The following is a 57671-nucleotide window of genomic DNA, read 5'->3' as shown; positions in this document are numbered from 1 at the left end:
ATACCGGTGGGTATAAGTGAAGCATTGGTTACGCAAGAAATATATGTAGACATGGACTTTGCTGATGCTAATCCTTTTGGAATTGTTGGGGGGGGTAATCAGCTGATTGGTTCAATTACTTATGACGCCTTGCTAGCAGACGAATTTGGTGACCTAGACCTTGGATCTACAATACTAGATTTATCTATAGGTACACTTTCATTGACATTAGCCGACGGTTTCGATTCTGGATTTGGCGAGCTTATCGCCGGACTTGATACAGCCAATCCATTTGCAGGTTTGGATTTTTTTGATGAATCCTTTGACTTGTTTGGCCCTTTATCTGACTTTATTTTGACCGTATCTATGGGTCCATTATCAGGCCAATTCTTAGAGCTTTACGACGCCACTAACGATTTTACTTTAGCTTTTGGAGAGATTCGCCTAGGTGATGCTAGTGTACAATCTGTTTCTGAACCTTCTACTCTAATACTAATGCTTTTAAGTGTTGGCCTCTTAGTTCGCAGAAAAATAGCCATTAAGTAAAAACATGTATTAGATTTAATAGTGGATAAAAACCTAGCTTTGACTGGGTTTTTTTATATCTAATATGTTATTTTTGTCGGGTTTCTTTACAGCTTACTAAGGGTATGACTTTTCTTCTATATGGCTTGTTTGTGGTCCAGGTTTACATTAGCAAATCTGCAATTCGTCATATAAACTTATCCAACAAATCACACTTAAAAGCATATCTAGTTGTCTGCAAAATACTTTCTAATATGCTTGAACACCTACGATTGTTATTAAATGACTACACACCAAGGTATTTATTTATCAGCATTACGATGTCTAGCTAATGTTATAAAAAAACGATGAATTAAATAATCGGGACAATGCTAGTATCCACAAGAACCAAAAGTATGATTAAAAATCAAACAATAAAGTATCATATTTTTTTACACTTCATTGTTTGCTAATTAAATAAAAATAAAATAACTTTTAATATCAATGGTTTATTTTTTGGTGTGTTTATTGCATAGACGTTTCGTTAGTTCTGCAACTCAATAAATATAATTTAGATTGCAGATAATTTAGGTAATTATAGCTTGTGAACCAATTCAAAGAAGTTTGGTAATCATTTTCTATATTAGGGCAATAATATCAACTAAATTATTATATAAAGGAATATTTTATGTTACGTAAACAGCTCACAGTACTCGGTGCCGGGTGCTTTATGGCGATGTCTTTGCATAGTGCCTCCGCATTAGCAGATTCACAACGCAGTCTTCTAACGTTGGATGCATCTAGCTCAGAAACGGCTTCATCTAAAACTCAATATATAGTGCAACTGAAAGGTGCTCCCGCTGCCAATCACAGCAGCGACAATTCTATTCCTGATAGATTTGATAGCGTTCTCAATAACATCAAATACGATGCAAATTCTGCGGCGTCTATTGCTTATCGTAAAAAATTGGTGAATAAACAAAATCAAGTTATGAAAAGTATTGGCGTAAGCAATGCTGTTTATACTTATGAGCATTCATTCAATGGTTTCGCCGCAACATTAACAACAAGCCAATTTGAAAAATTGAAAAACAATCCAGATGTGTTAAACATTTGGCCTGATGAATTACTTCAAATGGATACCGCTAACACTCCTAATTTTTTAGGTTTAACAGCACCAGGGGGATTACACACACTTGGCACCAAAGGTGAAGACATCATCATTGGTGTAGTTGATTCAGGTATTTGGCCTGAAAACCCAAGTATTCAAGATGATATGCCTGGGAATACGTTCGGTCCTATTTCCGATACACGTCCTGATTGGAATGGTACTTGTGATACGGGTACTGATGAGACTTTTTCGTGTAACAACAAATTAATTGGCGCACGATACTTTAATGAAGGCTTTGTAGTAAACAGCACGTTATTGCCTGGTGAATTTGACTCTCCTCGTGATGCAGATGGTCATGGCACACATACATTAACTACCGCTGGTGGTAATGAAGGTGTGACTGCGACTTTGCAAGGTATTGTAGTGGGCACCGTTTCGGGTATTGCACCTCGCGCTCGTGTTGCCGCCTATAAAGTATGTTGGAATGGCAGTGCCGCAGGGAATAGTGGTTGTAGCACAACGGATTCAGTTGCCGCTATCGACGCTGCAGTTGCTGACGGCGTTGATGTCATCAACTTCTCAATTAGTGGTAGCCGCACCGATATGACTGACCCAGTTCACGTAGCATTTTTTAATGCTTCACGTGGTGGTGTATTTAATGCGCTTTCTGCTGGTAACTCTGGCCCTGATGAGCAAACTGTTGCACATAATGTGCCTTGGGTAACAACTGTAGGTGCCTCTACTTATGATGGCGAAGCTGCATTAGTAGGCAGTAAACTTGAAGTTTCATATGAAGGCATTAGTGAAGATGTGTTTTCGCTTCCAGGCGCTATTACAGTAGCAATTCCAGCTGGAGGTTTATCAGGTGAACTAGTTAACACTGATCCTGCAATAATGTGTGATGAAGACTCTGGTAGCTTTACCGGTAACAACCCGATCTTGAACCCTGAAGCAATCGACGGAAAAATCGCGTTTATCTCTCGTGGTGGATGTGGTTTTTCGGAAAAAATACTTTATGCTCAAGATGCTGGTGCAATAGGCGTTGTAGTTTACTCAACGGGTACTGCTATCGTTATGGGCGGTGATGCAACTGGGATCATGGTTCCTGGTGTCATGATTTCACTAGATGATGGTGTTCGTCTCGCTCAGATTGTTGATGAAATGGAAGTGACCGTTACTTTGACTAACGACGGTATTGCCGATTCATCTACACAAATTGGTAATCAAATGGCCAATTTCTCGTCACGTGGTGAAAGTTTGGCTACTGCAGATATCCTAAAGCCTGATATTACCGCACCTGGTGTGCAAATTTTGGCTGGTACCTCTGGTGCTCAAGTTGACTCAGGTACTACCGGTGAAAGTTATGCTTTCCTAAGCGGAACGTCTATGTCTTCGCCACATATTGCTGGTATGGCTGCTTTGATTATTGGAGCCCAACCTACTTTCTCACCTGCGGCAGTTAAATCTGCGTTGATGACAAGTGCATACCAAGCAGGTATGACCAAAGAAGATGGCAGCACACCAGCTGACCCATTCGACTTCGGTGCCGGCCATGCAGCACCCAATTCAGCTATTGCCCCTGGCTTGATTTATGACGCTACGTTTAACGATTACTACGCTTTCTTGTGTGGAGCAGGTGATGCTGATTTTGTTGAAGCTGATTACTTTCCTGGTGCTTGTGGTGCTCTTGAAGGTGCTGGTTTTCCGCTTGAACCTAGTGATCTTAATCTAGCATCTATTGCAATTGAATCCCTAGCCGAGACACAGACCGTCAGACGTTTTGTCAACAACGTCAGTGATTCAGTTGCATTCACAGCGACAGTTGAGGCACCTACAGGTGTTGACGTTGTAGTTACTGTCTTTGATATGAATACAAGCACTTTTGTAGATTCAAATACTATGGGCTTTAATGATGATGGATTGGGTATCTACGAGCTCACTTTTTCTAAGAATGATTCAGCCGTGCTGGACGAGTGGGTATTTGGTTCAATTACTTGGTCTGATGGTGCACATAACGTACGAAGCCCAATTGTATTGAAACCAACGTTACCACCTTTACTCGTTGTTCCTGAAGCCTTAAGCATCGAAACTGCAGGCTCCTCAGCAAGAATTACCATTCCTGCTGAAGTTGCTTACAACGGTCGTTTCTTTGCTCAAGGCATCGGCCTTGCACAGTCTGATGTTTCGGTTAGCGAAGTGGCGCAGGATGCTGATAGCACTTTTGTATTTAATGAACCTGGTTTAGGTTTCTATTTTGTGAATGTGCCTCAGGGTACACGTATTGCTAAATTTGGACTATTTGGTACAGATCAAGACAGCCCAGCAGTAGACTTAGACTTGTATGTTTATGCTTGTCCACAGTTCAGTTGTGCACAAGTGGGGTCTAGTCAAAATGGTGGTTCTGATGAATCAGTTCTGTTGGTTGACCCACTTCCACTTGCTAATTTAGGCAACAACGATATATATGTTGTCTTTGTTCATGGTTGGAGCTTGGATGGCGCTGACAGTGTGTTTGCACCATTGAATGTTTGGTTGGTTGATAAAGCTGGAAGGTCACAAAATATGTCTGTTAGAGCTTCTTCACGTGCACGAGCTGGGCGTACTAACCGCGTTTATGTTAGCCTGTCGGAACTTGTGTCGGGTGAAGACTATCTTGGCGGTGTCGTCTATAAAGATCAAAACGGTCAAGAAAATGGTCTAACTGTAATCGAAGTTAAAGCACAGTAATTATAAATTGATAGATAAAAGGCCCGCATTGAGCGTAATGCGGGCTTTAATATTGGAAGTACTATAAGTATTAGTTCTTTTCAAATTATATCCAAATAAGTATCCGCAGACATTATTTGATAAACGCTAGGCGTTCCCACCTAACAATGACGCAACAAACACTGTAATCAGTGATAAAGCGTTAAAAGACTATCAATTATTAGATGAAAACGAGATTCAAGTAATGACCTTGCACAAATCTAAGGGTTTAAAATTTGAAATTTTTTCAATTTGGATTTGTACGACTGGCTTCATCCCAAAAGGCAATTCATTCAGGGATGTTATGATGTGATTTATGACAACTGGCGATAATATCAAGACACTTACTGCGTGGAAAAATTTGCTTTTGATCTACACCCCAGTTTAGGTCACTCTATGGCTTAACTAAGAGTTGTTTTAGTGCTACCTCTAATGACGGGTATTGAAACTTAAAGTTATTATTGAGTAGCTTGCTCGGTAAAACGTTTTGGCCATATAAGACTAAATCTGCTGACTCGCCCATTAATGCACGTAATACAAAAGCTGGAACTCTAAACAGACACGGGCGCTTGAGTACAGCACTTAAGGTTTCTGAAAACTCTTGATTACTGACCGGGATAGGCGCTGTAGCATTAATAATACCCGTGAGTGAAGTTTGGTAGACTGCCGCTAACAAAACAGCAACCATGTCATCAATATGTATCCATGACATAAATTGCTCACCGCTAGCAATAGGTCCACCAAGGCCAAATTTGAATGGCAGTAACATTTTTTGCAACGCACCAGCGTTTTCAGCCAAGACAATACCGGTTCTTATAATACAAACGCGGGTTTTATCTGACGCAGCAGTTTGGGCTATTGCTTCCCACTTTTGGCAAACTTTGTGGCTAAACTCATCATGTATCTCTTGGTAGCTCTCATCTATCGGCAATGTGCCTTGGCGGCCATAAAAGCCGATAGCACTGCCGGAAATTAAACTATGTGGCGGATTAGTCGCTGCTTGTATTTTTTCAACTAAGTTTTGGGTTATTTTCCAGCGACTTTGGCAAATAGTATTTTTTTGTGCATTTGACCATCTTTTGTCAACAATGGCTTCACCGGCTAAATTAATAACCACATCAAGTTCATTAAAGTCAATTTCGTCAAGTGTACTGATAAATTCAATATGATCAGGCAGTATGTTAGCGGTTTTTGCAGGATTACGGGTTAAAACAATAATGCGTTCGGCATTCAGGTGCTGGACCAGTGCTCGACCTATCAGGCCGCTACCTCCGGTAATAAGAATATTCATCATTGCTCCTTGAGTTAACGCTTATCTAAATAAGTTACTTCCCACTTAGACATATTAGTTTTATACATTAGTTCTTTATAATAGTTATACCAAAAACTTTAGTTTATGGATCACTGCATAACGATATAGGTTAGTAATAAACTATGTCAGCACAGTGTGTTAGCAGTGTAACACAGGCAATAAAAAAGCTCCCACAGGAGCTAATTTATCATTAGGTTTATCACTAGGTTTATCACTAGGTAAGTAAAGTAAAAAATTTAGTAGTAGATATCTTCTTTGTTGTGCGCTTGAGGATCTTCAATAATCTCTTCAAAGTCAACGGCAAAACTGTTGTTGTGATCGGTATTTGCCATATAAATAGTACGGGTTGAACCATCAATCCAAGTCACCGTGCCGCTACCTTTTTTACTACCGCATTTCATGCCAATATGTATGTCTGTAAATTCCACTGTCTTTTCTCCTCGTTTGTTGTCAAACATCGAACTGTGCATTCGATTAAGCAAACGCTACAACTTAATTAGAATATATATCGTCAAAATAGTTCAAATATTCCACAATAAGCGTGCTTTTTTTCGACAGGAACGAGTTATTATAAAGAGAAAAATATTCATATCTAGTTATTTTTAAGGCTTAACACTGATACCTAAGACAGCCGGCTTGTTAGCCCCTGTTACCGCGGGAATGTTACCAAAAATATTTTTATCAAATGCCAAGGCTAGCCAAGCAAATGCCATAGCCTCTAATGAATCACTATTGATATTTTTGGTTTGAGTATTGACTACTAAATGATTGTTAAGCTTTTGATTTAATAATGAAACTAAGTAGTTATTTTCAATGCCGCCACCACAAATGTATACGTCAGACTTCGTACTTAATTGGTTGATTTCTTGTGCGATCGTTTTGGCGGTTAATGCGGTTAATGTTGCTTGAATATCGGCAGGTGTTAATCGGCTTTGGTCGGTAAATTTTGCTAACCATTGAGCATTAAAATACTCTCTTCCAGTACTTTTAGGGGCAGCTTGCGAGAAGTAGGGTTCACTTAACATCGCTTGCAGTAATTTATGGCAGACTTGACCTGAATTGGCCCACTGGCCTTTAGCGTCATAGCGTCCTGACTGGTGCAGTTCAAACCAATAATCCATTAAGGCATTGCCTGGACCGGTATCAAAACCCGTGGTTTTATGGGGAGAATTTTTTGGTAGAAAGGTAATATTAGCAATACCACCAATATTGACCACAAAAACGTCTTTTTCAGTTGAGCCAAAAATAGCTTGGTGAAAAGCAGGTACTAATGGCGCTCCTTGGCCACCTAGAGCAATATCTTTGGTTCTAAAATCACCAACCACACGAATGCCGGTCAATAACGCTAAGGTTTGTAAACAGCCTATTTGCAGGGTAAAAGGTGTTGTTATCTGTGAGGTTTTCACTGGGCGGTGTCGAATAGTTTGCCCATGACAACCGATAGCGGTGATATTTGCTGAAGAGAGTTTTTCTTGCTGTAAAAATTTTATAATGGCTTGAGAAAATTGCTGAGCTAATTCGATATTCAGGCTACCAGCGCGATCAATTTCATTAGCGCTAGCGTTATATAAGCTCATTATTTTTTGTTGAGTGTTGTTATCGTAAGCCTGATAATAGCTTGCAAGTAAACTTGCACCATTGGCTTGTTGTGGTTGATCTTCATCAAATTCGACTAGCGCGAGATCAATGCCATCGGCGCTAGTGCCTGACATTAGGCCAATATATCGCATTTTATTGCTCATATTATTCCGCGCTTGACTGCATACTGAGCATTATACGTCGTGAACCCATCAGCTCTGCTAGTCGCTGTTTCGCTATCACGTCAAATGCTTGTCGATATTTACTACTAATAGGTTCAGCGTCTGGCAGCTTCACGGTTCTAGGATTGCGATGTACACCATTAAGTAAAAATTCATAATGTAAATGTGGTCCTGCTGCTAAGCCGGTAGAGCCGACATAACCAATGACCTGTCCTTGTTTGACGCGTTCGCCTTTCTTAACGGCCCGTTTTGAAAAGTGAATATATTTGGTTTCAATGCCGTTGCCATGCTGTAGAAATACGTGGTGGCCATTATACTTGTCGTAACCCGCTTGTACGACTTTACCATCACCTGCGGCAACAACCGGTGTACCTGTTTTAGCCGCATAGTCGGTTCCACGGTGAGCTTTCCAACGTTTTTGTACTGGATGGAAACGTTTGAGTTTAAAATTAGAACTAATATATTTAAAGCTTACCGGCGCCCGCAAAAACGCTTTGCGCATACTTCTGCCTTCTGGAGAGTAATACACACCGTTAGTGTAGCGAATAGCTTGAAAAGTCTCACCTTGATTAATAAACTCTGCCGCTACTATGTTGCCAGTGCCAATAAACTCACCTTCAACATATTGGTTTTCATAAACAACATTAAAGCTATCGCCTTCACGAATATCCAAAGCAAAATCAATATCCCAGCCGAAAACATTTGCTAAGTTGATAATCTGACCATCATTTAGACCCGCAGAGGCAGCAGCAAGCCAAAAATTTGCTTTAATCACGCCATGGGCAATAGCTTCACGTATCTCAACACTTTTGCTCTCTTTATAGGCGTGATATTGCTGATTTTGTAAATTAACGAATAAGGTCTCATTTTTTGATAATGGATACTCAAGTGATACTAAGTTACCTTCACCGTCTTTACCTATGCGCATGATGTCGTCAACACTGAGTTTTTTCAGCAATTTACTACCTTCACCTTCGGCGGTGATCACTTTGTAAGTGGTGGTGGCATCTAAGCTATTGCGTTTAAATATTTTTGCTAGCGAGTCGCCATTTTTTACCTTGACTGATTGCCACTGCAATTGTGCCGCGTCTTCTTCAATATTACTCGGCAGATCCCTGATAGGCTCTTGTGTAATTTGTAACGCGTCGATGGGTTGAACGGGTAATTGAAGACTAACGGGCGGATCAACATAACCTGTCTGCTCGGGTATAGCGACTTGATAGCGCTGGCCCACTTTAAATTCGACATCGTTACTCAACGTTGCTTGATCACTGTGCTTTAACGGCATAATTAATAAAAATAACACTACAACAGCACATGCAGTAATAATTATTTGATGCTGCTTTGGCAGGGCAAAATATAAATTTTTTATATTTTTCAAAAAGATAAGGCCTATAAATTGAGTTTTAATGCGACAACTGTTTTTTATTATAACAAAATAATATCGTGCTAAACAATGATAGGGTTTTCACCACGGTTAAAATTACAGTAGAATTCGACAATTAATTAATTTATTTGTTATATACCCGCACCTTGAAGTAGAAAGTATATATACACCCCTGTGGAGCCTAGTAATGTCAGATGTAAGCCAAGCGTTTGCAGAAATAAAACGCGGTGCAGAAGAAATTCTGCTAGAAGATGAATTGTTGGCCAAGTTAAAGCTAGGAAAACCGTTAAAAATTAAGGCTGGTTTTGATCCAACAGCACCAGATTTACATTTGGGTCATACCGTATTGATAAATAAGTTACGGCAGTTTCAGCAGTTAGGTCATGAGGTTATTTTCTTAATTGGTGACTTTACTGGCATGATTGGTGATCCCACCGGTAAAAATGTTACGCGCAAGGCATTAACGAAAGAAGATGTTTTAGCAAACGCTGAAACCTATAAAGAACAAGTGTTTAAAATTCTAGACCCAGCGAAAACCACGGTTGCCTTTAACTCAACGTGGATGGAAAAACTTGGCGCCGCAGGTATGTTAAAGCTAGCTTCACGCCAAACCGTTGCGCGTATGATGGAACGCGACGATTTTAAAAAACGTTATAACGGCGGCCAAGCCATTGCCATTCATGAGTTTATGTATCCTTTAGTGCAAGGTTGGGACTCAGTTGCTTTAGAGGCTGATGTTGAATTAGGTGGTACCGACCAGAAATTTAATTTATTAATGGGCCGTGAACTGCAAAAGGCAGAAGGGCAACGTCCACAAACTGTGCTTATGATGCCGTTACTTGAAGGCTTAGACGGCGTACAAAAAATGTCTAAGTCATTAAATAATTATATTGGTATTACTGACGCACCGAATGATATGTTTGGTAAAATCATGTCGATTTCTGATGATTTAATGTGGCGTTACTATGAGCTACTTAGCTTTAAACCGATTGATGTGATTAATGGTTATAAAGAAAATATTGCCGCAGGCTCTAATCCTCGTGATGTGAAAATTGACTTAGCTAAAGAGCTAATTGAGCGTTTTCATGACAAGGCAGCAGCTGAAGCGGCTCATCAAGAATTTATTAACCGCTTTCAAAAAGGTGCTGTGCCTGACGACATATCAGAGATAGACGTGATGGCCCAAAATGGTGAAATTGCCATTACTAACTTGTTAAAAGAAGCAGGTTTAGTCGCCAGTACCTCTGAAGCTATGCGCATGATAAAGCAAGGTGCGGCGAAAATTGAAGGCGAGAAAGTTGTCGACAATAAGCTGATGATCAGCCTTGGCTCAACGGCAATATACCAAGTCGGTAAACGTAAATTTGCTAAGGTTACAGTTAAGTAAGCCTTATAAAAATAGCTTGTTGTTAAGAATCCAGTAGCTGTTACTGGTTTTTTATCTACAGCAAGTACTTACATCCATGTAGGTCATGTCAAGTTCACATAGTCGTTTCTAGCCATCTCGATAATGGCTCCTGCATTACCCTTATGGCTACATCCTTTTAAGAACAGGGCCTTACGAGATTAACATCTCCATGTATGTCGGTGTGAAAGGGTAGCGATATCATAGGAAAAGTTGTAATTTACAACTAGCTTGGTAATCTAGGGGGATTATTTATTGTTTGAAGCTAACATGACAAATATTAGATTACTTAGCTGCTTGGCGTTAATAATCAACTTGGTTGCTTGTTCATCTATGAACAGTGCTACCACGTCATTTCGTGATGGCTTTGATTTTTCGGCCGTTGAAAGCTATAGCACTTATGGTCGTAACTCCGCCTTTGGTGATTTACAAAACCTCAACGACACTATCCGCAACACCATTGAACTGGCTATTGAACAGGGCTTTAACGAAAATGGCTTACGTTATAAAACTTTTATCAAGGCCGATATACTTATTGCGTATCATGTGATTGATAACAATTTTGCCGAACTTAAAAAATATGATCAGCAGGTAAAATATTGTGGTTATTGTTTAAGAGCAGGCAAAAACACGCGCCTAGAGTTAGAAAAAAAGCTAGAGCCCGGTAGTTTGATCATCGATATTATCGACCCAGAAAATCAACGTTCAGTCTGGCGCAGTATCTATCCGTTAGGTTTTAAACCTCAAGATAATAGCCGTGAAATGCAGGAAAAAATTAGTCAAGCGGTTGATAGCATGTTGCGCGATTATCCTCGTGGCAAAAATATAAGCCAAATTGTTAACTTAAAGGAGCAGCTTACATGACGATTAAGTGGCTAGTTATTACATTATTTACCTTGACCTGTTTTATGGTCATTCTACTCGGTTTGGGCTATTTTCTGTCGGAAAATGAAAAAGCCACCATGCCACCTAAGTACCCATTGGCGCAACAGACTCAGCTACAGCAAAAAAAACCGCTTTTACGTCAGAGTATTACCGATGTGGCCAAACCAGAAACTGACGCTAACATTATGACTAAATTTGAAAACACATTGATCAACAACTTAACTTGCATAACGTTAGCACAGTGCCAAGTCGTTACCGTTAAATTCAAGAATATTGACTGCAAGTTAGCCAGTAATGTTATAGGAGCATCACAACTTAAAAAAATAGCCACGCAGCGTATTACGATGAACACTTGTCCAACGGTAAATCCGCAGAGCCAACTTGCTTGTCAGCAAAATATTTGCACGCTAGTGAATACACTTAATTAGTGTTAATTATCATCTCACCCGTCGCTTAAAAGACTATTTAAGCGGCGTTAATTATTTTTGCTAGCGCAATGTTTATACAGCCAGCGCTAAAAATAATTGTCTTGCCCAAATAGCTTTTAATTATCAGCCAAACGAGCATCTTAGATGGGTTTGGGTATATAATAAGGTATTGTTTTTAATAAATTGTATCTGATATGACCTTCCCCGACGATGAAACAGGCCAAGTATTAACTGAAATGCAAGCGGCTGGCATTAACTTAAATGAAATGCACCCAGTAGTATTTTTCCACTTATTTGAAAAAGAAATACAAGCGCAAGCTATGATCGAGCATTTAGCGGAAAAAGCGCCAGACATGGTGGTAACGCTAGAACCCGACGAGTTGCCCAATGTGTGGGATTTAAACTGCACAGTCACCATGACACCAAGTTATGACGCTATTGTCGCGCAAGAAGCTGAGTTTGAGCTGCTAGCAACAAAATTTGAAGGCTTCAACGATGGCTGGGGTATTGAGGCTTAATGACTTAATTTGACTTGAGTTAACCTAGCTTGAGTTAACTTACTTGAGTTAATATAGCTTAGCTCGAGCTAATTTAGCCTAGGTTGAAAATAACGGTTCGACCAAAGATTTCGTTGATATATTACTGTTGATAAAAGTGTGTATATTAACGGTTTCTAAATAACTAATACTATGAGATGTTAATATTAGTTAAGTAAGCAATATGGTGCTGATTTTACTAATACTTATCCATATGTAGTGCTATAGGCACAAGGATACAGCGCTATTGGCGCAGGGAGTTTAAACAATGTTCAATAAATTAATACCATTATCGCTGCTCGTTTTCTTAACAGCATGCGGCGCAACTCAACCACCCCCGTACCAAAAAGATAGAAACCCTGAAGACAGAGATCAATACAGCGGCGCTGAAGGGCTAACCCAGCAACAAAAAGATCAAACTTATTTAATGAATAAAGTACTATCTGAGCAATGCACTGCAGCTAAAATAGATTTGGCGATCGCAGTAACCGACAAAAATGCTAGTGAAATTAAACAACAAAATGTGCTCATTAGCCGTACCTGCATATAAGTAAATTAATAGGCCGGATAAGTGTGGGCTGTGTTAACTGAGTGGCGTAAAATCACCCAAGGTATTGCTCTTATTTCAACGTGTTGTATTGTTCTTTTATTTTGGGTGATTTGGTTAATCATCCGCTCAGTCAAAGGCATTAAAGCGCTGGATGCGGAAATCGCTTTAGAAAACCCAAAGAGTTTATTTTTTAAAAAATCGATAAGTTACCTAAACAGTAAATGATGCTTAGTCATCGATTTGCGAAGACTATAGCTAAGTATTATTTTTCGCTTAGCAAAGCGGTTAGTAAAAATACCACTTTTGACATTTGTTATTATGATCAAAAAATATGAGGACATATTTTGAAAAAATTAGCTTTACTTTTACCACTCATATCTCTTCATTGTTTCGCCGCAGAAACCAAGCAAGATAAGACTGTAACGGTGAGATAATTGAGTATAAAAAGTTGAGTATAAAAAGTTGAGTATAAAAAGACTAAAATATGTGTGGGTTATGACTATCGTGTTAGAGAGTGGCTAATAACCAATGTAAAACTAGCAATAATAATCAACAGTAATAATAGAACCAAAAGCAATTAAAATAATAAAGTAAGCAGGCAAGGATATTGAGTGATTTGTGACTAAAAAATCAACTTCAATATCTCTAGTTAATTGAAAATCATTAGCCGTTTTATTAGCATTATTTTACTAGTGACAGCAAAAAAATTCTTTATGCTTATGACCAGAAAATAACTCATCTGTTTAATTGATACGCTTAATGAACACTCTATTTCAGGCGGCGTTCGCCGGACCTTTTTCTGCCGTAAAGATTAACTCAGTGATAAAATTTTGGAGCGCATGCATGCTTAGGTGTGTTCAGTATTTTGTCGCGCAGCAAAGAAAAATTTGTCATTTGGTTTTCAATTTTTCGATTTTTCAAGCTGTAAAAATTAAAAATTAAAAATTAAAAATTTCCAAAAACCATCACTTTATTCCGTCCTCTTTTCTTTGCCTCATACATTGCCTTATCCGCGCACTCCATCAACAGAGCTTGCTCTGTTGCATGCTGAGGATAAATTGCCACACCAATACTTGAGGAAATATTCATCACCTCATCATTATCCATGACAAAATAATTTTCCAAAGTTATTCGTATTTTATTGGCTACATCCTCTGTGTACTGATAAATAGCAGGGATAATCACTACAAACTCATCTCCACCTAAACGTCCAACGGTGTCGGTAGCGCGCAAACAAGCTTGAATACGGTTGGCTACTTCGATTAACAACCAATCACCAACATGATGGCCATAGCTATCATTTATTTGTTTAAAGCCGTCTAAATCAATAAAAAGAATAGCCATACTTTTTTCATTGCGATCAGCAAAGGCTAGCGCTTGCTTTAATCTATCATTGATCAAACGACGATTAGGAAGCTGGGTTAATTGATCATATGAGGCTTGCTTATCAAGATGTATTTGCAGGTTTTTTTGCTCAGTAATGTCATAATTTACGCCAACAATCCGAATCGCTCTACCGGCATGGTCAAAAGAGGTTTTTGATACCGCTTTAATATAATGAACTGAGCTGTCCGGCCACAAAATACGAAATTCTAGGTTATATTCTCGCTCACTTCTAAGGGCCGCCTGTATTTCACCGTTAACATATGTTTGGTCGTCTATATGTATTCTGGAAAACCATGCCTGTTGTAAATCTTCAACATTTGACTTGTCTATATCATATAATCTGTACATGACAGAGTCCCAATGCAAAATATTATTTTTAACATCCCAATCATAAATCCCAACAATCCCAGCTGAAGCGCCTGCTTTTAATCGGTCGATCAATACTTTTAATGCTGCGCTTGTCTCGCGCTCTTTTTTACTGCTACGGGCAATATTTAGCAGTACAAACAGTAAAAATACCGATAAAATTGTGCCAGTAAAGCCGATTAATGTCGCCAAGTTGTTTTTAACTATGCTATCAAAAACCTCGGTACTACGAAAGTGTAAGGTCCAATTTCGGCCTGGAAACTCAATGGTTTCAACAACAGAAAAACGCGGTGTAAATGCTTTTATATCAGCATTAGATAAAGGGTCTGGCTTAATTTGGGGGCTGTAAAGGAGATCTTCTACCGCTTGTGAATCTCCATCATATATTGAAAAATTTATTTGGTGATTTTTAGCACTTAAGAGAATGCCTTTAATCAAATTATCCATGCGAAATGGGCTGTATACATAACCGACGAGTTCTTTTTGGCGCTGGGTTATGTTTTCAATGGCTGCTTCATTTCGATATAAAGGGAGATACATGAGAAATCCATTCTGCAGATCATGGCCACTCTCTTGAACCAGCTTAACCTTAGCGGAAAATGCGGCAACGCCACTGTCGCGAGCAGTGTCCATAGCAATATGACGAGACTTTTCCGAGTACATATCGTAGCCAAAGGCGCGCTGATTTCTAGCTGTGAATGGCTCAAGATAGAGAATGCTACTGTATTGTTCACGCAGACCTGCTGGAAAAACATTAAATTCATTAAAGCCTTCTAGCCTCAGAGCATTGACAAATAAGTCTTTTTCTTTTGGCTTCAACATAACAGCATAACCAATACCTTGAATGCCAGGCCAATGTTTATCAACTTCCAAATTGGTGACATAATCATGAAATTCTTGACGAGTAACATGAGTACTTGATTTAAATAATCCTATACCGCCACGCAGAACTTGCTCATAGCCTTGCATGCGTTGTTCGATCGCTTGAAGGGTTTGTTCGACCTCAAAGGTGAATAAATCTTGAGTATGACGTTGATGAGATTTGTTAGTAATCGACCAAGCAATAAAAGTAATAAACAGAGTTAATAAAAATATCAGCCAAGGGGAGTAAGTACCTCGAAAAAAGGCCAACAAATTTTTTCTATTTGGCGCTTTGTCAGCATTATTTTCTGTGTCGGTAAATTTACTTGCCATTAAAGTCTTCCACTAATTTTTTCAAAAATGTGTACGATTAACTTTGAAAAATAATTTTATCATAAATTGAAATTGACAATATTAAAAGAATAAAGCGGATATATTAACTATACAACAGCTTTTATTTTGTGGGACTTAACCTTATGTACCTGACTGTTAAAACAGGTCTGTGAAAAAAAGGGTGGTTTTGAAAGTGTTAGGTATTAGTTTTATGCTGTATTTATAGACGCTATATCTATAGGGTCAGAGTGAAGGGTTTTCATATAAACAAGCTTAGTTCAACAACCATGCAAGCTATGATGCACAGGAGAAATGACTATTAGTTTTTTCTACTGTATTCAAGCTGTTAAAGCACTAAAACAGGGACGTTAGGTTTTGCTATTATAAGCACTAATGATATTGACAATATCTACTGTGCTTCCTTGTTGAACTCGCTTGTAGTGCTTGAGTGTTTTATCTAAATACTGTTTAACGACACTTGCTTGTTCAGCGCTAACTGATTGCCAAATGTCATGTCCTACAGGGCTAATTTCTTTATCAGTATCGCTTGATGATGAAACCAAGATCACTTCATAGTAGCGGCCATTATCTTTAACTAACACTTCATTTTTTAAACTGAACTTTAGCGTGATTAATTTTTCACGTAGTGCAAATTGTTGGTTGACGGGGCAGAGCAAAAAATCAATGTTCATGTCGGAATGTTTTTGCTGAATATCATCGATGAATTGCATCATTAAGTCACCGCCAATACCCGCAATAATGACTAAGTGTTTGCCTTGGTATTCTTGCAAGGGTAACTTGGCAACATCAAGACAATGTGTTTTCCATGCTGAAACCGAATGTGGGAAAAACTTTTGTAGCTTACTTTCTATTAGTGTTATTAGCTCAGGCACTATATCAACAAAATGTATATTTTGGGCTGCTTGTCGAGACAATAAGCTTGCCCCTAAAAAGCCGTGATCACAGCAGCAATCCCAAATGTGGGTATAATCTGCTGTTACCATTTGCTCAATATGCTGTAATCTTTTACTGAGTTTCAATTAAATAGCCTGTATGACAATTGTAAATGATCGCATTGTAATGGTTTTATTGCTTTTTGCGAAGTTGAAAAAACAACTAAAATTAACTCAGTCATCGACAATTAATTGAGCAATATCCAGGGTTATACTATTCTTATTAAACCAGTCAAGTTAGCCGTTTTTTTGATAACTACCGCCAGTAAATAGGTAGTAGATTAAACTTTAGCGCTTACTATCACTGTATTAATTTTACGCTGGCCATACCTTTATTTGTACTTAAAACAAACTCAGTAGCACAATTTTCAACAGCGTTATTATGGGAATAAAAATAAGTGCTAAGCCTTGAAATAACCTGTCGTTATTGATGTCTGCTTTTAATACAAAGGCTTGCTGCGGTATCTAAAGCAATAAAACCTATGTTATCGTTATTGTCGATAGCATAGGTTTTTAGTTGTTTAATCGACGAATGACCGCGCTGGTTTTTAACTAAGCCACAAGCTTTTAAGTTAGCCTTGTAAGGGATTTCTGTCTATATTTTAAGTAGTTTTGAGCATGAATAAAACTATTGCGCTAATCGGTAGTTCGAGACGGGATGACAATACGGGGAAATTAATTGATCTAATTGCGCGCCAATTAGGTATTGAGGTTATAGATTTAGCGTTAAAGAATATTTCACCTGCAGATACATTTGAATATTTAGCTATACACTATGGTGGTTTTGTCCACTTGGACTACAAAAATAGCTTTGATTTATTATTGGCTGAAAAGGCGGTTAAAAATATCGTTAATAAGCTAAACCAAACCGTATAAATAGCACAATGTAATTTACTCAAGCGGGCGCTAAACAGCTGGCTAGTGGCCGTTTTTAGCAATTATAGCCAGCTATATTTCGCCGTTTAGTCGGCGTAGGTATGATTTTCATAATGTTCAACATGAGGAAATAAAATGACAGATATAGATATTGGTATAAATAAAGAAAATAGAACAGAAATATCAGATGGTTTAAAGCAGCTTTTAGCAGATTCTTACACGCTATATTTACAAACACATAACTTTCATTGGAATGTCACTGGCTTACAATTTCGTGAGTTACATTTAATGTTTGAAGAACATTACACAGAATTGGCCATTGCTGTCGATGATATTGCTGAACGTATTAGAACACTGGATGTGCCAGCACCTGGTACTTATAAAGAGTTTGCAAAACTCAGCTCTGTTAAAGAAGTAGATGGAGTGCCAAGCTCAGCTGAGATGGTTGAATTGCTCACTAAAGGACACGAGCAAGTGATTAAAACTTGCCGTAAAGTCTTAAAAATTGCCCAAGGTGTTGATGATGAATCAACGGCCTCACTAGTTTCTGACCGTATGCGTATACATGAAAAGACAGCTTGGATGCTAAGAGCGACTACCAAAGCATAACCCATAATACATAACTCATAATAATAGGTGTCGCACAGTCGACACCTATTCGACTTCTTACCAGCCCAACACTCTTTTTTGTATAGTTAATAATGCCATGTTAGCCCTAGGCTAAAAGTATGAGTCATCAAATTAAACACTATTAGTGTATTCATTGCTTAGGTCACCCCTTAGATTAAAATAGTCAGTGGCCATCTCAAATCCTGATGAATGTTAAGTGCATAATTAATACCTCGCCTAACTAAACTTTTAGCCAACAATTTATCAGCTATTGCCGATGGGTGTAATTTACTCTTTAAGTGCTTTAAAAGTATAAAAAAGTCGAATTTTTATCATGCTTCGTTTATATTTAAGCCACTATATTTCACTCGTTAATGGCACTATTTTGCCAGCAAGCATTAGATGAGTATTGTGTGGTGATATCAATAAGGTCACGGCTAATGATTTTTTTGTGTGAACTCAATTGATTTATACTGATAAAACCTCGCGTTTGCGGGTGTTAACCTAAGGAGTTGGTGATGCCGACAAATAAACATAAACGAAAAACAGCTGCTCATGCTAAACCTAAAGCAGCAAAATATGCACTATCATCTCGGTTGATAACGCTACACCCAAAAGCTTTTATTTCCGTGGGTTTGTGCTTTGTTGCATTAGGCTTATATCTTTTGACTTTTGAAGCTAAAAATAATGCCATGTTTGGTGTCGCAATGTTGTCTCTTATTGCGGGTACAGCAACAACCATTTATGCGAACTTTGCTATGCCTAAGAAAAAGCAGACAAAGTGAATATTTAACGGTTAACTGTAGTTATATCACTATTGATACAACTACAGTTAATCATTAAAACTGAGACCATATGAAGAAAATATTTGCGGAATATAAAGTATTGCCTTGAAAGGAAATGTGCTAGATATGGTTATTGGTATTGTTGTAGGCGGTGTTTTTGCTACCATTTATTACCAGTAGTTTAGTGGCTAAATGCTACGCCATATATCAACAATAATCAGGCGAGTCACTGAACAAGGTAAATAAAGTTATTATTGTTATAGCCTGATTATTCATCACTAACACACTACGTATTAAGTTTAATAAAATGAGACTGCTACTGAACATATTAGTCACTGCCGCTATGACTTTTAACCCATCCCTTTGTTACATAAAACTCAATCCGAAGTCATTAAATTTTTGTGCTAACCATTTATTTTTAGTTAGTGTACTAACTATTAGTTTTTATGTGTTTAAATTTAATCCTAAGTTTTTATAGGTTATTTTGTTCTTATATTCAAATAAATAAAATTTGAACTATAATTATAGTATGTACTCTAAATAATGTAACAAGTAATTTCGCTCCATACAAAGTAAGGAACTTGTACGCAAATTATCTGAAATTATTATTGGCGTATGAGAGCGAAAATTCTGACGTTTTGATGAAAATTAATTGTTAAATATAACGAACAAAGATGGAGAAAGTGATGTTAGTCAATTTGGAAGCGCTAAATGGCAGTACTATTCATGCAGTAGATGGTGAAGTTGGGCAGGTAACCGATGTGTATTTTGATGATAGACACTGGACCATAAGATTTATGGTCGTTGATATTCAACCTTGGGTACCTTTAAGTGAAAAAACCTTGATAAGCCCTATATCATTGCTTGAATACGACATTGAAGCGCAGCAACTTAACGTGTCTATAACAAAAGATAAGGTTAAGAACAGTCCACAAATCGATGAACACGAAACAGTTTCCCGTGAGTTTGAAAAGAGCTATTTTGATTATTATGCCTATGGTTACTATTGGGTGGGACCTGGAGCATGGGGTGAATACGCGTATCCAATGGCTTTGGTTAATCCAAATGCATTGCCAAAAGATAGCAGCGAAAGTGAAGATACTAAAACTAGCAATCATCTTCGTTCAACCCATGAGATTACGCATTACGGTATAGATGCTTTAGATGGCAAAAAAGGCTATATCAAAGACTTCATTTGTGACACCGATAGTTGGTCTCTACTTTACATTGTGGTTGATACCCGTGATTGGCTACCTGGCGGCAAAAAAGTACTGATTTCTCCAAAGCATTTAGATAAGTTAAATTGGGAAGAAAAATCGGTTACCTGTAATCTTAGTTTTGAGCAAATACAAGCATGTCCAGAATACAACGAAGACAAATTGAATGATGTTGAGTATCTAGCAGAGATTAAAAATAAACTTATGTTCAATAAGTAGTCAGACTAAATATATTCTCACAGTAATATGCCCATTACCCATGGGCAAAAAGTCAGTCGACAAAAAATTCTCAAGCTACTATTCTCAAGCTACTATTCTCAAGTAATTAAAGGATAACTAAATGCAAAAAAATGACGACAATAAAAGCTCTAAGAGTTGTGAGATAACCGATATACTATATGGCAGTGAAACGGCCAAAGCCCTGACTAATTTTACCATTAGCGAGCTAAAAATGCCGCGGGCCTTTCTTTGGGCACTAGCGACAATAAAAAGCGCCTGTGCACAAGCTAATCAAGAGTTAGGGCTGCTTGATGCCGATAAATCTGCTGCTATTCAAGTGGCTGCCAAAGAAGTCGCTGACGGCTTTCACGTTAATCAGTTTCCCATTGATGTATTTCAAACCGGCTCTGGCACCAGCACTAACATGAACGTGAATGAAGTTATTGCCTCGTTAGTCAAGCGACATAGTCAGCAAAAAATTAATCTTCACCCAAACGATGACGTGAACATGGGGCAAAGCTCTAATGACGTTATCCCGTCATGTATTCACTTAAGTACAGCAAAGCTTATCTCTGATGAATTGTTACCCTCACTACAACATTTGAGCGATACCTTAGATGCAAAAGCAAGTGAACATCACAGCACGATTAAAACGGGCAGAACACATTTAATGGACGCTATGCCATTGAGTTTCGCTCAGGAAATAAGTGGCTGGAGCAGCCAAATTAGTTATGCACATGACCAGCTTAAAAATAGCTTACCTAGCTTATGCAAACTGGCCATTGGTGGCACGGCTATCGGTACAGGTGTTAACACACATCCTGAGTTTGCTGCGATTGTAACCCGGGTATTAAGCGAAAGAACTGGGTTAACACTGAGCCCTGCGGATAATTATTTTCGAGCCATAAGTGCTCAAGACACAGCCGTACAGGTCAGTGGTATGCTCAAAACTACGGCGGTTAGTTTGAGTAAAGTCAGTAATGATATTCGTTGGCTGAGCAGTGGGCCATTAAATGGCTTAAATGAATTACAGCTACCCGAACTACAAAAAGGCAGCAGTATTATGCCTGGCAAAGTTAACCCGGTGATCCCTGAAGCGGTACTCATGGCTTGCACTCAGGTGATTGGTAATGACACCACCGTTACCTTGGCAGGACAATCGGGCAATTTTCAACTCAACACCATGTTGCCTTTAATTGGCCATACTTTACTGCAAAGTATTCAGCTATTGAGTTCAAGCAGCAGTGCACTGGCTGATAAAGTGATCAAAGACATGCAAGTCAACCATACAATGATCAATCAAAACTTGGTCAGAAACCCGATACTGGCAACGGCATTAACAAATTTGATTGGTTATGACAAAAGCGCTGAGATAGCGAAAAAAGCGCATCAAGAAAAAAGAACCGTATTAGATGTTGCGCTAGAGCTAACCGATATTAGTGAAACCGAGCTTGTTGCATTACTCGATCCTAAACGGCTAACCGGTGGATAAAATTGAATATAACGGTTAGGAAAAAAATAGGTGACAAGGTTTATTTCCCATAGCCGATTAATAGCATGCTACAGGCTGATTTTTAACTTAGGTCTAGGGGTTAATGCTGAGTGTAAATTTTTAGGTGAACTAAGCTAGCTGTTAACTTAGTTCACTAGCAATAATTAACGCTATTTCTTGCTGTCTTCTTGCTCAATTATATCAAAAGCCGGCAAGGTTACGTGCCAATAAATTGCCGCTAAACGTAACGACAATGCGCCCGATATTGAGCCAATAATAGCGATATGCTGGGGTAAGTTAAAATATAGTAATAAAGTATATAATGTACCCCCTAAGATAGCGGCGGTAGCATAAATTTCTTTTCTTAAAATCATTGGAATTACATTACACAAGACATCGCGTATCATGCCGCCAGCGACGGCTGACATTGTGCCCATCACAATGGCGACAGGAACTGCTATACCTAGACTGAGTGCTTTTTCGGTACCCAATACGGCAAATAATGCTAAACCAAAGGCGTCTGAAACCAATAAAAGTCGTTTGGGAATGCGTTTTGGACAACGAATAAAAATAATAGTCAGTAGCGCAGTAGCCACAATAACATAAAGATAAACCGGATTTTCGACCCAAAATACGGGTGTTTGTAGAATGACATCGCGAATGGTGCCGCCGCCAATCGCGGTAACCGCAGACAACACCACCACACCAAAGGGGTCAAGTTTATAGCGCCCGGCCATTAATGCCCCTGAAAAGGCAAAAACAATAACGCCGAATAGATCAAGCCGGTAGAGTAAGTCTGACATTTTTTAAAGTACTTATTTGCTTATTTTATTAGAGGTAAATCTGCAGCTTGCCAAGCATTCATATCGCCATCGAGATGGCGAAGATCACTAAAACCGGCAGCCCGTAAGTCATTTTCAGCACTTAGTGCACGACGGCCTGATTTACAATGCACCACGACGGTTTGATCTTTCAAAGCGATAATTTTATTAAGATTGGCATTAATTTGCTTATGACTGATATTGATCGCGCCTTCAATATGGCCTTCGGCAAATTCTTCAGCCGTACGCACGTCTAATATCACGGTTTTATTCGCAGGCGTTGCCATTAAGGTTAACAATGCTTGCTGTGAAATAGTGGTGGTTTGCTCGGCAAAAGTAAAAAGCGAGAATGCGCTCAATAAAACAGCTAATGTTGTGGTGATAAGTTTCATAATAAATTCCTATGACGTAATAAAATCTAGCCTTTACTTAAAGTAAGGTGTTTTAAGCTTACTGGTGTTTTAGGCTTGATAGTTTAGCAAAATTGCGGTGATAGCAAAGGCTTTTAATCGCCATTTAATCGAAATTTGACATGGCGAACAGCTGTTATAGCCATTGCTATCATGCCATCTGAGCTTGAATGACTCGGTATTAGACTTGAAATTGAAACACTTACTTACCCCTGACCAGTAACAGAATAAGAAATGATGGCCAATAGCATCAGCAATAAAATAAACAGGTATAAGGCGTAATTTATCCGTTTGCTGGCATGAATAATGTCAGTGGCTTGCGGTTGCCTTGCGTGGTCATTAAAACTGGCTTTACGGACTTTATCACCATTATACATAGCGACACCGCTCAATTTTATTTCTAAACTTAAGGCCAGTATATGCAATAATATGGCGTTGTTGGTTTGGAAAAACTTGCCCCGGATTAAACGCCAATACAGCAAGGTGTTTTGGCCAACTGTGCCAAGTAAAAGCAGCAAGGAAAATAAACGTGACGGTAGCCATTGCAGTAGTGTAACAATATAATTTACTGCCGCGCCAAAGTGGGAAAAACGCACAAGTTTTATATTCCAAGCATAATGCATTTCAAGTAATAAACGAAAAGTTAATGCCGCCAATGGACCAAAAATTAGATAATAAAAGCCAACGCAAACCAGTAATTGTGAGCTACGTAGCACTTGCATTTCTATACAGGCTTTACTAACACCTAACGGCGATAATTGCTGGGTATCACGTAATAAATAGGGCGCTATTTTTTGTTTTGCTTGGTAATGGTTATTGGCAACTAACTCTCGTGCCACCCCTTTGCAGGTTTTAGTTAACCCTAAGCTGCCTAATGCAAAGTAAAGTAATAACGCCTGCCAAAGCCAAGGCACTTCAATAAACATTTCAAATAGCGATAAAATCGTCATTAATGGCACTAAAGTTACTAAAATAGCGATTAAGCCTGAAATTTTTTGTTGGCGTGGACTACTATTTTGTTGATTCACTTTGTCGGCTAGGCGCTGACAGTAAAAATTGAAAAAAGCTAACGGTTGCTGAGTAACAAACTGACTGATCAATGCTTTTAACGCTATGAGCAATAATAGCGTTATAGCGGCAGAATACAGCTCTGAGCTGGTTAGTATATTACTCAGGTTTGCCATTAGTTTAGTGTTGTACCTTTTAACGCATCTAACATGCCAATGACTAACTTAGAAGAATTAATCGATGCGGTTTCTAGGTAAGCTTCAAACGAGCTTGGCGACTCTTTGCCGGCAATATCAGACATTGAGCGAATCACCACAAAAGGAATATTAAACTGATGGCAGGTATGCGCAATAGCGGCTCCTTCCATTTCTACTGCCGCCATAGTGGGGAAATTAGCCCTAGCTTTGGCAATGTCTTCATCTTTAGTCATAAAGGTATCACCTGTGGTGATTAAGCCAACCAAAGTTTGCACATTATCAAGTGAGCTTATACCCACTTTTGCCGCGGCAACAAGTTCAGGGTGGGGAATATAGGCCGGTGGGTTCGCCGGTAATTGACCTATTTCATAACCGAAAGCGGTCACGTCCACATCGTGGTAACGCAGTTCTGAGCTAATGACAATATCACCCACTTTAAGTGCTTGGTCAAAACCACCAGCAGAGCCGGTATTAACCACGTAATCGGGCTGAAATTTATCAATAAGTATCGCGGTTGCTAAGGCGGCCGCTACTTTGCCAATACCTGATTGCACAATAACCACGTCAGAGCCATTTAACTGCCCTTGATAAAATGTGTATCCAGCATGCGTGGATGTTTGGCCATTGACTAACTTTGCTTTTAAAATTGCAACTTCTGGCTCCATTGCGCCGATAATGCCTGCTTTCATTAACTTTTATCCTGTAAAGATTTTAGCGAACAGATTTCGCCAAGGTTTATGGGCGGATTATAGCGCGACTTGCGCATAAAATCTTTTAACAATATTTGAAAGTAGCATCGCCCTTATCAAGTCTTGCGCCTTAAGCTGATTGCTTCGCTTAACGCTGAAATCAGCGCTTTAAGTGGAGCGGTGATTTATCAACAAAAAAGCAGACAACAATGTCTGCTTTAGCTTTTATTTAGCACCTGATACCAAGGCAATAAATAAATTTAGTGAGGTAATGCCGCTACTTGAGCAGACGAAACCTGTCTAGCCATAGCTGGCGTATCTTTTGCCAACATTGCTTGTGCGGCTGAAGAGGTGAATACACCGGATGGTTTTGGACGAGCTTTCACTAAAGGCGCAGGAATAATTCGACCTTTCACTTTTGGTGCTTGTGTAGGTGCATTATTACCTAATATCCTGCTATTAATACAGCTGCGAATTTCATCAATAGTGTAATTGGGTTTTACTTTTATACGAATATGTGGAATGGCTGCTGCTTCAAGTGTACCGCTAACAAACCAGTCTTTTTTAATTTTGTAGCCTTTACCTTGGGTGTCAACTAAATCAATGACGCCGAGTAATTTCATGCTATCGCGTTCACAAATAACAAAATCTAAATATTTACTATTCGCATTATTTGTTGCCGTTTGGCCCGCTCGATTTGATACGCCATTGCGAATGCTAACAATATCGGCAAGTTTAACGCGATTAATAATGCGATACTTTGAGCCCATAGCTTGCTCAACCAGGTTTTGAAAGTTTTTTTCTGCTGGAGTAAACAGGGCAGTTTTACGATCGAAAGGAAAGGGAAAACTATTATCGTTTAAGCGGCTAACAAGCACACCAACAATAACAATTAGGCTGATCATGGCAAATAGAATGAGTTCCATATACATCTCCGGCAGTTCAATTTTTTGACGTTTATCTTAGTTAGTTAGATAAAGCAAAAAATGAGCCAGAGATGGTTTTATCTACTGAGTAGTGAATTAATAAAATTAATTACAGTTGAAATATCAAGCAAACAATTGATTTTTAATGTTTTGTTTTAATCTTTTACTTTGGGTACTTAGCTTCTAATGCGACATAAAGTTGTTGCTGGAAATCAACCGCACTGGCGTCTAGGGTATTAACTAAATTTGCTAACACTTCGTTATCTTCACCACCAGGCCAAATTTTAATATAACTACCTTCTTTATAACCGTGATCTTGACGGAAAAAATTCAAGGTGTTTTTACCGACATATTGGCGAAACAGCTCGTTTAAATCCATCGACATTAAGCGCATGCAGTCCGCCAATGCTAAGGCATCAAAGGCTTTATCACTAAGGGCTTTCGATGCCAAGGCTTCTAAAGCAATTTTGAAATCTTGCTCGCCACTGTTTTGGCTTAATTCAGTGGCTAAGGTCTGGCTAATGTCTTCAATTGAGTCGCCAGTCATTAAGCGTAAACTTAAGCCAAAATGAAATATATCAACTAGTTCTAATTGTACTTGTGCAATGTCAATTTCTTGGTGTTTCCACCACTTCCAACCATGGTGATCTAGCATTTCTGCACATTCAACCCAAATGGCACGATACCATTCATAATTGTTATCTCGCCAAGTTTCGCTAACCCGTGAATTCATCGCATCTTGCATTGATAACATTTGTGTAATTTGGTTTTTTGCGGTGCTAAGTGAATCGCTCATGCTTATCTCTATATTATAGGTGTTAGTCAAATTAGTTGCCGATAGTTTACCGCAGCAGCCATAAACTAATACGCTTTGTGGTTAAAATATTGTGTTAATAATGGCATTATACAATCATTAGATAATGATTAAAAATAATTAAGGGAGTTTAACTTTGACAGCTCAAGTGACGACAAAAGTTTCCAACGAAGTACAAAATGAAGCCTTACGTGTTGCTAAAGGCACGCAAAAAAAAGCACAAACCAAAGAGCAAACAAAATTGATTGCTCAGGGTATTGAAAAAGGCATCAGTGAATATAAGAAACAACAAAAAGTTAAGGGCCGCGAGCGCGACAAGCAACGTAAAAAAACAGTCGCAGCGAAAGCGAATGAAGCAACAGAGACAATAGCTACCGAAAGCATTAAACCAGAAAGCTCAGCTAATAACGCTAGAGCACTATCGGCTCTACCTTGGTTACTGTTATTGGTGAGCTGGGCTTACTTTCTTTTGCTGTAAACCAGTGACCAGCAGATGAGTTTTTTAGTCATATCATCTGCTGATATTGACGGCTTTGCTAGGTTAATACTGATAACGCACGCGTAACCAAGCATTGCTATTATCTTGATGTTGGCCAAAAAAAGAATACTCATGCTGGCCAAAAAACACATTAGCGCCAGCACTTAATAACCATTGGTCATTATATTGATAATTAACGGCAGGTTTAACATAACCGTCTTTATCGCTAGGCGAATAAAAAGTAAATAGCGAATAAAGCAGTGTTTGTCGTTGCGCGCGATAGCTTAAACGTAGGGTTAATAAGTGGCGATTTTCAGCAACTAATTGCTCAGGCACTAGGCTATTAGCAACTAAAGCTTGATAATGCTTAGTGCGCTCTAGGTAATATTGCAGGCCTGCGGTGAAATTTTTCGCTAGCTCGCGCTCATAGCCTATTAACAATCTGTGTTGGCCATTGGCGATCAGATTGTTATCTCCGTGCTGATCTTCAATGCTATTATACGTAGCGTATTCAAAGTTGACGATGCCGCCTTTAAACGGCGCTAAGGCACTAACGCCCCATGAATTTAGCCTTGGAAAATAAGCTTGGTTTTGGCTTTGGCTTGAAGAGGGATTCCCCCCTAGGTTTTCTACTAAGATTTTACTGCCCACAGGTGTTGGCCAAAAACCTTGATAACCATAAAGTGAAAACTCAACATCATTAATACGGGTTTTTAAGCGAGCAGACCATTGTGCCTGATGGGTTTTATCGACGGAAAAACCTTGTTCTGGCGCGACTATTTGCTGTGCTTGAGGCGAATAAAATGAGAAACGTTCGCCAGTAATATAGTTATCAGGGGTGAATTCTGGTGTCCATACTAAGGTGAAATTAACTTGGTTAAAAAACCAGTTACTTCTAACACTGTTCGATGGCGCTTTTAAGTATTCATCGGCTCGGCCAGAAAAAAAAGACTGCCAATCTTTAGCAAATAAATCATTGAGAAACAGATAGTCGCCAGTGCCCCAAGTCAGTACTTGCCTACCCGCTTTTATATCAACAAAACTAAACGGGCTAGCGCTAATGCTCAGTTCTCGGGTGTGAAAAATTGTGTTGGCCAATACAGCATCATAGTAGCTGTCAAGTTGGCCACTGGCCTCGAAAAGTTCATGGCTATAATCGAGATTGACTCTAGCGCTAATCTCATTCAGTGACGCGCTATTTTCGACAATATTATTTTGTAAAAACTGCCCGTAGCCAGCCTCAACAAAACCGGTTAACTGCCATGGTGACGGAGGTGGCGCTTCGACCCAGGACTCTGCCCATTCATCACTAGAGTCAGTTGTCTGCTGCGCCTTGGTGATATTTTCATTATTAGCTATAGCGGAAGTATTAGCTAAAATTAGTAGACAAGGTAGCAGTGTATGGCATAAAAACCTTTTGCTTAATAAACTATTATTAATGGTCATCACCTTCTTTAAATTAATCGTTTTGTCTTTAGCGCCTTATTATTGGCATCTAAGGAGACAATGAATAGCGGCCGTTCACCTTTATGCCGTCAACTTTCCGGGCTAAAATCTGACTAACCATATTACCTGTGCGAATGGCATAGGCATGATGCTGTTAGGTAAATAGTTTAGCGATTATTCTAACCAAGCTTTAGGTGGCGTGCGCATGCTACGCTCACTAAAAATATTGTCAGGTAAGCCTAGGTTATATTTAACATGTCGAAATTGCATTTCGGTATAACTATTATTGCTTAGGTTGGTAATGCGTGATTTCATCACGGTGGCGATACCGTCAATGTTTTTCACTTGTAGTACCGTCATTTTGCGCGCTGCTTGATTGCTTTGGTCGAAATAGATAGTCTCAATTGGTAAGAAATTAGCTTTATCAATTTTCACCGTATAGCGACTAAATTCGACACTTTGTCGATCTTTTGCTACCGCGTTAATCAGGTAGCTGTCTTTATCTTCGCTGACTAAGGTAAAGTTGTCTTCTTTAGGATTGCGGCCAGAAACATCTTCATAATAAAAATGTGAACCAACAAAAGACGTGCGTTTATCGCCAGCAGAAATGCGTTTAACTAGATCCAGTGCCGGTAAAAATAACCAGCGATTGTCATCAGATTCAAGTTGTTTTTCGACGCGAAACACTGTGTCTTTGACATTGCTTGGCTGGGAAAAAAACACCAACATATCTTGATCACCCAGATCTTTTTCATCTTTGCGTAAAATGGTGAATTGGCGCATTTGGCGGTTACCGTTTTCATCAACAATAATCATCCGTGCTTCAGCGCTGCCATCGTCACCGGCATAATATGAAGCAAGATTGGCTTGATCGATAATATCGCGCACTGGTTTTGTTGTGACCTTTGTCGTAGCACTTTCATTGCCTAGCGACGCAAGTTCTGCGGCCTGTAAAGTAAAGTTAGTTGCTAACAACAAGCTAAACCACAAGGCGACTTGGCCACTAACTTTTGCTGCTTTTATTAGATGATTACTTAGGTTAATGCTCATCAGGGTGTCCTTATGATTGTGCTGAATTTTTTGTAGTTTTAGTTGTAGCTTTATTACGCCGAGCTAATAGTGTCAGTATCGCCGGTAGTAATACTAAGGTGACTAAGGCGGATAAAATCATGATGCTGGCTAAGAAAAAGCCCACCGTGATATAGGGCATCAGTGGCGATAACAATAACGGCGTAAAACCAATAGCAATAACAATGGCATTGCGGGCGATAGCGCGGCTAGGTTCTTGAAACATAGCTTGTAATGCCAAACTTAGGCTTTGCTTTTCAATTTCAAGTTCGCGCACACGCTGAAGAAAATGAATGGCAAAATCAATAGACAAGCCCAGTGTTAATGCTGAAAGCACCGCGATAGGCATATCATAAGCTTTACCAAACCAGCCCACTAATCCGTAGATCATGGTGATGGTAAAGGTCAGGGGCAGCATGGCTAATATGCCATATTTTATCGATCTAAAGAGTAGCACCATAATAAAAAATACCACAACAAATGATGACAGCAGGCTATCGATCATGCCGCTAACCATGGCGTCTTGCCAAACAACATTGAGGTATGACTTACCGGCCCATTGATGCTGAACGTCGATAGGCGGTGGATTTTTAACTATGTAGTCGTCTAACCAACTCACCACGCTAGCCATATGCTGATTATCGCCACTGCTCATTTGTAGCCATAAAAGTGTCCGTTGATAATCTTGGCTAACAAAGTGTGATAGATCTTGTGGACGATGAGACGATTGAAATTGCAATAAGGTTTGTGCGACACCATTACTGCTACTAGGAATAGCAAAGTCTTTATCGTCACCTGAGTTTAATTCACGGTTAACGGTACTAATGATATCAGTCAAACTATTAACCTTGCCAACATCGCCTGCATTGACAATAGCGCTTTGTAATGTGGCGAGCCAATTAAGCATCTCAGGGTCGGTAAATATTTTTTGGGCATTGTTCGCTTGCGCGCTGATCTTATAAAGTTGTTCAAGCCAAGGTTGCTCTAGCGCGCTTGCGCTAAAGCGAAAGTCATCAAGCTGTATTAACAAATCTTGCGTGAAAAAACTGACTTTCTCACGGCTATTATGCTTTACCCACTGTTTATAGCGTTCTGTAATAGTGGTTTTTGCTTCGCTCTCATTGGCACCGTCAAGTATTTCCCTAAAGCGATTAAGGGCGGTTTGTGGTGGTGGCTGGTTATTACTAAACACTATCCATGCATCATAGGTTCCGGCAAAGTGTTGATTAAGGACTTTATCAGCGATACGAATTTCATGATCCGCTTTAAACCAATTCACTGGATTGTCATTAATGATAATGCGGTTCACACCAACTAGGCTGACCGCAAATAAAGCGATAAAAGCGATCAAAATAAGTTTGCCACGTTTAACTGAAAAAGCGCCTAATTTCTCTAGGCTGGTGGCTAACTTACCTTTTTGTTCCATCAGTGCGATAGCGCGCTGTAATTTGGCTAAGGTTTCAGGCTTCATGCGGGCGATATAGGCAGGGATATAAGTAATGGTTAAAACAAAGGCTAATAAAATGCCAGTACCGATAAAGGCGCCAAAAACTTTTACCGGTGGAATAGGGGTTAACATCAAGGAATAAAAGCCGACGGCAGAGGTAATTGAGGTAAATAGCATAGGTTTATATAAATGCCCCATTACTTTTTTAATGGTTTTTGACCCGTCATCACCGGCTTTAAAACGATCGGCAAATTCTGATAAAATGTGCACAGAATCAACCACGGCTATTGGCATCAAAAATATTGCGATCATCGAAGACATAATATGAACGGTAAAACCTAAGCCAATCAAGCTGCCCATGATAATTAATACTGTTGCCATCGCCACCACCATAGGGGCAATGATCAAGGCAAAATTGCGAAAGAAAAACCACAGTAATAAAAATATCGCTAAACCCGCTAATGGCGCCGCCACCCCCATCTGAACAAACATTTCGTAGCCAAATTGGTCTTCAGCCACGGGTAAACCTGTGATGTGAATGGCTAAATCATCTTGCTCAATGGTGCTGATATTGGCAGCTAAGTGACGAATTTGTTCAGCAATAATGTAGCTTTGATCTTTGGCGATAATGGGCACATAAATGGCGACCGCTTTGTTGTCGCCAGAGACTAAGGTGTTGTTCAGCATGGGTAAACGTTTCACTGCTTGCTGAATGTCTTGGCTTGCTTTAAGTGTAGTTGGCGCTTGTTTCATCAGGTATTCAAATAAAATACCTTGGTTAACACCTTGCTCATTAGTTAACTGGCGAATATTGTCGACCACATTGAGCGACAGTAGGTCTTGTTTAATTACGCCATCAAGTTGCAAAATTTGGTTCGTTAATTGCTCAACAACGCTTAAGATTTCAGGCGTAAAGACAGTATTTTTACTGACTAAACCAACGACAATCATATCGCGCATCAGAAAGTCAGTTTTTATTTGATTGTGAAATACCCGCGCCGGTGCATCTTGGCTGAGCATATTTTCAGGATCGGTATCAATAGCTATTTGGGGTAGCATAGCCACACTCAATAGTGTGATCAGCAATAGTAAGCTATAGATAACTTTTGGCTTTGCAATGGCAAAGTTTAATACGCGTTGGTAGTTCAAAATGCTTCCTCGTCTACGTTATAACGTTCATTATAACGTTAAGGTATATTAGAAAAATGTAATGTACTTTTATATTAGCAGTATCTAATGTAATATCCAACTATAAATAACTTTACGCGATAAAATGATTTTTTTGCGACAATGAATAGCGAGTAATAAATGGCCGAGTTAGCCGCAATTGATATAAAAGAAATGCGTAATAATGCTTCGCAAGCTGCGGACTTATTGAAAGCAATGAGTAATGAACATCGGCTGTTGATTTTATGTCACTTGGGCGAAAAAGAAATGTCGGTGAATGAACTGAATAATTTTGTCGATTTGAGCCAATCAAGCTTATCGCAACATTTAGCCAGATTACGTCAAGATAATTTAGTTAAAACACGGCGCGAATCACAAACCATATTTTACAGTATCGCCAACCCCTCAGTGGTGAAACTGATCAGCTTGTTGCATAGTGAATTTTGCGCATAAACTTTAATATGCCCAATACTAAAACTCACAGGGGAATACTTAAGTACTAAAAGTTAAGCACTAAAACTTAAACTCTAGAACTCAAGCACTAAGATAGGACAATAAAAAATGTTTTTACCTTCGCCGCTTAGTCGTTACTAAATAATTTTCTTCTCACCATCGCCCGGTAAGCTTTTGGCGTTATATTTAACCTTTGCTTAAACAGGCGAGTAAAGTTTGCTTGGTCTTGATAACCGACTTGAAAAGCCACTTCTTGAATGGATAAATTACTCGCTGCTAATAATTCCTTCGCGCTTTGTATTTTTAATTGTTGCCAATATTGTGTCGCATTCATGCCGGTGGCGTATTTAAATCGGCGGGTAAATGAGCGCTGACTGATACCGAACTGCTGCGCGATGTCATTTAAGCTTAATTCAGTATTTAAGTTGGTTTTTAACCAAAATTGAATTTGGCTGATTAATTCATCAGGGTGGCGATCGACCGCACCTTCTAAATAACGCTGTTCTTCGTAGGGTTTTCTAATTTCATGGGAAAAGTTTCGCTCTACTTGTTGTGCGGCATTTTGACCGTAAATCTGAAAAATAATATGCACAACAATATCAGCTAAGGCATTGACACTGGCCGCACAATAAGTGCGTTCAGATTGGGTGATAAAAAAATCTGGCTTCAAATCTACTTTTGGATAATCACGTTTAAATTGCTCCACATAGTGCCAATGGGTTGTTGCTGGGTGGTAGTCTAAAATACCGGCCTCAGCCATTAAGCAAACACCGGTACCACCGCCAATTAAAATTGATCCTTTGCCCCAGATCTCACTTAACCACTGCAACATTTTTGGTTGTTGAGCAATGGTTGGTCTGGGGTTGCGCCACAAACTAGGAATAAAGGCAAAATCAGGTCGTTGAGCATGTTCAATGTCAATATCAGGTAGTAGTTTAATCAAAGCACGAGTTGATATCGGTTTAATGCTTTCAGCAACCATTTGAATAGACAAACGCGGTGCATGGCGGTTTGCTTGCAAAGCCACCGCTTCGCCCGCACGTAACATCTCAACCGGTAGGCTGACACTGGTTGCTAGCATTTGATCATAAAGTAACAAGGCAATCTTGATGGTATTGTCTTTACGGCGTTTAAATTTTGTCTTCATTAACCTCATCACTCTTTATTCTACTTGTTTGGCTATTTTGACATATTTTATGGCTACAAATGAATGTTATTTATTTTTGCTAACTCTTACACTGAGCAACATAAATATTGATATTTGAATTTAAAGAGATTTTTTCATGACTGCGTTACCTATTATAGTTGGCATGGGCGGTATTAATGCCGCGGGTAGAACATCGTTTCATCAGGGCTTTCGCCGCATTGTTATTGATAAACTAAATGCTGAAGCTCGCCAAGAAACTTTTGTTGGTTTAGCAACATTAATGAATTTACTGACCAGTCAAGACGGACAGTTACTTGATGCCCAAGGTAAGGTAGTTGATAAATCTGAGGTTGAAAAACGTTTCGGTGAAGAAATTTTAGCGGGTACATTAATTCGCAAAATTGAAAATGAACATTTTGACCCTGATGCGACGCCATGGCAGCAAAAATTGACGATGGACACTGGCGAAAAGGGTATTAGCTTTGAAACCCGTGCCCGTGATTTACCTAAGCCATTACCGCGTACATGGCAAATTACTGAACTAGCAGATAAACGTGTTCGTGTTGATATTGCCGGTGAAATTGAAGTCAAACATGACTCAACTCGTGATAACCCCATTAAAGCCGCGGGCCAATTTCCAACAGGTTTTAAACCCGCCAGTTTATATAACAGCCGTTATCAGCCACGTGGTTTACAAGCGACTATTTTTGGCGCCGCCGATGCTATTCATTCTACGGGTTATAGTTGGAGTGAAATTGTTGATAAAATTTGCCCAGATGAAATTGGTACATATTCAGCCTCGGTATTCGGTCAAACTCAAGCTGAAGGCTTGGGTGGCATGATGCAAAATCGCCAAAAAGGTGAGCGTGTTTCAACAAAAAATTTAGCCCTTGGTTTAAATACCATGTCGACTGACTTTATCAACGCTTATGTTACTGGCAGTGTCGGAACAACCTTTACCTCTACCGGCGCATGTGCCACTTTTTTATATAACTTAAAAGCGGCAGTACAAGATATTCAAGCAGGGCGTATTCGCTTGGCAATTGTGGGTAGTAATGACTGTGCTATTACGCCTGAAGTTGTTGAAGGTTTTGGCAATATGAGTGCACTGGCCAATGAAGAAGGCTTGAAAAAAATTGATGGTAATGGTGTCGCCGATCATCGTCGCACTAGCCGCCCGTTTGGTAATAATTGTGGTTTTACCATTGGTGAAGCCGCGCAGTTTATTGTTTTAGTAGATGATGCCTTAGCGCTAGAGCTTGGTATGCATGTTTTGGGTTCAGTGGCGGATGTTTTTACTAACGCCGACGGTATTAAAAAGTCAATTACAGCACCAGGACCCGGTAATTATATTACTATGGCAAAGTCAGTTTCCTTGGCTAAGTCGATTATTGGCGCGGAGTCAGTTCAACAACGTAGCTTTATTTTAGCGCATGGCTCTAGTACCCCGCAAAACCGTGTTACTGAATCGTTAATTTATGATCGTATAGCCAAGAGTTTTGATATTAATAATTGGCCGATAGCAGCACCTAAAGCCTTTGTTGGTCATACTATTGGCCCAGCCAGTGGCGATCAGGTAGCTATGGCGCTAGGAATATTTGCTCACAATATTATGCCGGGTATTACCACTATTGATAAAGTGGCTGATGATGTTTATAACGAGCGTTTAAATATTGCTACTGAGCACTGGCATTGCCAAGATATGGACGTCGCCTTTATTAACTCGAAAGGTTTTGGTGGCAACAACGCCACAGCGACCTTATTTTCTCCAGCGGTAACCTCGGCGATGATGGAAAAACGCCATGGCGCTGCTGCGATGCAAACTTACCGAGATAAAGCTACTGTGGTAGAACAAGCAAGAGTTAAATATCAAGCGCAAGCCGACAGTGGGGATTTTCAAATTATTTACCGTTTTGGCGATGGTACGTTAATGGATGATGATCTTGCTATTACGGATGAAGATATTAGTATCAGTGGCTTTACTAATAAAATAGTGCTACCCGCAAAGAACCCGTTTGCAGATATGGTTTAAGCTGAATAAAAATCTAGAAAGTTTGCCAAAAGCCCTGCAATGATATTGACAGGGCTTTTGTATTTAATGCACTATAAATAGTCGGTATATGGGTATGAAGTGGCTAATATTGTCTGGATGATAAAGAATATTTTGCTTTGAAGGGATGTTTTTAGTAACTTTAAATCACTTTTCGTAACTGTTAATCACTTTCGCAGCTTTCGTCACTATACAGTTCACATCATAGTAATTTAATAACGATTGAAACGGTACATTATATATGGCTATAGCGCCTATTGAAATTGCTCTAAAGCTTGACAATGATGATGACATTGTTAAGCCTAAACCTAGTCAAATCGGCCCGATCTTATTAGCCTTAGCTTTAGGCTTAACTGGCGCTTTGCTCAATAGTTACCCAATAGAGCTAGCCTATAATATTTTTTTAGTGCTCGGTAACCTTACGTTTATTATTGCCGCCGCCTATCTTCGTCCTGCATTGACCCTGCTATGTGCTTTGATTTGTGTTGCGCCGTTGTTAATTATTTGGGGTCATCCCTTTGGTTTTTTAACTTTTGGCTGCGAAGCACTTTTTGTTTCTTATTTGCGTAGTCGTGGTTGGTATTTACCGACAGCAGATTTTTTGTATTGGTTGGTTATTGGTATGCCACTGACCGCATTGTTAATTGAATTCACTACGACTAATGCGCCAGAATATTTGATATTTGCTTTGTTTAAACAAAGTATCAATGGGATTTTTTATACTGCTTTAGCTGTTATCTTGATTTTTGTATTGGGTGATAAATTGAATGGTTGGATAAAGTCACAACAACCACCGCTAGTGAAAAATCTCAAACAATACTTGCAGTATATTTTATGGGTCATGTCGGCTTTTTTTGTGGTCGGCGTTTGTTTGTTTTTAAGTCGAAGTTTAACTAATATTCAAGATCAACAATTTCAAGATAAGCTTGATATTAGCAGTCAGTACGTGGGGCGTATTATTGAAGATTATGTTGATGAGCATAAGAAGGCCATTGCCCAAGTAGCGGATACGTTATCCGTTATTGACCCCACTAATTATGACGATGCTTTGACTAAAGTACATAAAATTTACCCTGGTTTTTTGACTATGCTGATTGCTAATCAGGATGGCAACTTAGCGACTTCTTCACCGCGTGCTTTAATGGAAAACCTGCCTAAAAGTGGCTTTAGTGTTGTCGACCGCTCGTATTTTTCTCAAGCTTTTTTTCAGCAATCGCTTTACGTATCCTCGGTTTTTTTGGGCCGAGGTTTTGGTGCTGACCCTATTATTGCTATTAGTGCGCCAATTTATGCGAACGATAATGCTAACAAGAACAATAAACCTGTTGGTATTGTTGAAGGTTCGCTAAATCTTAATTTGTTTGAGCAGGTTAATCGTTATGCTGCCAATGATCGAGAAATTGATCTGGTATTAACTGATGAAAATGACAATGTTATTTATGCTGATGCGGATTTAGCGCTGGCGAGATTGTCGAAATTTAATTTTTCTTTGGATCAAGCTAATACCAAGCATCAACTACTGACGATTGACACTTATGGTGCCAATAAACAGCGTTATTTACACCGTCAATCAGTACTTAATAATGGCTGGAAAATATTTGTTTTAATTGAGCATAGGCAAATTTTAGCCTTAGTAGAGCAACAATATTTGACTATTTTTATCTCTTTATTTTTTGTTTTTATTTTGGTGATTGCCTTAGCAAACCAATTTGCTCGCACTTTGAGTAGACCATTAGCATTTGCTTTAAAAGAGCTTGCCCAGGGTGGAGGTAAAAGCGGTTATAAAACTATGCCTTATGTGGCGCCTACTGATTTTTTAATCTTGTACGAGGAATTACAGCAGTCGAAAGAGCGTTTACTTAAGCAGCAATTTATTTTAGAAGATAAAGTAGAAACACGTACCCAAGCATTAAATGAAGCGAATAGGGCCCTAAAAAAATTAGTCAATAAAGATAGTTTAACCGGTTTATATAATCGTCGCTATTTGAACAATAAATTTAGTGAGTTACAAGCGATACTGGCGCGAAATAATGCCACTATGTTGCTGGCTATGCTAGATCTGGATCACTTTAAAAAGCTTAACGATGAATATGGTCATTTAATGGGTGATCGCTGTTTAAAATATGTTGCTGAAGTCATGAGTAATAAGTTTCCTCGCCGCAGTGATATTGTGGCACGCTTTGGCGGTGAAGAATTTATTATTGTTGCGCAACATGATGAGCAAGGCATTATGCTAGACAAACTTGAAGAATTACGTCAAGAAATAGCCCAACATCAATTCGAACATGATACTGGGGAATTGATAAGTGTCACTATATCTATTGGCGTGGTGACGATTAATGCGACATATTCTGAAAAAATTACTGATTGGATCACGCTTGCTGATGAACAACTCTATCAAGCAAAAGACAATGGTCGTAATCAATTATCGATAAATCAGTTAGCTCATATTATCGATAAATCAGTTAGTTCATAACAAGGGTGAGACTTTTTCTGCACAATACATACGGCAGAATAAAAAGCTCGGTAAGTAGTCTGCTAGGTTTGGTAACAAAAAAACGCTAGCCATTTAAGCATAATTATAGCGTTCAAATTTGCATTAAAAGATAAGCCGTAAGCTTGAAGTTATGGTTATTATGCGTCGAGGTGCTTGCTGATAAATTTCACTTTAAAATACCGCAAGGCGATATTTTAAAGTGATTTATGCCAAACAAATTCAGCTTAGTTAAGTCAGCAACATATCAGTCTGATTGTTGTTAGCCAGCTTGTTATTAGGCTTGTTATTAGGCTAATTGTTTTAAGTAATACTATGCTTCTTTTTCTTCAGCGGTTAACACAAAATCTAGCACGCCCATGGCGGCTTTTCGACCTTGATCGATAGCGGTCACAACAAGATCTGAGCCTAGCACCATATCACCACCAGCAAAGATATTTTCCTTAGTGGTTTGCAATGCAAAACTGCTATTATCCGTTGCCATTACTCGTCCTTTTGCATCAACTTCAACACCCGCATCTTTCATCCATTGTGGTGGGCTCGGCATAAAACCAAAAGCAATAACGACGGCATCAGCAGGCATGATGAATTCAGAGTCGGCAATAGCTTCAGGGTTTCTTCGACCCTTAACATCTGGCGCACCAAGTTGTGTTTTGATAAATTTAACGCCGCAAGCATCACCGTTATCATCAGTTGCAATATCAATTGGTTGAATATTAAATTGAAAATCTACGCCTTCTTCTTTAGCGTTTTTTACCTCACGTGGTGAGCCTGGCATATTAGCTTCGTCACGACGATAGGCACAAGTTACCTCGCTTGCGCCTTGGCGAATTGAACTACGGACACAATCCATCGCGGTATCACCACCGCCAAGTACAAGCACTTTTTTAGCTGAAAAGTTCACATAAGGTTTGGCGTTAACGTTGCCATCCTCTTGAGAAAGTTTCATTAATTTTTGTGTGTTCGCCGTTAAAAAATCTAGTGCCTTGTAGACACCTGGCGCCGTTTCATGTTCAAAACCACCGGTCATGTCAGTGTAGGTGCCAAGGGCTAAAAACACCGCGTCAAATTCATTACTGATATCACTAAAGCTGATATCGACACCGACATTGATATTTAAACGAAACTCAATACCCATGCCTTCAAGAATTTCTCGGCGAGTTTGAATAACTTCTTTTTCTAATTTAAAGGCGGGAATACCAAAAGTGAGTAAGCCACCAATTTGCGCATGTTTGTCAAAAACAATAGCTTGAACACCGTTTCTAGTTAAGACATCAGCACAAGCTATACCAGCAGGGCCAGCGCCAATAATGGCCACACGCTTACCCGTTGCAACGACTTGAGATAAATCAGGTTTCCAACCTTGAGCTATAGCGGTATCGGTAATATATTTTTCAATATTACCGATAGTAACGGCGCCAAATTCATCATTGAGCGTACAGGCTGATTCACAAAGTCTGTCTTGTGGGCAAACACGACCACACATTTCAGGCAAACTGTTGGTTTCATGACAAAGGTCTGCAGCCTCCATAATTTTGCCATCGGTAACCAACTCTAACCATTGCGGGATATAATTGTGCACAGGACACTTCCATTCACAATAAGGGTTACCGCAATCTAAGCAGCGATCCGCTTGGCCGGCACTTTGCTCGTTACTCATGGGTTGATAAATTTCTACAAAATTTATTTTACGTTGTGCTATCGCTTTTTTAGGCGGTTCGATGCGTTTAACATCGATAAATTGATAAATATTTTTACTCATGAAATAGCTGCTCCACGCGTGTACTCATTATTGTGCTTGAACACGAAGTTCTGCAGATGAACGGCTACGATGTCCCAATAGGGTTTTTACATCAACGGCCTTTGGCTTAACCAGCTTAAATAGCGGTGCGTAAGTGGCAAAGTGAGTTAAAATTTCTTCTGCTCTTAAACTGCCGGTTTCATCTAAGTGTTGGTTGATAATGCCACGTAAATGTTCTTGGTGAATATTGAGCTCATCTATCGCTAACATTTCAATTGATTCATTATTAAGGCGTATGGCTAGGTCGTCTTGCTCATCTAAAACATAAGCGAAGCCACCAGTCATACCGGCACCAAAATTAACGCCAACTTGACCTAAAATGGTCACTATGCCGCCGGTCATATATTCACAGCCATGATCACCTGTACCTTCAATAACGGCATGACAGCCGGAATTTCGCACCGCAAAACGCTCACCTGCACGGCCACAACCGTATAGCTTACCGCCGGTTGCTCCGTATAAACAGGTATTGCCCATAATCATGGTTTTATGACTTAAATATTCCACGCCTTTGGGCGGCTTAATGGTTAATTTGCCGCCGGCCATACCTTTACCAACATAGTCGTTGGCATCACCTGTTAGGGTCATTTCTAAGCCGCCAGCATTCCAGACACCAAAGCTTTGACCCGCAGTGCCATTGAAAAATATTTTAATCGGGTCAGCTGCCATACCTTGGTCACCATGTTTAGAGGCAATTTCACCCGATAATGAAGCACCGACAGAACGATCGGTGTTTTGAATCGTTAAACGATATTCGCCGCCACTACTGTGGGCAATAGCATGTGAGGCAAGCGCGAGTAAACGCTGATTTAACACGCCTTTGTCAAAGGGTTCATTGCTAGCGGTTTGATATAAGGTGGTATCATCACCAGCGACAACCGGCGCAATAATGGGACGTAAATCTAGTTTTTGTTGCTTGGCGGTAATACCGGCCAAGGGGACGAATAAATCTGTACGACCAATAATGGCGGTTAAGCTTTCAACGCCTAAACTGGCTAAAATTTCACGCACATCTTGCGCAATAAATTTAAAATAATTCATCACTTGATCAGGTAAACCTTTAAAGAATTGTTCACGTAGCACTTCATCTTGTGTTGCTACACCTGTGGCACAATTATTTAAATGACAAATACGCAGAAATTTACAGCCTAAAGTCACCATAGGCGCGGTGCCAAAACCGAAGCTTTCGGCACCTAAAATAGCGGCTTTAACAATATCCAAGCCAGTTTTTAGACCACCATCAACTTGTAAACGCACTTTGTGGCGTAAACCGTTTGTGACCAGTGATTGGTGCGCTTCAGCTAAGCCAAGCTCCCACGGGCAACCGGCATATTTAACCGAAGTTAATGGGCTGGCACCTGTGCCGCCGTCATTACCAGAAATAGTAATAAAGTCAGCAAAGGCTTTGGCAACACCTGAGGCGATGGTGCCAACACCTGGACCTGAAACTAGTTTTACGGAAATAATCGCTTTAGGATTGACTTGCTTTAAGTCGAAAATCAGTTGGGCAAGATCTTCAATCGAATAAATATCGTGATGTGGCGGCGGTGATATTAAGGTTACCCCAGGCACTGAAAAACGCAATTTTGCAATTAACGGCGTAACTTTATCACCGGGCAATTGGCCACCTTCACCTGGTTTTGCACCTTGTGCCACTTTGATTTGCAGCACATCAGCATTCACCAGATAATACGGTGTAACGCCAAAGCGACCAGAGGCAATTTGCTTAATACGCGAGTTTTTGACTGTGCCGTAGCGACGTTCGTCTTCACCGCCTTCACCAGAATTAGAGAAACCACCTAGGCGATTCATCGCAATCGCTAGCGCTTCATGTGCTTCAGGACTTAAGGCACCAATTGACATAGCGGCACTATCAAAGCGTTTAAACAGTTCAGACTCTGCTTCAGCTTCGGAGATATCAATGGCGGTTTGATCGTCTTTTAGGGCTAATAAATCACGTAATGCTGCGGGTGGACGTTGGTTAACGTGGTCAGAAAATATTCTGTAATCACTGTAGTTGCCGCTGCGTACCGCCGCTTGTAGCGTGCTCACTACATCAGGATTATAGGCATGGTATTCACCGCCGTGGACATATTTTAGTAAACCGCCATGACTCATTTTTTGGTGTGGCATAAAGGCTTTGCGAGCTAGGTTTATATTGTCTTGTTCAATGTCGGTAAAGTCAGCGCCCTGAATACGGCTAGGTAAATCAGGGAAACAAAGTGCCATAATTTTACTATTAAGGCCAATAACTTCAAATAGTCCGGCACAACGGTAGCTGGCAATGGTAGAAATCCCCATTTTTGATAATATCTTTAATAGGCCTTTATTAATGCCTTCACGGTAATTTACGATGGCTTCGCGGGCCGTGAGGTTAAGTTGCTTTTGTTCAACCAGTTGTTCAATAGTTTCATAAGCTAAGAAAGGGTAAATCGCCGTTGCCCCTAAGCCAAGCAACACGGCAAATTGATGTGAGTCACGCACTGAAGCGGTTTCGACAATAATGTTGGAATCACAACGTAATTGCGTATCGACTAAACGTTTTTGCACTGCACCTACCGCCATTGCGGCAGGAATGGGCAACATACCTTTATGTATATGGCGATCTGATAACACTAAGATTACGGTGTTTTTATCTCTGACTAATGTTTCAGCTTCATCACACAAGCGAATGATAGCGGCTTCTAAGCCCTCGGCTTGATCATAGTTTAAGGTTAAGGTGTCTGAGCGGTAATGTTCAGGGTCTAGCTCGCGTAATTGTTTTAAGCCGGTATACATTAATACCGGTGTCGCAAATAGAATACGGTCGGCATGGCCAGTAGTTTCATTAAAAACATTATGCTCACGGCCAATACAAGTGCCTAACGACATCACATAGCGTTCACGCAAGGGGTCAATGGGTGGATTAGTGACCTGAGCAAATTGTTGGCGGAAATAATCATAAAGCGAACGCGACTGACTCGATAATACCGCCATTGGGGTATCATCGCCCATCGAGCCGGTAGCTTCTTGACCGTTATCAGCTAATGCTTTGACTACCTGATGTATTTCTTCGTAGCTGTAGTTAAACATTTTATGATATTGAGCGATTTCTTGATCACTAAATATCCGTTGACCAATTAAGTTCGCGGCTAATGCATCAAAAGGCACTAAGCGACGAATGTTAGTGTCTAACCATTGACGATAGGGATGGCGAACTTTTAGCTCATTGTCGATAGCATTAGAGTTGAAAATTTTCCCTGTATAGGTATCAATGGCTAACATTTCGCCTGGGCCTACGCGGCCTTTTTCAACCACTTCATCTTCGCCGTAATCCCAAATTCCCACTTCAGAAGCTAAGGTAATAAAGCCATCACGAGTAATAACATAACGTGCAGGTCGTAAACCATTACGGTCTAAATTACAGGCGACGTGACGGCCATTGGTGACCACAACACCTGCGGGCCCGTCCCAAGGCTCCATATGCATAGAGTTAAATTCATAAAAAGCTTTTAAATCATCATCCATTAACGGGTTGCTTTGCCAAGCGGGTGGCATTAATAATCGCATACCGCGGTAAAGATCCATGCCGCCCGCCATAAATAACTCAAGCATGTTGTCTAATGATGAAGAGTCAGAGCCGCTTTCATTAACAAAGGGCGCTGCATCTTGTAAGTCGGGTAATAAGGGCGATCTAAAACCGTGGGTGCGCGCGCGACTCCACTGACGGTTGCCTTTAATGGTATTAATTTCACCGTTGTGTGCTAAATAACGAAAAGGTTGTGCCAAGTGCCACTCGGGCGAGGTATTAGTAGAAAAGCGCTGATGAAATAGGCAAATAGCCGTTTGCATGCGAATATCGGCTAGATCCAAATAAAAATTGGGTAAATCTACCGGCATCATTAAGCCTTTGTAAATGGTGACTAAGCACGACAAACTGGCGACATAGAAACGTTCATCACTGATACGTTTTTCTGCCCGTCGTCTCGCCATATATAACCGGCGTTCAAGATCTCGATTTCGCCACCCTGATGGCGCATCAACAAAAACTTGTTCTATAGCCGGTAAATTACCTTTGGCAATTTCACCTAAGGTGCTGGTATCGGTGGGGACGATTCTCCAGCCAACTAAGGTAAGGGTTTCACGTGCTAATTCTTCTTCTAGAATTTTTTTACTTGCGCTGGCTTTAATAGGATCTGAATTAAGAAAAATCATGCCTACCGCGTACTTTCGGCCTAATGGCCAGTTATTTTCTTCAGCAACTGCGCGGAAAAAGCTGTCAGGCTTTTGCATTAATAAACCGCAACCGTCACCGGTTTTACCATCAGCAGCGATACCACCACGATGTTGCATTCGGTCTAAGGCTTGAATGGCAGTCTTTACGAGCTTATGACTTGTTTCGCCATGCTGATGGGCAATAAGCCCAAAGCCACAATTGTCTTTTTGATATGAATGGTCGTAAAGTTGCATTATCTTCTCCTAAATAAAGACCTCGGCAATTCAGCTGGGTGAGAATAGAATAAAGTTATACTTTAAGTGCATAAGTAACCCTGAATTCATCGCGAAGGACCTATCACATTAAACATTTAAAATTCAAACGTCAATCTGAATAGAGTAAATACTCGTTATTATTTTACATGCTTATTTGCATATAAAAGAAAATAGCCTGAAACTTAGGTTTTCTTCATCATTTTTGTTGATTTATGCACGATATTTAGGTAATAAAATTATTGTCACTTTGTTTTTCGTAATTTTATTACATTTTTATTTTTTAACGTGTTAATTTTTATCGTGTTTTATATGCACTATTTATTCAGCGTTATAATTAGCGCTGAATATTTTATTTGTGGTTGTAACAGTAATTATAAACACTGGTTACTAGGCGGGATTGATAAGCACTTGGGCATTGAGAATTAATAGCGTACTAATAAAAATTTCACTAATTTTCTGATCATTTCTACTGGCTAAAATAAACCACTGTAGCGTGATTTATACTTGTATTTCAATTCGGCTATAGCCATTTCTACTGTTCAATTAGAAAACGCTTGTTGATTTTATAGCGGTAGAAACAAAAATCCCTAGCCATTTTAAAAATAACTAGGGATGATTGATTTAAAGCTTAATTTGTCGGGTTAAGCTTTAAGTTAAGCTTTATAGCCATCGACAATACCTTTAGTCGTCACACTCACGGCGTCATGGGCATGTAACGACTCTAAATGATTAATACGCAGCCAGAAGTCATCAAATTGCTCAGAGGCATTCATGGTGTGTTGTAAACGACGAGCCGCATCTTCACAAAACATTAAGTTCTGACCATTTAAACGGGCAAATTCTTGTTCGTCTTCACGTTTTACTGCCGCTTGAACGGGTGTTTTCAGTGAGTTTTCAATTAAGTCGACAAGATCTGTAATGGGAAACTCAGTGTTTGAGTGATTAAGTTTAACTTTAAGTTCAGCAACAGAGCGTTGACTATGTGGCGTGGCCATAATACCTTCGGTAGTGCCAAGCCATTCATGTACGTCGGTTAAATCCACATCAGCTTGACCAATAAATTTTTCTTTAAAGGCTTGCTGAATAAGCTGACGAGCCAAGGCTGCAGAACAAGGGCAAGTTGAAGAGTAACGCACATCAAGAGAAAGCTCGATATCCAACTTACCTTTATTTAAGCGCCCAGTAATAGTAACGGGATAAGCTTTCCAGCCTTGTTTACCACTAATCAGTGATTTGCGGCGCAGGTGATAGTCAAAGCTAAACTTAACTTGGGCATTATCGCTTAGCTCTTGGTGGCTACTGATAAAGCCGTCTAATAAGGTCACTAAACTTTGATGGTTTAAAACATTTGAGTTTGATAATTCATCAAGGAGTAGATACAAGCGTGACATATGTATGCCTTTCGCTGTTGGCTCTTTAAGGTTAACAAACGCATCTACGTAGGCTGAAACCATACGTTCTGATTGGCCTTTTGAGGCAACCATGATAGGCATTTCTATATTACTCATGCCGACCCAATCCAAAGTCCCCTCAGTTTGTGCTGTGGTGTGATTTGCTATATCAGGCATTAATGTTGGCATTTTGACTCCGCTGTTCGCTGTGCACTAGGTAAAGGGTTATCTATGGTAACTTCAGTAGCTAGTAAAATTATAATTAGCATTACTATCGTAAAAATAATGACAGTTTCCACAAGTAGTTAACAACAAGTAGTTAACAAAGTGGAATATAATGCATTGGTCCGGAAAAAGGCGGCTATTTTGAACGAAATACCCCCTAAAAGCAATGTTTGTCATAGCTATGTTGATATTGTTCTAGTATATGGTAGTTGTATTTAATATCTGTTATAAACAGGGGATCTGTAAGTAATAACTTCAGGTTGAAATGTTGTTTGCTATCATATAAATAACATTAAAATTTTAATTCGACGTAGTGAAAAGCTGGCGTCACTAAGGAGGCTTCATGGTAACAACTCGGCACATAGATTTACTCTTGATTAATGGCTATTTAGAGGCGTTAGACCTAGCGGTGATTGAACAAATGTTGGATTTATATATTCAGCAGTCGGCATTGTATTTAACGGCGATCAATAATGCCGTTGTTAATGCTGATCAAAAGGCATGGCAGGAGCAATGCCATAAAATGAAAGGGGCAGCAGCCAGTGCAGGTTTAACTCAAGTGCACCAGAAACTTATCTTGATAGAAAAATCGGCTGAAGACAGTGAAAAAAAGGCTCAGCACTTGCAAGCACTGAGTTTGTTAAACCAACAAGCCATTACTGCTTTTCAACAGTGGTTGTCTGAGCAATAGCCTGACAAGTCACTGTATTAGCAGGTTAATATTAGCAGGTTAATCATTTTACCCTGCTAATAGCGCTATTAATCTAGTTGGCCAATAAATCGATAACCTTCACCATGAATAGTGTTGATCAACTCTGGTGAACTTTCTACTGACTCAAAATGTTTACGTAAGCGACGAATGGTCACATCAACTGTTCGGTCATTGGTGCGTAAGTCTCGACCGGTCATTTCTTTTATCAATTGTTGACGGGTAACAATTTGCCCCGCATTAGCAATAAGTAAACGTAGCGCGCGGTATTCACCACGAGGAATTGATATTTCTCGATGATCTGGTGTGGTCATTTTTCGTGCATTACCATCAAGAGACCACTGATTAAAGCTAATAAGCGCATCGTTTTTTTCTACATTGCTAGGCAACATGCGGCTGAGTATATTGCGCGCACGAATAGTAAGTTCACGTGGATTAAATGGTTTAGTTAGATAATCATCAGCGCCAATTTCTAACCCAAGAATTTTATCAATATCACTGTCGCGACCGGTCAGAAAAATTAAGCCTAAGTCGTTCTGGCGGGTTAATTCTCGCGCAAGTAAGAGTCCATTTTTGCCCGGTAAATTAATATCCATAATAATTAAATTTATTACGTTGTTGGTTAGTGCGCGTTCCATGCCATCACCATCTATTGCTTCGGAGACCTGATAGCCTTCAGCTTCAAATAAATTTTTTAAATTAAAGCGTGTGACGTCTTCGTCTTCTACGATTAATATATGAGGTTTTTGCATGTTCATTGTCCAGTTCTCTGAGGTTTGATTTTAATTTTATTTGTATTTATTTGTATTTATTTGTATTTATTCCTGACCATACAATTATAGACTATTTGATGGCTAATAAATAATCGGCACATGGTATAGAAGCTACCATTAAAAAACAATCAATAGCAGGCTAATTACTGCTTTTTATCACTTTTAAAATAATGGAGACTCAAAATCATGTTAAGTGCTAGTGAATAAATGTTCATTTAACGCGCTTAACGCCCTAAATTGTCACTAATATAACTATAAACTATATTGAAATTTAACCAATAGCGAGTTAATTGGCTACTTATTTATAGGAAAATTAATTTCTATGCTAACGCCATGATCTAATTCGCTGCTTAGTACTATTGAGCCACCAAGTGCTTGAGTCACTAAATTATAAACTAAATGCAAGCCTAAACCACTACCCCCTTCACCACGCTTTGTGGTGGTAAACGGTTCAAAGACCTTATGCTTTATTGATTCAGCAACGCCAATGCCATCATCTTTATAGAGGATGTTAAGTTGGTTGCTCAGTGACATAACTGTTATTGAAATGCGGCCCTCATCTTTACCTTCAAAACCGTGAATGATGGAGTTCATGATCAAATTAATAAGAATTTGATTAATAGGCCCTGGTTTACTATTAATGGTTAAATCATTAGGGCAATCAATATCAATAATGTACGGTAAAACATTGAGTTGAGGTTTGAGAGTGAGTAAAACTTCGTTCAAAAGCTGCTTAACGTCGAAAGTCCGTAGATCTTCACTTGATTGGTCTACGGCGACTTTTTTAAAGCTGGATATCAGGTCGGCGGCACGATTTAGATTACGATAGATAATGGCGACATTTTCGCAACTGTCATGCAAAAACTTTTTTAATTGGCTCGATTTTAGGGTTTTATTATCAAAAGCCTGTTTAATTTCATCTAATCTATCGGCTAATAGTGTTGAGGCTGTTACCCCTAGGCCTATCGGTGTGTTGACTTCATGTGCAACGCCGGCAACCATATCTCCCAGAGAGGCCATTTTTTCGCTTTCAACCAATTGGCTTTGAAATTGATGGAGTTTCTCTAACGTAGAGAGTAACTCTTGGTTAGATTGTTTAAGGGCGTCGGTACGTTTGTTAATTTTATTTTCTAATGCTTGTGAGTGCTCAATACTCTGCTGCCCCTGGGCATCTAATTGCGTGATGTGTTTATCTATGCGAGCAAATAACATATTAATATTAAGCGCTAAAATGTCAGCTTCACGATATGGCATAGTGTCGCACTCTTGTTGAAAGTTTTTTTGTCGAGCGGCAATTTGTACGGTGTTAATCAAAGAAGAGAATGGCGCACTAATATAGCGCTCAAGCTTAAGCGCTATAAAAATGGCGATAATAAATACGATAAAAACAATGATAATACTGATGATTAATAATTTATCAGTAAGCTGTGTGAGGTACTCGCTACTGCTCTGCAAATAAATATAACCGATAATTTTTTCTTTAACTTTAATGGCTTGCATGTACTCAAGGTGTTTTTCTTTGAACCTTGGTGTTAATAAACTTTTAACTTCATGCGATTTTTGCGCAATACTAGCCCGCTGATCATTACGTTTGTAACTATAAAAAAAGGTTAATTTTTCAGTGTCGCTATTGAATTTATAAAGGTATAAGTAATTTAAATTAGGAATGTACTCAGGTAATGAAAAATTATTCTTTAACGCTAGTTGTTCTGAGTTAACTAAATAGGGGAGGCTTTCATCGGCCAAAACATTGGCCCAGTGTTTTATTTCACTGGCTGCGCTTTCATGATAACTCTTGTTAAATTGTTGGCTAATGATTGAGAGACTCAATAGTGATAATAATGTGATGGCACTGATGAAGGTGCTCAAGCAGATACGACGAAGAGACCAAACAGGTTTGATTGTTGACATACAGTACTAAACTCAATTAATGGTGGCTATAAAGTGCTTGTAGAAAATATTATGGCTTTGAACAATCACACATGCTTGGTTATTTCTTTCCATTAAGATAACACTGATAAACCGCAAAACCTTTTTTAATCGCTAAAGTTTTCGTTTTACCCAGTGCTTTTTCCATAATGGGTAAGTATTTCAAAAAACTATTAGCGACAATGGTAATGCAGCCTTTGCTGGCTAAATTTTGCTTTATCTCGGCTAAAAATTGTTCGGTAGCGCCATAATGAGTTTTTACGCCCTGATGAAATGGTGGGTTGGAAATGACAAAATCATAGCGTTCTTGAACATTAGATAAGCTATCTGAGGCAATATATTGCCCGCTTAACTGGTTTAAAGACAGTGTTGTTTGCGCTGAGTGCAAGGCTAACGCACTCACATCAACCAAGGTTAATGTTGTTTTTGGGTGAACTGTGCCGATATAAGCGGCAATAACCCCCGCACCACAACCAAAGTCTAAAACTTTACCTGAAATAACATCAGGTAAGTGTGCTAATAAAACTTCTGTACCCGTGTCTAGTGCATTTTGGCTAAATACGCCTGGCAAAGCGGCAATTTTTAGTACTTTATCTTGTAGCTGTATTGGGTAGTATTTATAAAATTTTTGTAGATCAAAGCGAGGCAGTGAGGGTTTTAATTTGCCAATGTACATTAAGCAATGTCTTGCAGCGTCAACATTTTGGCAATATTCTAGGTAATCAATACCGAGTTTTTCGGCTGACTTTACTCCCGCTTTATTTTCACCAACAATGACTATGGCGGCATCGTCTGTCATTGACTCAGCGAGCATAGCTAAGGTAAAACTAAATTCAGCCTTACTTTTTGGAAAATGGATGATCGCCATATCATGTTTGGTTTTGGCGATATACTCGACGCAAAAATGTGCGTCTACACGGCTATTTTTCAATTGCTGACAAGTTTTATATTCAGCATAATTAGTGTGGTAACTATCAATATGAGCAGCGCTATGCTGACTTAAGTAATGGCTAATAAAACCATCGTCTGCGATATTAACCAAAAGAGGTCTGGTTGCGGCTAGTGCCTCACTATTTCGGTTTAATATTTGGTTAATGTTACTTATTGCCATGAAGATACCTGTAATTAAGCTAACTATTATTTATGGGGGCTATTTATTGACGATATTTATGGCTCGAGTTATGTAAAAATACCGGCGTTACTTTAAAGAAAAATTATCATAATGACAGGGCGAACTCAGCGAGTATTCATTAATACAGCCGTTGTGGATATGTCATAGTGCTGCGTAGTCTACGCGAATTTAATTATCTCGCCATCTTTAGTCCACAGGGGGAAAGCTATTTTGATTCAGTTCAACTTATCGGGCGTAGCTTGTTTTCGTTATGGGCACTCTAGTTATTGAGGACCCAGATGGTATTCACTGATTAGAAAAATAAATAAAAGCAATAAAATCAAACTATTAAATTTAAATAGTGGTATACGTCTAGCCGTCTATTGACTGTGCTTATATTTAAATGTTTTAATATTGTTGTCCCTTATTCCAGTGTGATTAATCGTAAAAGATTAATCACCGCCAATAAAGGGCCAGAAGAGGAGCGTTAACCAGGTAGTTATTGTGAAGAGATCAAACTCTAGTGAGCAATAATGAGGGGGTTTAACGCCGAGGTAATTGCCTTGTTGATAAGGTAATTGCCGGTTGTTAAGGCTTAATTGTTAATATATAACCATTAAGTTTTATAGTCATTGGATATACGTTCGACGGCTACTAGGTTGAATCCTTGCAACTGTCACCTAACTAGGTGGAGAGCTTCTGGCCTTTGTAAAGGCCAAATTTCATCCTAGAAATTTTGTCTGTACAAGCGCCTAAAAGTTCTCCGAACGACAAAAGTTCGAGAGCAATGAATCAAAAAAAACCGATAGAAAATCACCTGATAACAGACCGACCTTTGGTTTGGACCGCACTGATCACGCCATTATTTGATGATGACGGCATTGACTATGTTAGTTTGCGTAAGCTAGTGCTACAACAAAATGCGGCTCACAATGGCATTTTATTATTGGGCAGCACGGGCGAGGGCTTAGCGTTAACCGCGCAAGAGCATTTAAGTATAGTGCAATACGTTTGTGCGATGACGTTACAAGTGCCGATAATGGTTGCTGTTGGCGGCTATAATCTTAACGAGCAACTGGCCTGGATAGCTAAATGCAATAAATTGCCGATAACGGCTTATTTACTTACTAGCCCTATTTATGCCAAGCCGGGGCCCGTAGGGCAAACCGCTTGGTTTAAAAGTTTACTCGATGCTGCAAACGTCCCTTGTATGCTTTATAACGTGCCTTCACGCAGCAGTGTTGAAATTTCCTTTTCGGCCTTACAACAATTACAAAACCATAAAAACTGTTGGGCACTGAAAGAAGCCAGTGGCGATCTTAATAAACTGCTGGCCTATAGAGAGCATTGCCCTAACCTTGACTTGTATAGTGGTGAAGACGCCATGATGCCATACCTTGCGAGTGCCAATGTTAAAGGTTTGGTGTCGGTTTGCGCTAACGTTTGGCCAGAAGCCACTCGGCAATATGTTGCTATGGCCTTAGCTTATCAACATGAAGGACTTTTTCCGCTTTGGCATAAAGCGATATCGGCATTATTTCAAGTGTCTAGTCCGATACCGGTAAAAGTGTTAATGGCTGAGCTGAATATTATTGGCTCTGCAAAACTTCGTCTACCCTTATGCCAAGCAGAACTTTCAGCGCAACACGGTTTACTCGATATTCATCAACACATTCAGCAATGGTTAGCGAGTAACAGCAGCAAGCCTCTAGCTCAGCATCAGACTACTGATGACATTTTAAATGCACAAACCCCTCACCCTTTAGATTTAACTAACTTACGAGCAATAAAATCATGACTTGGCAACAAACATTAACAGACTTAGAAACCGGTAAAGTTCGTGCAGCAGAACAAAATAGCGATGGCACTTGGCAAGTCAATACCGCGGTTAAACAAGCCATTTTAGCGGCATTTAAAGCCGGAGAAAACACTGAGTTCGATGGTATTTATCGTGGCTTTGTAGATAAGCATAACCTACCTGCACGGGAGTTCACCGTTGCTGATAAAGTGAGAATGGTGCCGGGTGGTTCATCGGTTCGTCGTGGTGCCTATGTTGCGCCAGGCGTAATTATTATGCCACCGGCCTATATTAATGTTGGCGCTTTTGTTGATAGTGGCACTATGATTGACAGCCATGCTTTGATTGGCTCATGCGCACAAATAGGCAAAAATGTTCACGTTTCTGCCGCGGTACAAATTGGTGGTGTGCTTGAGCCGATTGGCGCTAGTCCGGTGATTATTGAAGATAACGCCTTTTTAAGTGCTGGCGTGATTATTGTAGAAGGCATTGTCGTGAAAAAAGGTGCGGTTTTAGCCCCAGGCGTATCGTTGTCGGCCTCGGTAGCTGTTTATGACTGTGTCAATAATGTGATACTGGAAAAGGGTGCTGACATTCCTGAAAATGCAGTTGTGGTACCGGGTACACGACCGGTTGCGGGTGATTGGGCTCAGCAGCAAGGACTTAACATGGCTTGCGCATTAATTGTTAAATACCGAGATGAAAAAAGTAATGCCGCTTTAGAACTTGAATCTGTACTGCGTTAGGATCAAAAAATGACTGCCATGTTAAATTCGACAGCTAGGCCAAACTGGCTTAGACCTGCTGTACTTGCACCGCTAGCACAGCACAGTGAAGCACTTAAAAACAGTGTGGAAGCTGAGCAAGATGAAGACGGTTTTTTTCTTTACGATTTAGATTACCTTGAGCAACACTTGTCGGTGTTAATGCAACAAGAGGTGATTAAACTCTGGTTTGCTGTTAAGGCTAATCCCTTGTCGCGTGTAATAAGCACCTTAGCGCAGCAAGGTTTTAATTTTGATGTGGCGAGTCAAGGCGAACTAACGCAAGTATTAGCACAAAATGTTCAAGCCGATCGCATTCTCAATACCGGTCCGGCCAAATCAAAGCGACAAATGAAAGCTTTTTTAAGCCAAGGCGTGCGCACTTTTGTCGTGGAGAGTTTGAACCAGTTGCAATGGCTTAATGAAGCAGCAATAGAATTGGCTTGCCAACCACAAGTATTATTAAGAGTACAATTACAGTGGCAAGAAGGTGAAAAAAATCCTTTAGGGGGTAATGAAGTGACGCCTTTTGGTTTATCTTGCCAAGAGTGGCAAACCATAAAAGTTAGTCACTTTCCGGCGTTAAATATTAATGGCTTGCATATTTTCCAATGGGGAAATATGCTCAGCAATGCTCGGATGTATGAGCTTTGGTCACAAATGGTCACGCCATTGTTATCGCTAGCAAAACAATTGGGCATGAGGTTAGAAGTCTTAGATTTAGGCGGTGGCCTAGGTGTTGATTACCTGCAAACAGGGCAAGGCCTAAGCTGGAAACAAATTGTTGCCGACTTAGCCAAAATAAAAGCACAGGCAGGTGTTAGCGAGCTCTGGCTAGAGCTAGGTCGTTTTGCCGTTGCTGACATGGGTTATTACGTGACTTCGGTTGTTGACCGTAAACAAAACTTTCAGCAGCAACAATTAGTGCTTGCCGGTGGCATCAATCATTTAATTCGCCCGGCAATTACCGAGCAGCCCTTTCCTGTCACTATGCTGAGAGAGTCGGCAGCAAGCCCTGGTTATTTTGATCTACATGGCCCGCTTTGTACCAGTTTAGATAAATTGGGTACCTTGGCAATAGCCAGTGATGTTGATGTGGGTGACCAATTAATTTTTGGTTTAGCCGGCGCTTATGGCTTTACTGAAAGTATGCCGTTTTTTCTTTGTCATCAAATTGCCGCTGAATATGTTTTACAGCAAGGCAAAATTGAGCAAGTACGTGCAGCAGAGCCTGCAACTTGGTATTTACGTTAACCTAGTCAATAAAGTCGTTTGATTGGTAAGAGATTATTTATGAATTTAATCAGTAAAGAAGTGATGCATGTCGGTGAAATGGCCAGTGGTGCTGCGCTTACCGTGCCGGTTTATCGTATTAAGGGTAAACAGCAGGGGCCTGATGTTTATATCCAGGCTAATATGCATGGCGCAGAAGTGCAGGGCAATGCGGTTATTTTTCAGTTACTAGAGCAATTAAAAACCCTTGAATTAAATGGCAGTATTACGCTCGTGCCTTATGCCAACCCTGTGGCTTGTAATCATAAAAATGGGGAATATACCTTAGGGCGATTTGATCCCATTACCGGCGTTAATTGGAACCGGATGTTTCATTTTGATGCCGATATTATTGCGCCGTTTGCACAAGCGCATTTAACCGCTACTAGCGCTGAAATTGAGGGAGCGTTTAAAGCATTACTGTTGCAGCAAATAGCTGAAAAGTTAAATCATAATATTTATGGCCTGACGACAGGGCAACGCATTGCCTTTCAACTGCAGCGGTTAGCACATCAAGCTGATATTGTTTTAGATCTGCACACTGGGCCGATTTCCAGTAAGCACTTATATTGTCCTGAATATGCCATAGCCAGTGCAAAGCACTTTGATATCCCACATACCTTATTGATTCCTAACGACTTTGATGGTGCATTAGATGAAGCCACATTCTGTCCTTGGTGGCAATTACAGCAGACCTTTGCTGCCCTTGGCCGTGACTTTCCTATAACTAAAACTGAGGCCAATCATGGCCAAGATGTTATTATCAAAGAGAGTTTTACCGTTGAGTTGGGTTCACAAGAGCAGATTGATTTAGAGGTTGCCCGTGAAGATGCTTTAGGTATTTTAAGTTATCTGCAGTATCAAGGTGTGATCAATAGCCAAGATTACCAGCCGAAAACCATGACGCGTTACAGCTGTATGTTAGCCGATTACAAGGCACTATATTCCCCCATGGGCGGTATGGTGGATTACTTGGCTCAATTTGGTCAGCCTTTAGCGGCAGGAGAACCATTAGCGCGTATTTTACGTATGGATAATTATGGTGATGGCGACCCATTACACTATATAACCTTAGATCACAGTGTCATACCAATTTTGCATTTTGCTTCGGCGAGTGTCAATCAAGGTACTGAACTTTATAAAGTATTTAGTAAGTTTAGTATTTTATAGTCGTGCGTTTTGAAAAGAAAAAGCGCCTTGATTTAGCCTTAAATCAAGGCGCTTTTTTTGTGCCGTTATCCGGGCTATTATTTTTTAATAGCGATTTAAACCCTAGCTACTTAAAAACTACGTGTTCTTTTAAGTAAGTAAACAAGTCACGGTAATGTTTACCGGTTTTTTCAGCACTGTGCTCTTTTTTCGCCTGACGGACTAATTGTCTCAGCTTTTGCCTTTCCATGCTGTCGCATTCGGCTAACAAGGCTTCAATGGTGTCATTACCGTCTGCTATCAGGTCGTCACGCAATTTTTCGAGCTTTTCAAATTTGACCGACTCTTGCTGATGTTTATTGGCCATAACGTCCATTGCCTGCTTAATCGGCTCAAGATCCATTTCAGACAATATTTTCGCGACATGACGGACATGACGACGCATAGCTTCATGCTTATTGGTGATTTTATCTGCTAGCAGCATAGCGGCTTTCAGTTCATCAGTTAGCGGTAGCTTGCTGCGTTGATGCTTCGACATTTTGACTATGATCAGGCCAAAGTCTTGCAGTCGATGCATTTCTCGTTTTATTTCTGATTTACTCAGTAATTCTTCTTCTAATTCATCGATATCGTTGGCAGAGTGGGGCATAATGTTAAGCAATAAAGTGATAATTACCTATAGTATACAACAAAGCAGTATCAGCAAAAACATTCCTGTTGCATGTATCGATAAAATGTGAGAAATAATTTACCTATGAGCGATTCAGATAGTATTCAAATGCAAATAGAACATGTGAAAAAACGTGTTAATGACGCCATGACAATGGCTAAATCACTCGGAGCCGATGGTGCTGAAGTTGCGATGAGTCGCCAACAAGGTCTTAGCGTGAGTACCCGTTTAGGCGAGGTTGAAAATGTTGAGTTTACCAGTGATGGTGGGCTTGGCATAACCGTTTACAAAGACGGTCGTAAAGGTAGCGCTTCTACGGCTGATTTATCTGAAAAAGCTTTAAAACAAGCCATAGAAGCCGCGGTAAATATTGCTAAATATACCTCTGTTGATGAATGCTCAGGTATGGCAGATAAAGATTTATTGTCGATGACGCCTGAAGACTTAGATTTATATCACCCTAAAGCGTTAACCACAGAGCAAGCGATTAGTTTGGCAAAAACCTGTGAAGACACGGCGCTTGGCTATGATAAACGTATTACTAATTCAGACGGCGCCACATTAGAGAGCTTTGAAGGTTTTAAAGTTTACGGCAATAGTCAGGGGCAGCTAGTGGGCTATCCGAGTACGCGCCATAATTTAAGTTGTGTGATGATTGCCAAAGAAGGTGAAGACATGCAGCGCGATTATGCTTATACCGTTAGTCGTGAATTTGATGCTATGGAAAGTGCAGCCAACATAGGGCAACAAGCGGCTAAAGAAACATTATCACGCTTAGGTGCTCGTAAGTTAGCGACCGCTAAAGTACCTGTGATGTTTCGAGCTGATGTGGCTAATAGCTTATTTGGCCATTTTATTGCCGCGATTAGTGGTGGTAATTTGTATCGACAATCTTCTTTTTTGATGGACGCCATTGGCCAACAAGTTTTTCCTGAATTTTTAAACATTAGTGAACGTCCTCATTTGAAAAAGGCCTTGGCAAGTAGTGCTTTTGACGCCGAAGGTGTCGCTACCCTAGATCGTGAAATTATTACGGATGGCAGTTTAGCCACTTACCTGTTAACTAGCTATTCAGCGCGTAAGTTAGGCATGAAATCAACCGGTCATGCCGGTGGTATTCATAATTGGCAACTCGGCATGAAAGACGCAGGCCAAGGCGGTGATTTTGATGCGATGTTAAAAACTTTAGGCACGGGTTTGTTAGTAACCGAGTTGATGGGGCAAGGCGTGAATGTCGTGACGGGTGACTATTCTCGTGGTGCAGCAGGCTTTTGGGTGGAAAATGGTGAAATAGC

46 protein-coding genes and 1 riboswitch (2 of these 47 cut by a window edge) are annotated in these 57671 nt (G+C 39.8%); of the genes, 23 read left to right on the top strand and 23 right to left on the bottom strand.

Annotated features, from left to right (window positions below; all coding sequences use genetic code 11):
* From H4J59_RS18240 to H4J59_RS19895, 3 genes are all read left to right on the top strand, one after another.
* Positions 1 to 525 carry the 3' portion of a PEP-CTERM sorting domain-containing protein gene (locus H4J59_RS18240; protein WP_182241398.1) on the top strand. Its footprint begins 84 nt before the window's first position, so the window shows 525 of its 609 coding nt (coding positions 85-609); its start codon lies beyond the left edge, outside the window; the stop codon is at positions 523 to 525.
* Between the two features lie 646 nt (positions 526 to 1171).
* Entirely contained in the window at positions 1172 to 4321 is a 3150-nt protein-coding gene (locus H4J59_RS18235) for a S8 family serine peptidase (RefSeq protein ID WP_182241397.1), read from the top strand.
* Positions 4322 to 4487: 166 nt separating this feature from the next.
* Positions 4488 to 4652 (top strand): hypothetical protein, encoded by a 165-nt coding sequence (locus tag H4J59_RS19895; protein WP_404852037.1) that lies wholly within the window; start codon positions 4488 to 4490, stop codon positions 4650 to 4652.
* A gap of 81 nt (positions 4653 to 4733) precedes the next feature.
* On the opposite strand, the gene H4J59_RS18225 is transcribed toward H4J59_RS19895, so the two are convergent.
* From H4J59_RS18225 to H4J59_RS18210, 4 genes are all read right to left on the bottom strand, one after another.
* A complete protein-coding gene (locus H4J59_RS18225; protein WP_310733222.1) occupies positions 4734 to 5633 on the bottom strand; it encodes a TIGR01777 family oxidoreductase in 900 nt (299 codons plus the stop codon).
* Positions 5634 to 5887: 254 nt separating this feature from the next.
* Positions 5888 to 6079, bottom strand: coding sequence for a hypothetical protein (locus tag H4J59_RS18220; protein WP_182241396.1), 192 nt, complete (start codon positions 6077 to 6079; stop codon positions 5888 to 5890).
* 174 nt (positions 6080 to 6253) lie between these two features.
* Positions 6254 to 7393: an anhydro-N-acetylmuramic acid kinase gene (locus H4J59_RS18215; protein ID WP_182241395.1), complete on the bottom strand. Its 1140-nt coding sequence runs from the start codon at positions 7391 to 7393 to the stop codon at positions 6254 to 6256.
* Between the two features lies 1 nt (position 7394).
* On the bottom strand, positions 7395 to 8792 hold the full coding sequence (locus H4J59_RS18210) for a peptidoglycan DD-metalloendopeptidase family protein (RefSeq protein ID WP_259369594.1): 1398 nt from the start codon (positions 8790 to 8792) through the stop codon (positions 7395 to 7397).
* Between the two features lie 193 nt (positions 8793 to 8985).
* Here H4J59_RS18210 and tyrS point away from each other — a divergent pair, with 193 nt between their 5' ends.
* From tyrS to H4J59_RS18185, 5 genes are all read left to right on the top strand, one after another.
* A complete protein-coding gene (tyrS, locus tag H4J59_RS18205) occupies positions 8986 to 10185 on the top strand; it encodes a tyrosine--tRNA ligase (RefSeq protein ID WP_182241394.1) in 1200 nt (399 codons plus the stop codon).
* Between the two features lie 288 nt (positions 10186 to 10473).
* Positions 10474 to 11067, top strand: coding sequence for a DUF4136 domain-containing protein (locus H4J59_RS18200; protein ID WP_182241393.1), 594 nt, complete (start codon positions 10474 to 10476; stop codon positions 11065 to 11067).
* Positions 11064 to 11516 (top strand): hypothetical protein, encoded by a 453-nt coding sequence (locus H4J59_RS18195; RefSeq protein ID WP_182241392.1) that lies wholly within the window; start codon positions 11064 to 11066, stop codon positions 11514 to 11516. The genes H4J59_RS18200 and H4J59_RS18195 overlap by 4 nt, the downstream gene beginning before the upstream one ends.
* Positions 11517 to 11710: 194 nt before the next feature.
* Complete coding sequence (locus H4J59_RS18190; protein WP_182135924.1) at positions 11711 to 12034, top strand: ribonuclease E inhibitor RraB; 324 nt, start codon at positions 11711 to 11713, stop codon at positions 12032 to 12034.
* A 286-nt stretch (positions 12035 to 12320) separates the two neighbouring features.
* Positions 12321 to 12602 carry a hypothetical protein gene (locus H4J59_RS18185; RefSeq protein ID WP_182241391.1) on the top strand — a complete coding sequence of 94 codons (282 nt, stop codon included), beginning with the start codon at positions 12321 to 12323 and terminating at the stop codon, positions 12600 to 12602.
* Between the two features lie 945 nt (positions 12603 to 13547).
* Here H4J59_RS18185 and H4J59_RS18180 read toward each other — a convergent pair.
* Together H4J59_RS18180 and H4J59_RS18175 are read right to left on the bottom strand one after the other, a co-directional pair.
* On the bottom strand, positions 13548 to 15548 hold the full coding sequence (locus tag H4J59_RS18180) for a GGDEF domain-containing protein (protein WP_182241390.1): 2001 nt from the start codon (positions 15546 to 15548) through the stop codon (positions 13548 to 13550).
* Positions 15549 to 15916: 368 nt separating this feature from the next.
* The gene (locus H4J59_RS18175; RefSeq protein WP_182241389.1) at positions 15917 to 16588 is read right to left on the bottom strand and encodes a tRNA (adenine(22)-N(1))-methyltransferase TrmK; all 672 of its coding nucleotides are present in this window, start codon (positions 16586 to 16588) and stop codon (positions 15917 to 15919) included.
* A gap of 531 nt (positions 16589 to 17119) precedes the next feature.
* Between H4J59_RS18175 and H4J59_RS18170 the strand changes: the two genes are divergently transcribed.
* The 5 genes from H4J59_RS18170 to H4J59_RS18150 all read left to right on the top strand — a co-directional run bounded on the left by H4J59_RS18170 (position 17120) and on the right by H4J59_RS18150 (position 21699).
* Positions 17120 to 17377 carry a hypothetical protein gene (locus H4J59_RS18170; protein WP_182241388.1) on the top strand — a complete coding sequence of 86 codons (258 nt, stop codon included), beginning with the start codon at positions 17120 to 17122 and terminating at the stop codon, positions 17375 to 17377.
* A 135-nt stretch (positions 17378 to 17512) separates the two neighbouring features.
* A complete protein-coding gene (locus H4J59_RS18165; protein WP_182241387.1) occupies positions 17513 to 17986 on the top strand; it encodes a Dps family protein in 474 nt (157 codons plus the stop codon).
* Between the two features lie 518 nt (positions 17987 to 18504).
* Positions 18505 to 18771: a hypothetical protein gene (locus H4J59_RS18160; RefSeq protein WP_182241386.1), complete on the top strand. Its 267-nt coding sequence runs from the start codon at positions 18505 to 18507 to the stop codon at positions 18769 to 18771.
* Positions 18772 to 19457: 686 nt separating this feature from the next.
* Positions 19458 to 20207, top strand: a complete 750-nt coding sequence (locus H4J59_RS18155; protein WP_182241385.1) for a PRC-barrel domain containing protein — start codon at positions 19458 to 19460, stop codon at positions 20205 to 20207.
* A 121-nt stretch (positions 20208 to 20328) separates the two neighbouring features.
* Positions 20329 to 21699, top strand: coding sequence for a lyase family protein (locus tag H4J59_RS18150; RefSeq protein WP_182241384.1), 1371 nt, complete (start codon positions 20329 to 20331; stop codon positions 21697 to 21699).
* Positions 21700 to 21869: 170 nt separating this feature from the next.
* Here H4J59_RS18150 and H4J59_RS18145 read toward each other — a convergent pair whose 3' ends face one another.
* The 6 genes from H4J59_RS18145 to H4J59_RS18120 all read right to left on the bottom strand — a co-directional run bounded on the left by H4J59_RS18145 (position 21870) and on the right by H4J59_RS18120 (position 26546).
* A complete protein-coding gene (locus H4J59_RS18145; protein ID WP_182241383.1) occupies positions 21870 to 22502 on the bottom strand; it encodes a trimeric intracellular cation channel family protein in 633 nt (210 codons plus the stop codon).
* 20 nt (positions 22503 to 22522) lie between these two features.
* Entirely contained in the window at positions 22523 to 22912 is a 390-nt protein-coding gene (locus H4J59_RS18140; RefSeq protein ID WP_182241382.1) for a rhodanese-like domain-containing protein, read from the bottom strand.
* Positions 22913 to 23136: 224 nt separating this feature from the next.
* Positions 23137 to 24114, bottom strand: a complete 978-nt coding sequence (locus H4J59_RS18135) for a cobalamin biosynthesis protein (protein ID WP_182241381.1) — start codon at positions 24112 to 24114, stop codon at positions 23137 to 23139.
* Positions 24114 to 24824, bottom strand: coding sequence for a 5'-methylthioadenosine/S-adenosylhomocysteine nucleosidase (mtnN, locus tag H4J59_RS18130; RefSeq protein WP_182241380.1), 711 nt, complete (start codon positions 24822 to 24824; stop codon positions 24114 to 24116). The genes H4J59_RS18135 and mtnN overlap by 1 nt, the downstream gene beginning before the upstream one ends.
* A gap of 260 nt (positions 24825 to 25084) precedes the next feature.
* Positions 25085 to 25750 carry a DUF2726 domain-containing protein gene (locus tag H4J59_RS18125; protein WP_182241379.1) on the bottom strand — a complete coding sequence of 222 codons (666 nt, stop codon included), beginning with the start codon at positions 25748 to 25750 and terminating at the stop codon, positions 25085 to 25087.
* Between the two features lie 163 nt (positions 25751 to 25913).
* Positions 25914 to 26546, bottom strand: coding sequence for a dUTP diphosphatase (locus H4J59_RS18120; RefSeq protein WP_182241378.1), 633 nt, complete (start codon positions 26544 to 26546; stop codon positions 25914 to 25916).
* Positions 26547 to 26700: 154 nt separating this feature from the next.
* On the opposite strand from H4J59_RS18120, the gene H4J59_RS18115 reads away from it, so the two are divergent.
* The gene (locus tag H4J59_RS18115) at positions 26701 to 27042 is read left to right on the top strand and encodes a DUF2956 family protein (protein ID WP_220469881.1); all 342 of its coding nucleotides are present in this window, start codon (positions 26701 to 26703) and stop codon (positions 27040 to 27042) included.
* Between the two features lie 63 nt (positions 27043 to 27105).
* Here the strand turns inward: H4J59_RS18115 and H4J59_RS18110 are convergent, their stop codons facing one another.
* The 3 genes from H4J59_RS18110 to H4J59_RS18100 all read right to left on the bottom strand — a co-directional run bounded on the left by H4J59_RS18110 (position 27106) and on the right by H4J59_RS18100 (position 32152).
* Entirely contained in the window at positions 27106 to 28488 is a 1383-nt protein-coding gene (locus tag H4J59_RS18110; protein ID WP_182241377.1) for a hypothetical protein, read from the bottom strand.
* Positions 28489 to 28662: 174 nt separating this feature from the next.
* On the bottom strand, positions 28663 to 29538 hold the full coding sequence (locus H4J59_RS18105; RefSeq protein ID WP_182241376.1) for an outer membrane lipoprotein-sorting protein: 876 nt from the start codon (positions 29536 to 29538) through the stop codon (positions 28663 to 28665).
* Positions 29539 to 29548: 10 nt separating this feature from the next.
* Positions 29549 to 32152 (bottom strand): RND family transporter, encoded by a 2604-nt coding sequence (locus H4J59_RS18100; protein ID WP_259369593.1) that lies wholly within the window; start codon positions 32150 to 32152, stop codon positions 29549 to 29551.
* Positions 32153 to 32311: 159 nt separating this feature from the next.
* Here H4J59_RS18100 and H4J59_RS18095 point away from each other — a divergent pair, with 159 nt between their 5' ends.
* Positions 32312 to 32623: a metalloregulator ArsR/SmtB family transcription factor gene (locus H4J59_RS18095; RefSeq protein WP_220469880.1), complete on the top strand. Its 312-nt coding sequence runs from the start codon at positions 32312 to 32314 to the stop codon at positions 32621 to 32623.
* A gap of 127 nt (positions 32624 to 32750) precedes the next feature.
* Here the strand turns inward: H4J59_RS18095 and H4J59_RS18090 are convergent, their stop codons facing one another.
* Positions 32751 to 33770, bottom strand: a complete 1020-nt coding sequence (locus H4J59_RS18090; protein ID WP_182241375.1) for a GlxA family transcriptional regulator — start codon at positions 33768 to 33770, stop codon at positions 32751 to 32753.
* Positions 33771 to 33906: 136 nt separating this feature from the next.
* On the opposite strand from H4J59_RS18090, the gene H4J59_RS18085 reads away from it, so the two are divergent.
* Positions 33907 to 35802: a beta-ketoacyl synthase gene (locus H4J59_RS18085; protein WP_182241374.1), complete on the top strand. Its 1896-nt coding sequence runs from the start codon at positions 33907 to 33909 to the stop codon at positions 35800 to 35802.
* A 259-nt stretch (positions 35803 to 36061) separates the two neighbouring features.
* Positions 36062 to 38296: a diguanylate cyclase gene (locus tag H4J59_RS18080; RefSeq protein WP_182241373.1), complete on the top strand. Its 2235-nt coding sequence runs from the start codon at positions 36062 to 36064 to the stop codon at positions 38294 to 38296.
* A 331-nt stretch (positions 38297 to 38627) separates the two neighbouring features.
* On the opposite strand, the gene H4J59_RS18075 is transcribed toward H4J59_RS18080, so the two are convergent.
* The 3 genes from H4J59_RS18075 to folE2 all read right to left on the bottom strand — a co-directional run bounded on the left by H4J59_RS18075 (position 38628) and on the right by folE2 (position 46165).
* The gene (locus tag H4J59_RS18075) at positions 38628 to 40076 is read right to left on the bottom strand and encodes an FAD-dependent oxidoreductase (RefSeq protein WP_182241372.1); all 1449 of its coding nucleotides are present in this window, start codon (positions 40074 to 40076) and stop codon (positions 38628 to 38630) included.
* Positions 40077 to 40103: 27 nt separating this feature from the next.
* Complete coding sequence (gltB, locus tag H4J59_RS18070) at positions 40104 to 44564, bottom strand: glutamate synthase large subunit (RefSeq protein ID WP_182241371.1); 4461 nt, start codon at positions 44562 to 44564, stop codon at positions 40104 to 40106.
* Positions 44565 to 45238: 674 nt separating this feature from the next.
* Positions 45239 to 46165, bottom strand: coding sequence for a GTP cyclohydrolase FolE2 (gene folE2, locus H4J59_RS18065; RefSeq protein ID WP_182241370.1), 927 nt, complete (start codon positions 46163 to 46165; stop codon positions 45239 to 45241).
* Between the two features lie 379 nt (positions 46166 to 46544).
* Between folE2 and H4J59_RS18060 the strand changes: the two genes are divergently transcribed.
* Positions 46545 to 46892, top strand: a complete 348-nt coding sequence (locus tag H4J59_RS18060) for an Hpt domain-containing protein (RefSeq protein ID WP_182241369.1) — start codon at positions 46545 to 46547, stop codon at positions 46890 to 46892.
* A 68-nt stretch (positions 46893 to 46960) separates the two neighbouring features.
* Here the strand turns inward: H4J59_RS18060 and arcA are convergent, their stop codons facing one another.
* The 3 genes from arcA to H4J59_RS18045 all read right to left on the bottom strand — a co-directional run bounded on the left by arcA (position 46961) and on the right by H4J59_RS18045 (position 50723).
* The gene (arcA, locus tag H4J59_RS18055) at positions 46961 to 47662 is read right to left on the bottom strand and encodes a two-component system response regulator ArcA (protein ID WP_182241408.1); all 702 of its coding nucleotides are present in this window, start codon (positions 47660 to 47662) and stop codon (positions 46961 to 46963) included.
* Positions 47663 to 47977: 315 nt separating this feature from the next.
* Positions 47978 to 49594 (bottom strand): sensor histidine kinase, encoded by a 1617-nt coding sequence (locus H4J59_RS18050; protein WP_259369592.1) that lies wholly within the window; start codon positions 49592 to 49594, stop codon positions 47978 to 47980.
* Positions 49595 to 49673: 79 nt separating this feature from the next.
* Positions 49674 to 50723: a methyltransferase gene (locus H4J59_RS18045; protein ID WP_182241368.1), complete on the bottom strand. Its 1050-nt coding sequence runs from the start codon at positions 50721 to 50723 to the stop codon at positions 49674 to 49676.
* A gap of 469 nt (positions 50724 to 51192) precedes the next feature.
* Positions 51193 to 51430, top strand: a riboswitch (Lysine riboswitch).
* An 80-nt stretch (positions 51431 to 51510) separates the two neighbouring features.
* On the opposite strand from H4J59_RS18045, the gene dapA reads away from it, so the two are divergent.
* The 4 genes from dapA to H4J59_RS18025 are packed head-to-tail and all read left to right on the top strand — an operon-like array spanning position 51511 to position 55727.
* Positions 51511 to 52521, top strand: a complete 1011-nt coding sequence (gene dapA, locus H4J59_RS18040; RefSeq protein WP_182241367.1) for a 4-hydroxy-tetrahydrodipicolinate synthase — start codon at positions 51511 to 51513, stop codon at positions 52519 to 52521.
* On the top strand, positions 52518 to 53267 hold the full coding sequence (locus H4J59_RS18035; RefSeq protein ID WP_182241366.1) for a 2,3,4,5-tetrahydropyridine-2,6-dicarboxylate N-succinyltransferase: 750 nt from the start codon (positions 52518 to 52520) through the stop codon (positions 53265 to 53267). The genes dapA and H4J59_RS18035 overlap by 4 nt, the downstream gene beginning before the upstream one ends.
* 9 nt (positions 53268 to 53276) lie before the next feature.
* Positions 53277 to 54539, top strand: a complete 1263-nt coding sequence (locus H4J59_RS18030) for a PLP-dependent decarboxylase (RefSeq protein WP_404852035.1) — start codon at positions 53277 to 53279, stop codon at positions 54537 to 54539.
* A 39-nt stretch (positions 54540 to 54578) separates the two neighbouring features.
* Complete coding sequence (locus H4J59_RS18025) at positions 54579 to 55727, top strand: succinylglutamate desuccinylase/aspartoacylase family protein (protein WP_182241365.1); 1149 nt, start codon at positions 54579 to 54581, stop codon at positions 55725 to 55727.
* Between the two features lie 106 nt (positions 55728 to 55833).
* Here H4J59_RS18025 and yjgA read toward each other — a convergent pair whose 3' ends face one another.
* A complete protein-coding gene (gene yjgA, locus H4J59_RS18020) occupies positions 55834 to 56355 on the bottom strand; it encodes a ribosome biogenesis factor YjgA (RefSeq protein WP_182241364.1) in 522 nt (173 codons plus the stop codon).
* A gap of 105 nt (positions 56356 to 56460) precedes the next feature.
* On the opposite strand from yjgA, the gene pmbA reads away from it, so the two are divergent.
* A protein-coding gene (gene pmbA / locus H4J59_RS18015; protein WP_182241363.1) for a metalloprotease PmbA crosses the window boundary here: on the top strand, positions 56461 to 57671 show its 5' portion. Its footprint extends 145 nt past the window's final position; 1211 of the gene's 1356 nt are visible here — the first part of the coding sequence; the start codon lies at positions 56461 to 56463; its stop codon lies off the right edge, out of view.

The sequence above is a fragment of the Colwellia sp. MB02u-10 genome, from assembly GCF_014077185.1.
Lineage (GTDB): Bacteria > Pseudomonadota > Gammaproteobacteria > Enterobacterales > Alteromonadaceae > Cognaticolwellia.
This window is presented reverse-complemented; position numbering and strand designations above follow the sequence as displayed.

Bases quoted from the DNA above. Each gene is read 5' to 3' on its own strand.
- H4J59_RS18090 (WP_182241375.1), bottom strand. From the start codon at position 33,770: ATGAAGACAAAATTTAAACGCCGTAAAGACAATACCATCAAGATTGCC.
- tyrS (WP_182241394.1), top strand. From the start codon at position 8,986: ATGTCAGATGTAAGCCAAGCGTTTGCAGAAATAAAACGCGGTGCAGAA.
- H4J59_RS18045 (WP_182241368.1), bottom strand. From the start codon at position 50,723: ATGGCAATAAGTAACATTAACCAAATATTAAACCGAAATAGTGAGGCA.
- H4J59_RS18025 (WP_182241365.1), top strand. From the start codon at position 54,579: ATGAATTTAATCAGTAAAGAAGTGATGCATGTCGGTGAAATGGCCAGT.
- yjgA (WP_182241364.1), bottom strand. From the start codon at position 56,355: ATGCCCCACTCTGCCAACGATATCGATGAATTAGAAGAAGAATTACTG.
- H4J59_RS18095 (WP_220469880.1), top strand. From the start codon at position 32,312: ATGGCCGAGTTAGCCGCAATTGATATAAAAGAAATGCGTAATAATGCT.
- H4J59_RS18180 (WP_182241390.1), bottom strand. From the start codon at position 15,548: ATGGCAAGTAAATTTACCGACACAGAAAATAATGCTGACAAAGCGCCA.
- H4J59_RS18050 (WP_259369592.1), bottom strand. From the start codon at position 49,594: ATGTCAACAATCAAACCTGTTTGGTCTCTTCGTCGTATCTGCTTGAGC.
- arcA (WP_182241408.1), bottom strand. From the start codon at position 47,662: ATGCAAAAACCTCATATATTAATCGTAGAAGACGAAGACGTCACACGC.
- H4J59_RS18215 (WP_182241395.1), bottom strand. From the start codon at position 7,393: ATGAGCAATAAAATGCGATATATTGGCCTAATGTCAGGCACTAGCGCC.
- gltB (WP_182241371.1), bottom strand. From the start codon at position 44,564: ATGCAACTTTACGACCATTCATATCAAAAAGACAATTGTGGCTTTGGG.
- H4J59_RS18145 (WP_182241383.1), bottom strand. From the start codon at position 22,502: ATGTCAGACTTACTCTACCGGCTTGATCTATTCGGCGTTATTGTTTTT.
- mtnN (WP_182241380.1), bottom strand. From the start codon at position 24,824: ATGAAAGCAGGCATTATCGGCGCAATGGAGCCAGAAGTTGCAATTTTA.
- H4J59_RS18120 (WP_182241378.1), bottom strand. From the start codon at position 26,546: ATGAGCGATTCACTTAGCACCGCAAAAAACCAAATTACACAAATGTTA.
- folE2 (WP_182241370.1), bottom strand. From the start codon at position 46,165: ATGCCAACATTAATGCCTGATATAGCAAATCACACCACAGCACAAACT.
- H4J59_RS18195 (WP_182241392.1), top strand. From the start codon at position 11,064: ATGACGATTAAGTGGCTAGTTATTACATTATTTACCTTGACCTGTTTT.
- dapA (WP_182241367.1), top strand. From the start codon at position 51,511: ATGAATCAAAAAAAACCGATAGAAAATCACCTGATAACAGACCGACCT.
- H4J59_RS18080 (WP_182241373.1), top strand. From the start codon at position 36,062: ATGGCTATAGCGCCTATTGAAATTGCTCTAAAGCTTGACAATGATGAT.
- H4J59_RS18135 (WP_182241381.1), bottom strand. From the start codon at position 24,114: ATGGCAAACCTGAGTAATATACTAACCAGCTCAGAGCTGTATTCTGCC.
- H4J59_RS18155 (WP_182241385.1), top strand. From the start codon at position 19,458: ATGTTAGTCAATTTGGAAGCGCTAAATGGCAGTACTATTCATGCAGTA.
- H4J59_RS18190 (WP_182135924.1), top strand. From the start codon at position 11,711: ATGACCTTCCCCGACGATGAAACAGGCCAAGTATTAACTGAAATGCAA.
- H4J59_RS18225 (WP_310733222.1), bottom strand. From the start codon at position 5,633: ATGATGAATATTCTTATTACCGGAGGTAGCGGCCTGATAGGTCGAGCA.
- H4J59_RS18075 (WP_182241372.1), bottom strand. From the start codon at position 40,076: ATGAGTAAAAATATTTATCAATTTATCGATGTTAAACGCATCGAACCG.
- H4J59_RS18060 (WP_182241369.1), top strand. From the start codon at position 46,545: ATGGTAACAACTCGGCACATAGATTTACTCTTGATTAATGGCTATTTA.
- H4J59_RS18200 (WP_182241393.1), top strand. From the start codon at position 10,474: ATGACAAATATTAGATTACTTAGCTGCTTGGCGTTAATAATCAACTTG.
- H4J59_RS18105 (WP_182241376.1), bottom strand. From the start codon at position 29,538: ATGAGCATTAACCTAAGTAATCATCTAATAAAAGCAGCAAAAGTTAGT.
- H4J59_RS18085 (WP_182241374.1), top strand. From the start codon at position 33,907: ATGACTGCGTTACCTATTATAGTTGGCATGGGCGGTATTAATGCCGCG.
- H4J59_RS18110 (WP_182241377.1), bottom strand. From the start codon at position 28,488: ATGACCATTAATAATAGTTTATTAAGCAAAAGGTTTTTATGCCATACA.
- H4J59_RS18165 (WP_182241387.1), top strand. From the start codon at position 17,513: ATGACAGATATAGATATTGGTATAAATAAAGAAAATAGAACAGAAATA.
- H4J59_RS18170 (WP_182241388.1), top strand. From the start codon at position 17,120: ATGAATAAAACTATTGCGCTAATCGGTAGTTCGAGACGGGATGACAAT.
- H4J59_RS18125 (WP_182241379.1), bottom strand. From the start codon at position 25,750: ATGGAACTCATTCTATTTGCCATGATCAGCCTAATTGTTATTGTTGGT.
- H4J59_RS18030 (WP_404852035.1), top strand. From the start codon at position 53,277: ATGACTGCCATGTTAAATTCGACAGCTAGGCCAAACTGGCTTAGACCT.
- H4J59_RS18185 (WP_182241391.1), top strand. From the start codon at position 12,321: ATGTTCAATAAATTAATACCATTATCGCTGCTCGTTTTCTTAACAGCA.
- H4J59_RS18140 (WP_182241382.1), bottom strand. From the start codon at position 22,912: ATGAAACTTATCACCACAACATTAGCTGTTTTATTGAGCGCATTCTCG.
- H4J59_RS18235 (WP_182241397.1), top strand. From the start codon at position 1,172: ATGTTACGTAAACAGCTCACAGTACTCGGTGCCGGGTGCTTTATGGCG.
- H4J59_RS18150 (WP_182241384.1), top strand. From the start codon at position 20,329: ATGCAAAAAAATGACGACAATAAAAGCTCTAAGAGTTGTGAGATAACC.
- H4J59_RS18035 (WP_182241366.1), top strand. From the start codon at position 52,518: ATGACTTGGCAACAAACATTAACAGACTTAGAAACCGGTAAAGTTCGT.
- H4J59_RS18160 (WP_182241386.1), top strand. From the start codon at position 18,505: ATGCCGACAAATAAACATAAACGAAAAACAGCTGCTCATGCTAAACCT.